The organism is Streptomyces spiralis (assembly GCF_014654675.1).
Lineage (GTDB): Bacteria > Actinomycetota > Actinomycetes > Streptomycetales > Streptomycetaceae > Streptomyces > Streptomyces spiralis.
Genome location: NZ_BNBC01000030.1, coordinates 66138 through 121776 on the forward strand (window position 1 = coordinate 66138; position 55639 = coordinate 121776).

Annotated in this window: 56 protein-coding genes and 6 pseudogenes (1 of these 62 running past the window's edge); 22 read left to right on the plus strand and 40 right to left on the minus strand. The window is 69.1% G+C overall.

Annotated elements, in window-relative coordinates; genetic code table 11:
- Positions 1–259 precede the first annotated feature (259 nt).
- Positions 260–520, plus strand: coding sequence for a hypothetical protein (locus IE318_RS27480; protein ID WP_030184323.1), 261 nt, complete (start codon positions 260–262; stop codon positions 518–520).
- Positions 521–818: 298 nt separating this feature from the next.
- On the opposite strand, the gene rpsN is transcribed toward IE318_RS27480, so the two are convergent.
- Together rpsN and rpmB are read right to left on the minus strand one after the other, a co-directional pair.
- Positions 819–1124 (minus strand): 30S ribosomal protein S14, encoded by a 306-nt coding sequence (gene rpsN, locus IE318_RS27485; protein WP_189904594.1) that lies wholly within the window; start codon positions 1122–1124, stop codon positions 819–821.
- Positions 1124–1360, minus strand: coding sequence for a 50S ribosomal protein L28 (gene rpmB / locus IE318_RS27490; RefSeq protein ID WP_030184338.1), 237 nt, complete (start codon positions 1358–1360; stop codon positions 1124–1126). Before rpmB ends, rpsN begins: the two co-directional genes overlap by 1 nt.
- 74 nt (positions 1361–1434) lie before the next feature.
- Here rpmB and rpmG (IE318_RS27495) point away from each other — a divergent pair, with 74 nt between their 5' ends.
- From rpmG (IE318_RS27495) to rpsR, 4 genes are all read left to right on the plus strand, one after another.
- Complete coding sequence (gene rpmG, locus IE318_RS27495; protein WP_017949758.1) at positions 1435–1599, plus strand: 50S ribosomal protein L33; 165 nt, start codon at positions 1435–1437, stop codon at positions 1597–1599.
- Between the two features lie 5 nt (positions 1600–1604).
- Entirely contained in the window at positions 1605–1862 is a 258-nt protein-coding gene (locus IE318_RS27500) for a type B 50S ribosomal protein L31 (protein ID WP_189904596.1), read from the plus strand.
- Complete coding sequence (locus IE318_RS27505; RefSeq protein WP_189904598.1) at positions 1859–3025, plus strand: CobW family GTP-binding protein; 1167 nt, start codon at positions 1859–1861, stop codon at positions 3023–3025. The genes IE318_RS27500 and IE318_RS27505 overlap by 4 nt, the downstream gene beginning before the upstream one ends.
- A gap of 73 nt (positions 3026–3098) precedes the next feature.
- Complete coding sequence (gene rpsR, locus IE318_RS27510; RefSeq protein ID WP_189904600.1) at positions 3099–3356, plus strand: 30S ribosomal protein S18; 258 nt, start codon at positions 3099–3101, stop codon at positions 3354–3356.
- A gap of 34 nt (positions 3357–3390) precedes the next feature.
- Here rpsR and IE318_RS27515 read toward each other — a convergent pair whose 3' ends face one another.
- The 5 genes from IE318_RS27515 to IE318_RS27535 form a co-directional block, all read right to left on the minus strand.
- The gene (locus tag IE318_RS27515; RefSeq protein ID WP_189904602.1) at positions 3391–3813 is read right to left on the minus strand and encodes an adenylyltransferase/cytidyltransferase family protein; all 423 of its coding nucleotides are present in this window, start codon (positions 3811–3813) and stop codon (positions 3391–3393) included.
- A gap of 252 nt (positions 3814–4065) precedes the next feature.
- Positions 4066–4404, minus strand: coding sequence for a hypothetical protein (locus IE318_RS27520; protein WP_189904604.1), 339 nt, complete (start codon positions 4402–4404; stop codon positions 4066–4068).
- 138 nt (positions 4405–4542) lie between these two features.
- Positions 4543–5721: a Cmx/CmrA family chloramphenicol efflux MFS transporter gene (locus tag IE318_RS27525; RefSeq protein ID WP_189904606.1), complete on the minus strand. Its 1179-nt coding sequence runs from the start codon at positions 5719–5721 to the stop codon at positions 4543–4545.
- A gap of 492 nt (positions 5722–6213) precedes the next feature.
- Positions 6214–7098 (minus strand): aldo/keto reductase, encoded by an 885-nt coding sequence (locus IE318_RS27530; protein ID WP_189904608.1) that lies wholly within the window; start codon positions 7096–7098, stop codon positions 6214–6216.
- A gap of 12 nt (positions 7099–7110) precedes the next feature.
- Positions 7111–8061, minus strand: a complete 951-nt coding sequence (locus IE318_RS27535; protein WP_189904610.1) for an NAD-dependent epimerase/dehydratase family protein — start codon at positions 8059–8061, stop codon at positions 7111–7113.
- A 70-nt stretch (positions 8062–8131) separates the two neighbouring features.
- Here IE318_RS27535 and IE318_RS27540 point away from each other — a divergent pair, with 70 nt between their 5' ends.
- The gene (locus IE318_RS27540; protein ID WP_189904612.1) at positions 8132–9040 is read left to right on the plus strand and encodes a LysR family transcriptional regulator; all 909 of its coding nucleotides are present in this window, start codon (positions 8132–8134) and stop codon (positions 9038–9040) included.
- 38 nt (positions 9041–9078) lie between these two features.
- Here the strand turns inward: IE318_RS27540 and IE318_RS27545 are convergent.
- Positions 9079–9209 (minus strand): annotated as a pseudogene (locus IE318_RS27545) (IS5/IS1182 family transposase); the annotation flags it as partial.
- A gap of 145 nt (positions 9210–9354) precedes the next feature.
- Between IE318_RS27545 and IE318_RS27550 the strand changes: the two are divergent.
- Entirely contained in the window at positions 9355–10260 is a 906-nt protein-coding gene (locus IE318_RS27550; RefSeq protein WP_189904614.1) for a tetratricopeptide repeat protein, read from the plus strand.
- 174 nt (positions 10261–10434) lie between these two features.
- On the opposite strand, the gene IE318_RS27555 is transcribed toward IE318_RS27550, so the two are convergent.
- A complete protein-coding gene (locus tag IE318_RS27555) occupies positions 10435–11274 on the minus strand; it encodes a helix-turn-helix domain-containing protein (protein WP_189904615.1) in 840 nt (279 codons plus the stop codon).
- Between the two features lie 112 nt (positions 11275–11386).
- Between IE318_RS27555 and IE318_RS27560 the strand changes: the two genes are divergently transcribed.
- Complete coding sequence (locus tag IE318_RS27560; RefSeq protein WP_189904617.1) at positions 11387–11977, plus strand: NADPH-dependent FMN reductase; 591 nt, start codon at positions 11387–11389, stop codon at positions 11975–11977.
- A 26-nt stretch (positions 11978–12003) separates the two neighbouring features.
- A pseudogene (locus tag IE318_RS45215) lies at positions 12004–12129 on the plus strand (dihydrofolate reductase family protein); the annotation flags it as partial.
- Positions 12130–12449: 320 nt separating this feature from the next.
- Here IE318_RS45215 and IE318_RS27565 read toward each other — a convergent pair.
- A complete protein-coding gene (locus tag IE318_RS27565) occupies positions 12450–13298 on the minus strand; it encodes an alpha/beta fold hydrolase (protein WP_229903775.1) in 849 nt (282 codons plus the stop codon).
- A 474-nt stretch (positions 13299–13772) separates the two neighbouring features.
- Here IE318_RS27565 and IE318_RS27570 point away from each other — a divergent pair, with 474 nt between their 5' ends.
- Entirely contained in the window at positions 13773–14537 is a 765-nt protein-coding gene (locus IE318_RS27570) for an SDR family oxidoreductase (RefSeq protein ID WP_229903776.1), read from the plus strand.
- 17 nt (positions 14538–14554) lie between these two features.
- Positions 14555–15556, plus strand: coding sequence for an NAD-dependent epimerase/dehydratase family protein (locus IE318_RS27575; RefSeq protein WP_229903777.1), 1002 nt, complete (start codon positions 14555–14557; stop codon positions 15554–15556).
- A gap of 429 nt (positions 15557–15985) precedes the next feature.
- On the opposite strand, the gene IE318_RS27580 is transcribed toward IE318_RS27575, so the two are convergent.
- The 3 genes from IE318_RS27580 to IE318_RS27590 are packed head-to-tail and all read right to left on the minus strand — an operon-like array spanning position 15986 to position 19970.
- Complete coding sequence (locus IE318_RS27580) at positions 15986–17818, minus strand: GMC family oxidoreductase (protein ID WP_189904623.1); 1833 nt, start codon at positions 17816–17818, stop codon at positions 15986–15988.
- The gene (locus tag IE318_RS27585; protein ID WP_189904625.1) at positions 17815–19254 is read right to left on the minus strand and encodes a tocopherol cyclase family protein; all 1440 of its coding nucleotides are present in this window, start codon (positions 19252–19254) and stop codon (positions 17815–17817) included. The genes IE318_RS27580 and IE318_RS27585 overlap by 4 nt, the downstream gene beginning before the upstream one ends.
- Positions 19251–19970 (minus strand): FadR/GntR family transcriptional regulator, encoded by a 720-nt coding sequence (locus IE318_RS27590; protein WP_229903778.1) that lies wholly within the window; start codon positions 19968–19970, stop codon positions 19251–19253. The genes IE318_RS27585 and IE318_RS27590 overlap by 4 nt, the downstream gene beginning before the upstream one ends.
- A gap of 197 nt (positions 19971–20167) precedes the next feature.
- On the opposite strand from IE318_RS27590, the pseudogene IE318_RS46575 reads away from it, so the two are divergent.
- Positions 20168–20386 (plus strand): annotated as a pseudogene (locus IE318_RS46575) (cytochrome P450); the annotation flags it as partial.
- Here IE318_RS46575 and IE318_RS27595 read toward each other — a convergent pair.
- The 4 genes from IE318_RS27595 to rpmG (IE318_RS27610) all read right to left on the minus strand — a co-directional run bounded on the left by IE318_RS27595 (position 20355) and on the right by rpmG (IE318_RS27610) (position 21581).
- Entirely contained in the window at positions 20355–20831 is a 477-nt protein-coding gene (locus IE318_RS27595) for an SRPBCC family protein (protein ID WP_030177892.1), read from the minus strand. The pseudogene IE318_RS46575 and the gene IE318_RS27595 sit on opposite strands and share 32 nt — an antisense overlap.
- A 198-nt stretch (positions 20832–21029) precedes the next feature.
- On the minus strand, positions 21030–21152 hold the full coding sequence (ykgO, locus tag IE318_RS27600; RefSeq protein ID WP_030177890.1) for a type B 50S ribosomal protein L36: 123 nt from the start codon (positions 21150–21152) through the stop codon (positions 21030–21032).
- A gap of 50 nt (positions 21153–21202) precedes the next feature.
- Complete coding sequence (locus tag IE318_RS46355) at positions 21203–21490, minus strand: 50S ribosomal protein L31 (protein ID WP_308438599.1); 288 nt, start codon at positions 21488–21490, stop codon at positions 21203–21205.
- Entirely contained in the window at positions 21417–21581 is a 165-nt protein-coding gene (gene rpmG / locus IE318_RS27610; RefSeq protein ID WP_189904628.1) for a 50S ribosomal protein L33, read from the minus strand. Before rpmG (IE318_RS27610) ends, IE318_RS46355 begins: the two co-directional genes overlap by 74 nt.
- A gap of 231 nt (positions 21582–21812) precedes the next feature.
- On the opposite strand from rpmG (IE318_RS27610), the gene IE318_RS46580 reads away from it, so the two are divergent.
- Positions 21813–22181, plus strand: coding sequence for a nuclear transport factor 2 family protein (locus IE318_RS46580; RefSeq protein ID WP_373311290.1), 369 nt, complete (start codon positions 21813–21815; stop codon positions 22179–22181).
- Positions 22182–22319: 138 nt separating this feature from the next.
- On the opposite strand, the gene IE318_RS27615 is transcribed toward IE318_RS46580, so the two are convergent.
- Together IE318_RS27615 and IE318_RS27620 are read right to left on the minus strand one after the other, a co-directional pair.
- Complete coding sequence (locus IE318_RS27615; protein WP_189904630.1) at positions 22320–22730, minus strand: RidA family protein; 411 nt, start codon at positions 22728–22730, stop codon at positions 22320–22322.
- Positions 22731–23279: 549 nt separating this feature from the next.
- Positions 23280–23750 carry a hypothetical protein gene (locus IE318_RS27620; RefSeq protein WP_229903779.1) on the minus strand — a complete coding sequence of 157 codons (471 nt, stop codon included), beginning with the start codon at positions 23748–23750 and terminating at the stop codon, positions 23280–23282.
- A gap of 84 nt (positions 23751–23834) precedes the next feature.
- On the opposite strand from IE318_RS27620, the pseudogene IE318_RS46870 reads away from it, so the two are divergent.
- A pseudogene (locus IE318_RS46870) lies at positions 23835–24097 on the plus strand (transposase); the annotation flags it as partial.
- Between the two features lie 163 nt (positions 24098–24260).
- On the opposite strand, the gene IE318_RS27630 reads toward IE318_RS46870, so the two are convergent.
- From IE318_RS27630 to IE318_RS27655, 6 genes are all read right to left on the minus strand, one after another.
- The gene (locus IE318_RS27630; protein WP_189904634.1) at positions 24261–24719 is read right to left on the minus strand and encodes a carboxymuconolactone decarboxylase family protein; all 459 of its coding nucleotides are present in this window, start codon (positions 24717–24719) and stop codon (positions 24261–24263) included.
- A gap of 20 nt (positions 24720–24739) precedes the next feature.
- Positions 24740–25222 (minus strand): cupin domain-containing protein, encoded by a 483-nt coding sequence (locus tag IE318_RS27635; protein WP_189904636.1) that lies wholly within the window; start codon positions 25220–25222, stop codon positions 24740–24742.
- A gap of 13 nt (positions 25223–25235) precedes the next feature.
- Positions 25236–26156 (minus strand): NADP-dependent oxidoreductase, encoded by a 921-nt coding sequence (locus tag IE318_RS27640; protein WP_189904638.1) that lies wholly within the window; start codon positions 26154–26156, stop codon positions 25236–25238.
- Positions 26157–26334: 178 nt separating this feature from the next.
- A complete protein-coding gene (gene sigJ / locus IE318_RS27645) occupies positions 26335–27225 on the minus strand; it encodes an RNA polymerase sigma factor SigJ (protein WP_189904640.1) in 891 nt (296 codons plus the stop codon).
- Between the two features lie 177 nt (positions 27226–27402).
- The gene (locus IE318_RS27650; protein ID WP_189904642.1) at positions 27403–28689 is read right to left on the minus strand and encodes an MFS transporter; all 1287 of its coding nucleotides are present in this window, start codon (positions 28687–28689) and stop codon (positions 27403–27405) included.
- 10 nt (positions 28690–28699) lie between these two features.
- Positions 28700–29338 (minus strand): HD domain-containing protein, encoded by a 639-nt coding sequence (locus IE318_RS27655; RefSeq protein WP_189904644.1) that lies wholly within the window; start codon positions 29336–29338, stop codon positions 28700–28702.
- Positions 29339–29475: 137 nt separating this feature from the next.
- Between IE318_RS27655 and IE318_RS27660 the strand changes: the two genes are divergently transcribed.
- Positions 29476–30453: a GlxA family transcriptional regulator gene (locus IE318_RS27660; protein WP_229903780.1), complete on the plus strand. Its 978-nt coding sequence runs from the start codon at positions 29476–29478 to the stop codon at positions 30451–30453.
- A gap of 458 nt (positions 30454–30911) precedes the next feature.
- Here the strand turns inward: IE318_RS27660 and IE318_RS27665 are convergent, their stop codons facing one another.
- From IE318_RS27665 to IE318_RS27680, 4 genes are all read right to left on the minus strand, one after another.
- A complete protein-coding gene (locus IE318_RS27665) occupies positions 30912–31808 on the minus strand; it encodes a MauE/DoxX family redox-associated membrane protein (RefSeq protein WP_189904646.1) in 897 nt (298 codons plus the stop codon).
- A gap of 15 nt (positions 31809–31823) precedes the next feature.
- Positions 31824–32432, minus strand: a complete 609-nt coding sequence (locus IE318_RS27670) for a cell wall protein (protein WP_189904648.1) — start codon at positions 32430–32432, stop codon at positions 31824–31826.
- 12 nt (positions 32433–32444) lie between these two features.
- The gene (locus IE318_RS27675) at positions 32445–32744 is read right to left on the minus strand and encodes an RlpA-like double-psi beta-barrel domain-containing protein (protein WP_229903781.1); all 300 of its coding nucleotides are present in this window, start codon (positions 32742–32744) and stop codon (positions 32445–32447) included.
- 301 nt (positions 32745–33045) lie between these two features.
- The gene (locus IE318_RS27680; protein WP_229903782.1) at positions 33046–33228 is read right to left on the minus strand and encodes a hypothetical protein; all 183 of its coding nucleotides are present in this window, start codon (positions 33226–33228) and stop codon (positions 33046–33048) included.
- 486 nt (positions 33229–33714) lie between these two features.
- Here IE318_RS27680 and IE318_RS27685 point away from each other — a divergent pair, with 486 nt between their 5' ends.
- Complete coding sequence (locus IE318_RS27685) at positions 33715–34830, plus strand: alpha/beta hydrolase family protein (RefSeq protein ID WP_229903783.1); 1116 nt, start codon at positions 33715–33717, stop codon at positions 34828–34830.
- A gap of 81 nt (positions 34831–34911) precedes the next feature.
- The gene (locus tag IE318_RS27690) at positions 34912–35943 is read left to right on the plus strand and encodes an alpha/beta fold hydrolase (protein ID WP_189904651.1); all 1032 of its coding nucleotides are present in this window, start codon (positions 34912–34914) and stop codon (positions 35941–35943) included.
- Between the two features lie 109 nt (positions 35944–36052).
- On the opposite strand, the pseudogene IE318_RS45235 reads toward IE318_RS27690, so the two are convergent.
- Positions 36053–36251, minus strand: a pseudogene (locus IE318_RS45235) (LysR family transcriptional regulator); the annotation flags it as partial.
- Positions 36237–36380 (minus strand): annotated as a pseudogene (locus IE318_RS45240) (SDR family NAD(P)-dependent oxidoreductase); the annotation flags it as partial. The pseudogenes IE318_RS45235 and IE318_RS45240, both read right to left, overlap by 15 nt.
- A gap of 187 nt (positions 36381–36567) precedes the next feature.
- On the opposite strand from IE318_RS45240, the gene IE318_RS27700 reads away from it, so the two are divergent.
- Positions 36568–40278, plus strand: a complete 3711-nt coding sequence (locus IE318_RS27700; protein ID WP_189904653.1) for a toll/interleukin-1 receptor domain-containing protein — start codon at positions 36568–36570, stop codon at positions 40276–40278.
- Between the two features lie 117 nt (positions 40279–40395).
- Here the strand turns inward: IE318_RS27700 and IE318_RS27705 are convergent, their stop codons facing one another.
- Positions 40396–41283, minus strand: a complete 888-nt coding sequence (locus IE318_RS27705; RefSeq protein ID WP_189904655.1) for a DUF4231 domain-containing protein — start codon at positions 41281–41283, stop codon at positions 40396–40398.
- 341 nt (positions 41284–41624) lie between these two features.
- Here IE318_RS27705 and IE318_RS27710 point away from each other — a divergent pair, with 341 nt between their 5' ends.
- Complete coding sequence (locus IE318_RS27710; RefSeq protein WP_189904657.1) at positions 41625–42815, plus strand: hypothetical protein; 1191 nt, start codon at positions 41625–41627, stop codon at positions 42813–42815.
- A 563-nt stretch (positions 42816–43378) separates the two neighbouring features.
- Here the strand turns inward: IE318_RS27710 and IE318_RS27715 are convergent.
- The 5 genes from IE318_RS27715 to IE318_RS27735 form a co-directional block, all read right to left on the minus strand.
- On the minus strand, positions 43379–48169 hold the full coding sequence (locus tag IE318_RS27715) for a tetratricopeptide repeat protein (RefSeq protein WP_189904660.1): 4791 nt from the start codon (positions 48167–48169) through the stop codon (positions 43379–43381).
- The gene (locus tag IE318_RS27720; protein ID WP_189904662.1) at positions 48166–48786 is read right to left on the minus strand and encodes a hypothetical protein; all 621 of its coding nucleotides are present in this window, start codon (positions 48784–48786) and stop codon (positions 48166–48168) included. Before IE318_RS27720 ends, IE318_RS27715 begins: the two co-directional genes overlap by 4 nt.
- Positions 48783–49109 carry a hypothetical protein gene (locus tag IE318_RS27725; RefSeq protein ID WP_189904664.1) on the minus strand — a complete coding sequence of 109 codons (327 nt, stop codon included), beginning with the start codon at positions 49107–49109 and terminating at the stop codon, positions 48783–48785. Before IE318_RS27725 ends, IE318_RS27720 begins: the two co-directional genes overlap by 4 nt.
- Before the next feature lie 40 nt (positions 49110–49149).
- Positions 49150–50448: a CHAT domain-containing protein gene (locus IE318_RS27730; protein WP_189904666.1), complete on the minus strand. Its 1299-nt coding sequence runs from the start codon at positions 50446–50448 to the stop codon at positions 49150–49152.
- 218 nt (positions 50449–50666) lie between these two features.
- Positions 50667–51413: an SDR family oxidoreductase gene (locus IE318_RS27735; protein ID WP_189904668.1), complete on the minus strand. Its 747-nt coding sequence runs from the start codon at positions 51411–51413 to the stop codon at positions 50667–50669.
- A gap of 91 nt (positions 51414–51504) precedes the next feature.
- Between IE318_RS27735 and IE318_RS27740 the strand changes: the two genes are divergently transcribed.
- A complete protein-coding gene (locus IE318_RS27740) occupies positions 51505–52113 on the plus strand; it encodes a TetR/AcrR family transcriptional regulator (RefSeq protein ID WP_189904678.1) in 609 nt (202 codons plus the stop codon).
- Between the two features lie 138 nt (positions 52114–52251).
- On the opposite strand, the gene IE318_RS27745 is transcribed toward IE318_RS27740, so the two are convergent.
- Complete coding sequence (locus IE318_RS27745) at positions 52252–52644, minus strand: transposase family protein (RefSeq protein WP_229903784.1); 393 nt, start codon at positions 52642–52644, stop codon at positions 52252–52254.
- 532 nt (positions 52645–53176) lie between these two features.
- Positions 53177–53776: a TetR/AcrR family transcriptional regulator gene (locus IE318_RS27750; protein ID WP_189904680.1), complete on the minus strand. Its 600-nt coding sequence runs from the start codon at positions 53774–53776 to the stop codon at positions 53177–53179.
- Between the two features lie 114 nt (positions 53777–53890).
- Here IE318_RS27750 and IE318_RS27755 point away from each other — a divergent pair, with 114 nt between their 5' ends.
- Together IE318_RS27755 and IE318_RS27760 are read left to right on the plus strand one after the other, a co-directional pair.
- Entirely contained in the window at positions 53891–54640 is a 750-nt protein-coding gene (locus IE318_RS27755) for an SDR family NAD(P)-dependent oxidoreductase (RefSeq protein ID WP_189904682.1), read from the plus strand.
- 14 nt (positions 54641–54654) lie between these two features.
- On the plus strand, positions 54655–55404 hold the full coding sequence (locus IE318_RS27760) for an SDR family oxidoreductase (protein ID WP_189904684.1): 750 nt from the start codon (positions 54655–54657) through the stop codon (positions 55402–55404).
- Here the strand turns inward: IE318_RS27760 and IE318_RS27765 are convergent.
- A protein-coding gene (locus tag IE318_RS27765; protein ID WP_229903785.1) for an amidohydrolase family protein crosses the window boundary here: on the minus strand, positions 55398–55639 show its 3' portion. The gene runs 745 nt beyond the window's last position; the window shows 242 of its 987 coding nt (coding positions 746–987); its start codon lies off the right edge, out of view — the gene reads right to left on this strand; the stop codon is at positions 55398–55400. The genes IE318_RS27760 and IE318_RS27765 overlap by 7 nt on opposite strands.

Consider the following 55639-nt stretch of genomic DNA (forward strand, 5'->3'; position numbering starts at 1 on the left):
GAGAGCATGTGTGTGTTTCCGCTTTCGTGCCCGATGCCGGTGAACCGCTGAGTGCGTGTGCCGGCATACAAGAGGCAACCCGCCGGCGCGGTGAAACCTCGGCCAGGGGCCTCCGCCGACGAGCCGGAAGTGTCGGTGGCGCCTGAATCGTGCGCCGTGTCAGAAGGCCAAGAGTCCCAGCGAACCAAGCACACAGCACACTCGGCCCCAAGGGACGCGAGGCGTGCGAACGAAGCACATGGCAGAACGGAGCGAGATCATGCAGACCATCACCGCATCAACCGATCGAGCGTGGGAGCATGCCCCGGCGGACGACTTCCTGCTGGCGCCGCCCGACCCCGCAGACCGCATTGCCTGCCGCATCGATCCTCGCGACCTTCGGCGCCTGAACCTGTACGCGGCGCTGACCACGGCTGGAATCGCCCCCTGGCCGGGAGACCGGGAAGCGATCGAGACGCTCAGTGCACTGCCCGACAGCGTGCACGAAGCCCTGCACCACTGGCTCAGCTCCGGCAGGTGACACGCTTTGACGCCGGGGCATGGCACGTCGGCGTCGAGGTGGTACAGCTGTGTAAGCCGTGCCCCGGCTTACACAGCTGCGAGACTGGCCGTCACGATTCCGGCCCGCAGGGAGAGATGACGGGTGCTGGAGGCCGGCGCTCCGTGCCGTGGCGGTCAAACTCACTCGCGCGACCACCGTCGGCCCGGGGCCGGCGGTCGGCCCCGGGCTGGCCTCCGGCAGTATGCCCGTTGCCGGCTGCCATGCCGTCTCCCTCGTCGCGGGGCACCCCTGTGTGGGTGAGCGGCTCAGGGGCGGCTCACCAACTGCTCTTGGTGACGCCGGGGAGTTCGCCCGCGTGGGCCATTTCGCGTACGCGGATGCGGGACAGGCCGAAGGTTCGGAGGTGGCCGCGGGGGCGGCCGTCCACGGCGTCGCGGTTGCGCAGGCGGGTGGCGCTGGCGTCGCGGGGCTGTCGGTGCAGTTCCCGCTGCGCGGCGGTGCGTTCGGCGTCGGAGGTGTCGGGGGAGGAGATGACGGCTTTCAGTTCGGCGCGGCGTGCGGCGTAGCGGGCCACGATGCGACGCCGCTGCTCGTTCTTCGCGATCTTGCTCTTCTTGGCCATCAGACCTTCCCTCCCCGGGCGCGGATGCGGGCCACTGCGGCCTCGATGCCGATCGTGTCGACGGTCTTGACGGCCTTGGCGGACAAGGTGAGCCGGACGTGGCGGCCTTCGCTGGGCAGCCAGTAGCGCTTGGTCTGGATGTTGGGATCGAAGCGGCGCTTGCTGCGCCGGTGGGAGTGGGAGATGCGGTGGCCGAAGCCGGGCTGTCGGCCGGTGAGTTGGCAGTGGGCGGACATGTTGCCTCCTGGTGTGGGTGGCAGCACCGTAGCAGCTTAATGAAAATGAAAACCAATGCTGTATGGTGCTGTGCATGGCCCGTAACGAACTCCGCCCGATCATCAAGCTGAGGTCCACCGCCGGTACCGGCTACACCTACGTGACCCGCAAGAACCGCCGTAACGACCCCGACCGGCTGACGCTGCGCAAGTACGACCCGGTCGCCGGCCGCCACGTCGACTTCCGTGAGGAGCGCTGAGAGCAGTGAAGCCCGGAATCCACCCCGAATACCGTCCGGTCGTCTTCCGTGACCGGGCCGCCGACTTCGCCTTCCTCACCCGCTCGACGGCCACCAGCGACCGCACCGTCGAGTGGGAGGACGGCAACACCTACCCGGTCATCGATGTCGAGATCTCCTCGGCGAGCCACCCCTTCTACACCGGCACCCAGCGGGTCCTGGACACCGCGGGACGGGTCGAGCGCTTCGAGCGGCGCTACGGACACGAACGGAGCAAGCAGTGACCGGGAACCAGGCCCGGCTGCCGGTCGCGATCGTCGCCGGGTTGCACGCGGACGCCCGCAGGGCCGCCGTCGAGGAGATCCTGCGCACGGTCCCCGGCTCCATCGCCCTGCACCACGACCTGACGTCCGCCGCCGACAGCGCCGTGCACCGCACGGCACGCGACGCCCACGGACTGCTGAGCAGTGGCGACGCACCCCTGGTGAACGACTGCGCCTGCTGCGCCCTGCGCGAGGACCTCGTCCCCGAACTGCTGCGGCTCGCCCACGAGGACAGGCACCGGCTGGCCGTCGTGGAACTGTGGGACTCCGTCGAACCCCAGGCCATGGCCGGCGTCATCGCCGCCGCTGGCGCGCCACTGGCGCTCACCGGGGTCGCCACCGCGGTCGACCCGGCCCTCGCGCTGCCGTACCTGTCCAACGGCGACGATTTGGCAGACGTCGGTCTCGCCGCCGCCCCGACCGACCAGCGCACCGTCGCCGACACCTTCGCCCGGCAACTGGAATACCCCACGGTCCTCGCCGTCGCGGAGGACGGCTCGGCCGCCGAATCGGCGGACGACGGCGACCACGCGCTGCTCACCCAGCTCACGCCGGGCGCACGACCGGTGCGCGTGGGCGACGGCCGCCTGGGAGTCGCGCTGCTTGAGGGCTTCGACGTCGAGGCGGCCGCCGCTCGCCTGCATCCGGCGTGCGCCCTGCTGCCCCAGGAATGCGACGAGCACGGCGTGAGCACCGTCGTATGGCGGCGCGCACGCCCCTTCCACCCGCAGCGCCTCTACGCCGCACTGGAGGACCTGACCTGTGCCGCCGCCCGCAGCCGCGGACGCTTCTGGCTGGCCGACCGCCCCGACACACTCCTGTCCTGGGACGCCGCGGGCGGCGCCCTGTGCGTCGAATCGGCCGGCCCCTGGCTGGCCGCCCTTCCGGACGCCGCCTGGGAGATGGTGCCCGCCGAACGCCGCGTGGCCGCCACCCTGGACTGGCACCCCGAACACGGCGACCGCTGCCAGTACCTCACCTTCACCTCACCCGGCCTGGACCGCGACGGTCTGCAGGCTGTACTCGACTCATGCCTGCTCACCGACGACGAGTACGCGGCAGGCAGGGACCGCTGGAAGCAACTTCCGCACGCCTTCGACGGCTTGCTCGACCCCGTGACCTGAACCGCGGCGGCGTTTCCGCCGTGGGGTTCAACCAGTCAACCGCACACCGCTGAAAGAGAGGATCCGGTTCACCATGCCCCGACGCACAAACACCGGGCGGCAGACCGCGAAGCTCCGGCGCGTCAACCCGCTGGACGCCGCCGGCATCACCTACATCGACTACAAGGACACCGACCTGCTGCGGAAGTTCATCTCCGACCGCGGGAAGATCCGCAGCCGCCGGGTGACCCACGTGACCCGTCAGCAGCAACGTCGGATAGCACAGGCCATCAGAACGCACAGGCTGCACCCTCATCTGCCGGCGACGGCTCAAGCAGGCCGGATCACATGACCGCCCTTCGAGCTCATGAGGTCACCGTGCTCCCTCACGACGGGTCCGCCGCGCGACACCGTCGGATGAGTTCGGTCGTGGAGACGCCGGCCGTGTACTGCACGAGGCGCAGCTTCCCCGCATCGGCCACTGGACCGAAGACTTCTTTGACCGCGTCCGCCGAGAGGTCGTCCCCGTGCACGACCACATCGATGCCGTGCAGGTCCAGGAACCCGTTCGTGACACGATAAGGCGCGTCAGGGAGTACCACGTCGACGTACCGACACGCCTCGATCACCGCGACCCGCTCCGCCAGCGTCATGATGGGCCTGCGCTTGTACCTGGCCACGACCTCGTCCGAGAGCACCCCGACGATCAGCCGCTCCCCGAAGTTCCGCGCGGCCCTGAGCAGCGCGACGTGCCCCGGGTGGAACAGGTCGCCGACCATGTCGACGTAGACGTTTCCGCGATCAGCCATGCCTATTGCCCTCTCGACGGTCCCAAGCCGACCAAGATTGGGCTAACCGCCCCGCTCCGTCAACCGTCCGTCGGTCGACGTCCGAAGCGGCTCAGAGCGCCCAACAGAAAGCCTGGTGGTCATCTCCCCTTCCTGGCTGAGTCCGCAGTGCTGCGGGAGGCGCTCGGGCCCGAGCTGTACGAGGCCGTACCGGCCGTCCGCCGTGCGGAGGCGGAGCTGTTCGCGGTGTTCGACTGAGTGGCGGCCATGCGGTCATGGAGTCCGCCGCAGTGGAACAACGTCGTTCCGGTGCTGGGGCATGGTGGGTCGGCCGGCTTCTGGGGTGGCCGGCAGCGCGATGATGGTGACCGGCTGCTGACACCACGTCGGGCTGCTGCGAGGCCGGACGGACCGGTGGTGGTGGGGGGAGCCCGACCCGAGTCGGCGGTGCGGGTGGCGGCGCCTGGCCGAGCCGTCGATCTGTTCCTCGTCGAGGGCCTGGTCGCGGCGGCGCTCGGCTTCGCGGCGGCAGACCATCGAGCAGTAGACGGTGCGGACGGTCTTCCCGGCCTGGAACAGGTTGTCGCAGACGGGGCAGGGGCGTGTCTCCATGTGAGCCTCGCTGCGACGGGACGCGGTCCGGCACTCGGCCGCGCAGAATTTGCGCTTTCGGCCCAGGTCGATGGTGAACTCCTCACCACACTGCGGACAGACCCGTCGGCGAACAGTACGTGCGTCGGTTCGCATGCGTCACTGGAGCACCTCGGTGCTTCGGCCGGCCGCGATCACGGTCCGAAGGGGGAGCGCGATGAGCAACGCAACAGCGACCAGGAATCCGCTCGACCACAGCGGCCCGAGGTTTCCGACTCCGGTGCTGAGGGTGGTCGCGGCGATGAGGGGGCCGACGGCGGCGCCGACGTTGAGTGCTGCGGTCGCGTATGAGCCAGCCATGGTGGGGGCTCCCGCGGCTTCGTAAAGGACGCGCGTGATCAGGGTGCTGCCCAGCGCGAACGACAGGGCACCCTGGACGAACACGAGGGCGAGCAGGGCGACCGGCCTGTCGGCCAGCACAGCCAGGGCCAGCCAGCCGATGAGCAGCAGCGGGCCGCCCACCGCGATGACCGAGCCGGGGTGCTGGTCGGACAGCCGTCCGGCGACGGTGACCCCGGCGAAGGAACCGAAACCGAAGAGCACCAGGGCGACAGAGATCCACAGCTCACTGAGCCCGGCGGTGTCGGTCACGACAGGGGCGAGGAATGTGAAACCGGCGAAGGTTGCCGCGTTGACCAGCGCGCCCAGCAGCATCACCAGGATCAACCTCCGCCGTACCAGCTGGGCGAGCTCCGCTCGCAAGGCCGGCCCGTCAGTCGCCTGTTCCTTCACACGTCCCGCTGGGATGCCCTTCAGGATGCCGAGAGCTGCAGGCAGGCAGAGAGCGGCGACAGCCCAGAACGTGGCCCGCCAGCCGAGCAACGTGCCGAGTACCGAGCCACCAGGGACACCGGCGATCGTGGCGATCGTCGTGCCTGACAGCAACACGGCCAGCGCACGTCCCTTCTTGTCGGGCGAGACCAGCGTGGCGGCAGCCGTCAAAGCGACGGCGAGGAACCCTGCGTTCGCGAGCGCGGCGACGACCCGGGTGGTGAACAGGACCGGGAAGCTGGTGGTGATGGCGCCCACGGCGTGAGCCGCCGCGAAAGCGAGGATGAACCCGAGCAGACTGGAGCGCCTGGGCCAGTTGCGGGCGAGCGCGGCCACAAGGGGGGCGCCGACGATCATGCCGATCGCGAAGGCCGAGGTGAGCACGCCTGCTGTCCCGACTGTGACGTCGAGATCTGTGGCGATGCCCGGCAGGAGGCCGGCGAGCATGAACTCCGAGGTGCCCATGGCGAAGACCGCCACGGCAAGCAGGTACAGCGGAAGAGGCATCGAGTGGCTCCGAGGCGAGGAGAGGTACGAGAAAGACATCTCGTCACCGCGGCCAGCCCCCAAGGGCACACTCGTCCGGCCGCAGAACGCGGCGCGACGACAGAGCTACGAGCTCAGTGATTCAGGGGGCTGACGGCGTGACCGAAAGCCCCCACCTTGTCTGACTCAGGACTCGACATGGTCCGCACGCTACCCGACCACTGCCCGGCGAGGCACCTAGGTTTCATCGAGGCCCTCCGGAGGGGCCTTCACTTCCGGCGGTGGGCCAGGGCTGCCGGCCTGGCCGAGGGTGTGGGTGGGCGGGATCCGTGACGCCGACCGTGGGCCGGCCCGTCACGGGGCCGTACCTCCCTGGTATGACGTCGACCACGGATGCCGAAACAGCCCTGTGGGGCATCATCACCCACGTCCCGCCTTGACGCTTCGCCGGTGCTCATCTGTCATGGTCGAGCCTTGAGTTCGTCGGAGAACGGGCGACCACATGGTGTCGCGTCAGCTGGGCAGTGGGTCTCCCAGCTGCGTCAGCTCTGCTTCGCTCAAGTCGAGTTCGGCCGCCTTGGCGGAGTCCTGGATCGATGCAGGGCGGCTGGCGCCCGGCACCGGGATCACAATCGGGGAGCGGGTCAGCAGCCAGGCCAGGGCGATCTGCTGTGGGCTGACGCCGCGCTCGGCCGCGATGCGGTGGAAGGCGGTGCTCGCAGCGGCCGGGCCGGAGGGTCCGTCGAGGGCGCTTCGGGAAAGGCCTCCCAGCGGGCTCCATGGCAGGAAGGCCAGCCCGAGTTGCGTACTCAGCCGAAGCTCGGGCTCGCTGTCGCGGACTGCGGGGGAGTACTGGTTCTGTACGGAGGCAAGGCCGTCGCCGAGGATTGCGTGTGCCTCGCGGATCTGACCGGTGGTGACGTTGGAGATTCCGGCGGCGCGAATGGTGCCGGCGTCGAGCAGTTCGCGCAGCGCGCCCACGGACTCCGCCCAGGGCACGGCCGGGTCCGGCTTGTGCAGCTGGTACAGGCCGATGGCCTCGACACCCAAGCGCTTCAGGGAGGCTTCGGCGGCGCGCTTGAGGTGGGCGGGGGTGGCGGTGACGGTCCAGCTGCCGTCGCCGGGGCGACCTCGGCCACCCTTGGTGGCGACGAGGACCTGGGAGGTGTCGCCGCCGTAGCGGGCGAGGGCGCGGGCGATGAGAAGTTCGTTGTGGCCGGCTTCGCCGGCGTGCCAGTGGTAGCTGTCGGCGGTGTCGATGAGCGTGACCCCGGCGTCCAGGGCGGCGTGAATGGTGGCGATGGCCCGCTGTTCGTCCGGGCGGTGCTCGATGGACAGCGGCATGGCGCCCAGACCGATGGCGCTGACGGTGGTGTGTGCGATGGTGCGGTACCGCATGGTGTGTGCTCCTCAGGCGGTGGGGGCGGCGGGATCGGCGAATGCGTCGAGGGCTTCGGCGACGGCGCCGGGGAGCCAGTCGGTGATGTGGGAGAAGGAGAAACCCAGTTCTTTCGCCCGGGCGTTGCTCATGGCGTAGTGACGGTCGAAGGAGAACGGCGAGGCCGGGGCGCCCGCGGCGGCGCTCCGGTACGCGGCCTTCCTGCCGGCCTGCGCGGCGACGACGGCACCCAGGCCGTAAACGTCGAGTGGACCGTCGGAGCAGGCGTTGAGCGGACCGGTGACGTCGGTGAGCGTGGCCGCCCACAGCAGTAGGTCCGCCAGCTCCTCGTAGTGGATGAAGACCGTGGGCAGCGGCTTTGCGTGTACGGTGATCTGCGTGCCCCGGGTGACGTGCTCGACGTAGTGGGCCAGCCGACCGGTGAACTCCGCCGCGCCGCCACCGAGCACGTGGGCACTGCGCAATGCCATGAAAGCGAACCCGTGGTGCTGGGCGAAGACGGCTTCCGCCTGGCGCTTGCCTTCGGCGTAGTGTGCCTCCAGGTAGGCCGCGTCGTGCCACGGCAGGTCCATGGCCACCAGCCACGTGGAGGGGTCCACGACCTCCTCCGGCACCGGTGTGCCGGAGGGGACGGTCGGCAGGGGGGCGGTCGCTGGATCGTAGACCTCGATGGTGGAGGTCATGACGTAGCGCCGGGTGCGGCCGCTGAAGGCGCGGGCGGCGATCGCGGCCTGCAGGGGGGTGTAGCAGACCTGGTCGACGACCGCGTCGAAGGTGCGGGAACCGAGCGCGGCGATCAGGGCCGCCTCGTCATTGCGGTCGACGACGAGGTGCTCGGCCCCGGCGGGCGCCGGGGTGGAGCCGCGATTGATCACCGTGACCTGGTGGCCGGTGGCCAGCAGGCGCTGGACCAGGAGCTTGCCGAAGTACCGGCTTCCGCCGATGACGCAGACCTTTTGCATGCCTCCATCGTGAACATCTAGCGTCATCAGTAGAAGTGACTGCTTACTGGAAACGTATTAAGGAATACTGTTGATCGATGTGCAGCGGTTGCGTGTCCTGCGAACGGTGGCGGAGCACGGCAGCTTCAACCAGGCAGCGGCAGCCCTCCGCCTCACCCCCTCAGCCGTGTCCCAGCACATCTCTGCACTGGAGCGCAGCCTCGGCGCCCAGGTCGTGGCGCGTAGCACACGCGGAGTCACGCTCACCCCGGCCGGTCGGATCATGGTCGGGGCCGCCGAGACGGTCGCCGCGGAGCTCGAACACGCCAAGCAGCGGGTCGACCGGCTCGGCAGTGGCCGCACCCGGCTCACCATCGCCACTTTCACCAGTGGCGGCAGGCTCCTTCTCCCACAGGCACTTGCCTGCCTCACCGCTGCGCACCCCGACACCGTGGTCCACGTGAGGGAGTGCGAGCCCGAAGACAGTCTGCCGCTGGTCCGCCAGGGCGCCGTGGACCTCGCCCTCGCCTATCACTTCGACGGTCCACTGCCCGGCCGGCCGGGCCCCAACTCCAGCCTGGCGTGGACCGCGATCATGGAAGACCCCCTGCATGTCGTCCTGCCCGACGCGCATCCTCTGGCCGGCCGCGAGACACTCGACATCGCCGAGCTGGCCGCCGAGCCCTGGGTCCTCGGCTGCCTCAAGTCCGAGGCATACCTGCGCCGTTACGCCGAACGAGCCGGCTTCGAACTGCAGGTGCGCGGCACGACGACGGACTACTTCTTCGCCCGCTCGCTCGTCGCTGCGGGCATGGGAATCTCGCTGATCCCCTCCATCGCGCAGACCCCGCAGGTGGCGGGACTGCGCACTGTTCCGATCGCGCCGCCGACTCCGACCCGGCACATCGGCGTTGCCACGATCCACCGCCGGGACCACGCCCAGGTCCGGACACTGATAGAGGCTCTCCAGGCAGAGGCAGCGGCGCTGGACGAAACCTGACCCACACGGCAGACGGTGCCGGCAGCAGCGGACGGGCTGTTCGTGCGCCAGTACGCGGCGACCATCAGAACCCGGTCCTCCAACTCCAACTGCAGCCCCGCGGCCGGCCCTTGCGGATCGGGTCCGCGCCCTCACGCCGCAGCGCGGTGACCAGCTTGCGGAACTGGATTTTGGCATCGTGTCCAGCGAGCCACGGGGACGTCCGACAGAGTTCGGGCCAGGGATACCCTCGGACGATGTCGAATCGGGCGGTAGCAGCTGGAGTAGGTCTCGCGCGGGTGATGGCGCACTGCGGGGGCAGCCCATCAGCAGCCGTGCACTATCTGGCGGGCGCCATCGCCTCCACACCTGAGAACCCCGAGCCGTATGCGGTTCTTGCCGAGTTGTGGAGGGACAAGCCGTCGGAGCTGGCGGAGGTCGTTCAGGGTGCCGATTCCTTGAGGACGGTACTGGCGCAGTCGTACATCAACTTCCTTCAGGACGACATGGACGGCGCGGCGCTGGCGATCGGATCGGTCACGGGTGTGCGACCCGACATCGCCTGGGCCAGAGCCCCCTGGTTCAGCGATGAACGATTTGTCGGTGCGGTGAGTCCCGATGCGCTGGCCGAGGCCGCAATGCGGACGATGGATTATGGCCGTGATCTGGACACCGAAAGCATGCGGGAACGATTTCGGCCCTGGTTCGAAGCCATCGACGTGGCCGCTGCCCGCCAGCCGTTGCCGGAGCCCTTGGCCAAGATGGCTATCTTGCTGCGGGCATGCGGTCTCACCGATGCATCGTTTGCCCTCTGCGACCGGGCAGACTCCGTTGAACGGATCATGCTGACGGAAGTTGTACGAGCGGGCACGTGGCGCAAGCTGGGCGATCTTCAGCAGGCCGTGGCGGCGTTCGAGCGCGCTCTTGCCCTGGACCCGGCCAACTGGTCGCTCTACCTCGACCTGGCCGATGTGCGTGCTGAGCAGGGCAACTTCACCTCTGCGGTCCAGCTGATCGATCAGGCGATGATTTACGAGCCGGCTGAGCTCTCACTTCGCGCGGCCGGGGCCGCCTACCGTGCACGACTGACCGGCTCGCGTGCCGATCTGAGTGAACTCATCGAACTGGCGCCGAATCTGCCGAACGACTCGTACCGGGACCTGCTGATTGATCACGCGTGTGCTGGTCCCGCGCTGCCAGCCGAACTCGTGGCTGCAGCCCGGCGCATCCAGAACAGCTGAGGCTCCGCTCCTCCACGAGCAGCAGCTCCAGCCAGCAAGTGCCCAGCAGCGTGATCTTGGACGCTCTGTGCCCGCAGGCACGCATCTCGGCCGCGGCTCGCTGAACCTGCACCGACAGGCTCGCGTGACTGCTGTCCACGAACTCCGCCGCACGACGCAGCGGGCCTGGCCGCGTCAACCGATCGCGCGTAGCGTGCCGCTGGTTTGGCGGCGCAGGCGCTCCGTGGCCTGTGCCGTCGCCTCGTCGGCGGGCAGAAGGACGACCAGTTCCTGGGCGTCGGTGCGCGGCAGCTCCAGCCGTTCGCGCTGCCACCGCAGCTCGTGCACAGTGGGGTGGTTGAGCCGCAGCGGGACCCGTGGTGGGGGCAGGTGGCGGTTGAGCCGCCGGGTGAACTCCTGCCCCGCGAGGGGGGCGAGTTCGGCGGCGAACCACTCCGAGCTCTCAGCGGACGGTCCGAGCCACAGGTCGAAGGTCTGTTCATCGGCTACCTGGTCCCAGTCGGCGAAGAAGGTCCGGGCCCGCGGATCGGTGAACACGTAGCGCGTCAGGTTCGGCTCCCGGGTCTCCAACAGCCCGCTGGCGCGCATCACCAACTCGAACCCGCTGGTGTGCGCGAGCACATCACCCAGACGATTGGTGACGAACGCGACCCCGGGCTCCAGGAGTTGCAGGGTCGCCAGCACGGTGGGACGGACGTGGCGGCTGGGGGGTGCCGGCCTTCGCTGCCCGACGCAGGCTCCGCTGGTGATTTTGGCTACGTAGCGCAGGTGTTCGCGTTCCGTGGCATCCAGGCTCAGGGCGTCGGCTAGAGCGTTGATCACGGCGGGAGACGGGTTGCGGTCACGTCCCTGCTCGATACGGGTGAGGTACTCGACGCTGATTCCGGCGCGCGTGGCCAGGTCTGCGCGCCGCAGTCCCGGGGAGCGACGGCGGCCGCGGTCTGGAAGCCCGAACGACTCGGGCTGGATGCTGTCGCGTTTGGCGCGGATGAAGTCGCCCAATGGCGTGCCCATGACCGGAGTCTAGTGGCGGTGGCGCGGCGCTCGAAGGCCGCAGGGTGGCCGTGCGGGGGCCAGCCTGCGCCGGGTCTGGTTGCCCCGCTCGCAGCGGTGGACCGTGGTGCACATGAGTGAGAACAAGTTGGTCATCATCGTCGGAAGTGTCCGTGAGGGTCGGTTCGGGCCCGTCGTCGCCTCCTGGGTCGCCGAGCAGGCGCGTGAACACGGTGGGTTCGACGTCGAGGTCGTCGACCTCGCCGACGTGGAGATCCCGCTGTCGCTGCCCGCGGCATCTCCCAAGTTCGCCGGCGACTCCTACCCACGACCCGAGGCAATGGCGCCCCTGACGTCCCGCCTGGAGCAGGCAGAGGCGTTCATCCTGGTCACGCCCGAGTACAACCACAGCTACCCCGCGTCCTTGAAGGCCGCCATCGACTGGCACTTCACCCAGTGGACGGCCAAGCCCGTGGCCTTCGTCAGCTACGGCGGCGCGGCCGGAGGCCGTCACGCCGTCCTCCACCTGGAGAACGTCCTCACCGAACTGCACGCGGTGACCATTCGCGACGGACTGGCCTTCCCCAACTACTTCACCGGGTGGCAGGACGGGCAGCCGCTGGACCCCGAGGCGTCCGCGTACGCCAAGACCCTGCTGGATCAACTCGCCTGGTGGGCTGCCGCCCTGAGCTCGGCACGAGAGGCGAGGCCGTACCCGGCCTGACAGGAACTCTCCGCGGCTGTCCACGCAAGCGGCCGTTCGCCGACGGAGCGATCCCCACTGCGCTGGAACCGGTCAGCGTCTCGGCGACGAAGGGCGGCACCATCGTCGGCGTCTACCGGCCGAACGGCAAGCCCAGCTACGACAGCTACTGAGCGGCTTCGTCCGGATCACCGGGCAGACCACAGGAAGATGTCCGCCCCGTGGAGTCCGGCCAGGTGGACGGTCGCGGTCTTCTCGTAGCGGGTGGCGATGCCGCGCCACTGCTAGGTGGATCTTTGCGGTCAGCCCACCGCGGGACGGGCCGATGGCTTGGTCTGCCAGTTCTCCGGCCGGGCGGGCGGATGACGAGCAAGCTGCGGAGCTGAGGGCTCTCACGGGCCGACGAGCCCAACTGAATGCCGACCGAGCGCGAAAGATCAGCCACGTCTCGGGCAGCGATGCCCTTCCGCCGCCCCACTGAACTCTTCCGTCGTCAGCGCGTGTTGCGGCTCAGCTGTCGGCCCAGGAGCACGGCTGCCGCGCCGGCGGCCAGGGTTGCGGCCGCGATGCCGCCCAGGGTGATCGCCTTCGTGCCAGGCCTCGAGGTACCAGTGGTTGCGAGTGCCGGGCGATCGGGATTGGCGGCGGTGGTTTCCGCGGTGGCGGTGGCGGTGGCGGCCTGCAGGATCAGATTCGCGACGGCGTCGGGGCGGGCGATCAGGGATACATGACAGGTGTTGATCTCCACGGTGTGGGAGTGGGCGCGCTTGGCCTCGAAGCGTTCCTGGTCCGGATTGATGGTCATGTCCTGTCGGCCTACGAGGGCCCAGGACGGAATGTCCTTCCAGGCTGCCACCTTGGCACTCTCGGAGAAGGCGGTGGTTGCTGCGGGCCGTTGGGTGATGGCCAGCAGGTTCGCCTGGCCGGTCGACAGGCAGGCTGCGAAGACCGGGTGCACTTTGTCGGGCTTGAGGTACAGGTCGGTTCCGCTGGTGCCTTCGGTCTCGTAGGGGACGGAGGTGGTGGCGGTGCCGAGAGCGCTGGGGAACCGGGCGGAGAGGGACATGCCGCTCTCGCCCACGTCCGGCATCAGTGCCGAGATGTAGACCAGCGCCTTGACCTGTGGATTTCCTGCAGCGGCCGTGCTGATCACTGCTCCGCCGTAGGAGTGGCCGGCCAGCACGACGGGTCCCTTGATGCTCTTGAGCACGGAGGCGATGTAGGCGGAGTCGCTGTACAGGCCGCGCAGCGGGTTGGCCGGGGCCATGACCCTGTAGCCGCGGCGTTCGAGCCGTTCGATCACTCCGTTCCAGCTCGAGCCGTCCGCGAAGGCACCGTGCACCAGCACGATGGTGGGTTTGGCGCCGCCCGGGCCTGTGTCCGCGGCAGCCGGCGCCGCCGTGACCGTGCACAAGGTGGCGACCGCGCATCCAGCCGCTGCGACGCGGTGACGCCGTGTGCGGCGACCTATGCCAGGGACCGTAGATGCCGTCATTGCTGAACTCGCTTTCCCTTGAGGCCTATGGCGACCAGCGTTCACGCGTCCGTCCTCCCAGGCCCCTCATGCGGTGCAATCGGGTGAAAGTGATGGGGCTTCGAGGTGAAAACCGAGCGGGTTGCGTTGGCCGATGAACGACAGCCGCATAGGCGTCGACGCCGGGCAACGGGACGGGCTCCTTTGCTGTGTCCCCTTTGGCGTGCCTTTGTGTGGTTTATGTCTGTATGTGTTGTGGGGTTGTTTGGGTCTCTTGCTAAGAACCGTCCGGCCGGTATATTTCTGGGTCGTGGGGGTGCCGGGTTTTTTGGGGGGCGGGGCGTGGGTGTGCTCGTGGGGAGGACGGCGTTGGTCACCGGTGCGAGCCGGGGGATCGGCAGGGGTATCGCGTTGAGGCTGGCGCGTGAGGGCGCAATCGTCGCCGTCCACTACCGCGGCGACGCCTTCGCGGCGGCTGAGACGCTGGCGGAGATCAGGGAGCAGGGCGGGCATGCCTTCGGTATCCAGGCCGAATTGGAGTCTGCGGAGGGCGCGCAGACGCTCTTCGCCGGTTTCGACGCGGGTCTGGCCGGGTTCGGGGCGGTGCGTGGTCTGGACATTCTGGTCAACAACGCGGGGGTGAGCGGGTCGGCGCGTATCGATGAGGTGACGCCCGAGCTGTTCGACCGGATCTTCAACGTGAACGCCAGGTCGCTGTTGTTCGTTGCGCAGTTGGGGCTCAGGCGGATGCGGGAGGGCGGGCGGATCATCAACGTCTCGTCGGCGGCGACCCGTATCGCCTATCCGGAGTCGGTGGTGTATTCGATGAGCAAGGGGGCGGTGGACACGTTCACGCTGGCGCTGGCCAAGGAGGTCGGGCCTCGCAGTATCACGGTCAACGCGGTCGCTCCGGGGTTTGTGGAGACGGACATGAATCTGGCCAAGCGCCGTACGCCGGAGGCGGCGGCGCAGTTGGCCGGGTGGTCGGTCTTCGGCCGGCTGGGCAGGACGCGGGACATCGCCGACATCGTGGCCTTCCTGGCATCCGACGACTCACGGTGGATCACGGGCCAGTGCATCGACGCGTCCGGCGGCTCGCGTCTGTAGGGGAGTGGGGGATACGCGTGTCGGGTTCGTCGGGCGTCACCTCGGGCGTGGTCCTGGTGTGTGGGGGCGGTGGTTTCATCGGCCGGGCGGTGGTGGGGGAGCTGGCCGGGCGCGGGGTGGTGGAGGTCCGGGTGCTGGCCCGGCGTGGTGGGGGTGCTGCCGTAGGGGCGGGCGGTGGTGTGGTGCGTCATGTGTGTGCCGATCTGACCCGGCCGGGGACGCTGCGGGGGCTGTGTTCGGGGGTGGAGGCGGTGGTGCACGCCGCCAGTTATGTCGGGCGTGATCCGGTGCGCTGTGAGGCGGTCAACCACCGGGGCACGCTCGCGCTGTTGGCGGAGGCGCGGCGGGCGGGGGTGGAGCGTTTCGTCTATGTCAGTACGGCGTCCGTCTACGGCACGGGGCCTCATCGCGGGGTGGGGGAGGAGGCGGTGGTGCCCAGGCCGGCGTCTGCTGCCAGTGCGTCACGGCTGCGGGCCGAGCGGGCGGTGCTCGAGGCGGGCGGCAGCGTGCTGCGTCCGCATCTGGTCTACGGCGCCGGCGATGAGTGGTTCCTCCCTGCTCTTGCCCGTCTTGTTGCCCGTGTCCCCCTCTGGCCGTCGGGGCCGGTGTCCCTCAGTTCGGTGATCGCGGTGGGGGACCTGGCGCGCGGTGTCGCGGGTCTGGTGGGTGCGCCGGGGGATGGGGACCCCTCCCGGGTGTATCACGCGGTTCATCCCCGGCCGGTGCCGATGGATGAGGTGCTGCTCGCCCTGCATCACCGTCTGGGTCTGCCGTTCCCGCGTGTCGGGGAGGTGTCCGTGCAGGAGCACCGGGCGCTGGTGGCCCGTGCCGTGCCCGGGCTGTCCGGTCACCAGTATGCGTTGCTGACCCAGGATCACTGGTACCGCGGCGATCGTCTGTGGGCCCGTGTCGGGGAGGACCCGGGGCCGGGTTTCGCGGCACGTTTCGCCGAGGCCGCCGGCTGGTACGCGGGCCGCCTCGCCGGAGAGGCGCGGCCCGGCGTGCCGGGCGCGCGGTGACTGCCGCCGTGCCGCCGGGCGGCTCCTCGGCGGCTTGAGCCGCCCGTGGGCCGCCTGGGGGGCTGGCCTTGGGACAGGTCGTACTCGGCGAAGCCGGCCAGGCAGTCGCCGTCGATGCGAGTGTGGGCCGCGGCCGGCCGTCGGCGGGTGTGCGCGGCGACGACGCCGTCGAGCGTGTGCAGGGCTCAGCAGGCTCCCGACCGTGACCGGAGGCAGGAGCAGCGGTGACCTGCTGTCGATGGACGGGAAGCACCGTGACCACGATCACGGTGACTCGGGGCGTGGACCTGACATGAGCCACCATGCGGTGGGTGTGCACCATCGTCGCCTCCTGGCCGGTCTGGAGGGGCCTGACGGGTTCTGAGTCAGATGGCCCCGCGCGTTCCGGCCCGGCTTGAGCCGCGGCGTCCTGTCGGTGCCCGGGAGGCCTCATGCATCCAAGAAGGCCTCGGTGATCGCCAGGGCTTGCGCCATGATGCTCAGCTGGGGGTTCACCTGGGGGCAGCTGGGCAGCGCGGAGGCATCGGCGACCAGTACGCCCCGTACTCCGCGCAGCCGGCCCAGGGGGTCGCAGGGACAGCGCTGGAGGTCATGGCCCGCGGCGACAGTGCCGGTGGGATGGTAGGCCGACAGATGAAGCCGCGACACACTCGTGCCCGCCAGCACGGCGTCCAGTTCCGCGAGGCTGCGCACGCGAGGTGTGTCGGGGATGCCGGTGAGCACTTCCTCGGCGCCGGCGGCGAACAGCAGCTCTCCCATGGCACGCAGGGCCCGCACCAGGCGTCCGGCATCGCGGCGGTCCACGTCGTAACGGACCAGTGTGCGGTCGCGGCCCAGGACGCGGCCGGAGGGACGGTCGGCGATCATCGCCCCGAGTGTGGCCAGTCGGTCGGCGCCGTCCAGTTCGCGGCGCAGCTCGGCTCCCAGTCCGGGCAGCACGAAGGAGCTCATACCGGGCGGGGCCGCGGTGGCCTCGATGAGGATCCCATCCGCACGGTGCTCCTCCACGCCCACGCTCTGCAGTACGCCCTCCCAGGCCGTCACCGGCTCGGCGAAGCGTCCGGCGACGCTTGTGGCCGGATGGACGCTGAGGTTGCGGCCGAGGCGGGGATGCCGGCCAAGGCCGGAACGACGCAGGAGCGGTGGGGACTGCAATGCGCCGGCGGCGACGACGACCAGGGGAGCGAGGATCTCGCATTCGGCGTCCTGCCCGCGTGCGCGTACGCCCGCCGCGCGCGGCCCCTTGGGCCGGTCCGCGTCGACGAGGATGCGCTCCACGCGGGCTCCGGTGACGATGCGTGCCCCGGCGGCGCAGGCCTCGGGCAGCACAGAGAGCTGCACGCTCTGTTTGGCGCCGGTCGGACAGCCGGCCACGCACTGGCAGGAACCCTGGCAGCCGGGTGCGTTGCGGCGCAGGGGCGCCGCCCGCCAGTCGAGCGCGTGGGCACCGGCGAGGGCGATACGGCCGTTCGCACCGAGGACGTCCATGGGCTGTGTGGCGACGCGCAGGCTGCGTTCGGCCTCGTCCAGATGGCGGTCGAAGCCGTCGGCGAGCGTGAATCCGAGATCTCTGCTCCAGTGGGTGAGAACGTGGGCCGGAGTGCGATAGCAGGTACCGGAGTTGACGACCGTGGTGCCGCCGACGGCGCGGCCCACCGGCAGCAACAGGGGTGGGCTGCCGACGGCGACGGTCGCTCCGCCGTCCCGGTACAACTCGTTGAACCGGTCGAGGGGTGGGCGTTCGCCGAACGACTCGGTGGAGTGGTGCTCGCCTTCTTCGAGCACGACGACACGGAGTCCGGCGCGGGCCAGCGTCCGTGCCGCCATCGCTCCGCCCGCGCCCGAACCGATGACCACGGCGTCGGCGGTGGATCGAGCGGGCCAGGCATACAGGGGCGTCAGATCGAGCGGCGGGTCATGGCGCACAGGACCGCGCGGTGCGGGAGCGTGCTCGAGCAGCCGCTCGGTACCGGCCGCCAGGAGCACGGGCACCTTGAGCGCGTCCAGGAGCGGCAGGAGCCCAGGTCGTGCGGCGAGATCCTCCAGCACGGACTCTCGCTCGGCCGGGGTGAGCGCGCCCAGGGTGCGTCCGGTGCGCACCGCGGCATATATGTCCACGCCGCGCGCCGCCGCTCGCAGGCCGGCCCGGGCGGCGAGCGGCATCGAGGCGAGGACCGTGTCCAGTCGGGCAGGGACGCGCCGTGGCCAGTCGGCGGTTCCGTCGTCGGCGAGAAGAGCGGCCGTGAGGCCGGAAAGGCTCATCGGCTGCCCACCTCCGCGTGCGCGGTGCCGTCCAGCTCCCACTCGGCCTCGGTCCGCCAACCGCCGAACCACCACCGCTCCAGCCGGACGTGCGCGTCGGCGCGCTCGCTGTTGCGGCACGTGGCGTGCCCGCCGTCAGGGTCGGTGTAGTCCAGGGCCAGGACGCGGTCGGCGGGCTGGGTGACTTCGACACGGATCCGACGCAGGGCTGTGCGGCCGGTCACCGTCCACGTCGGCAGGCCGATGTCCGTGCGGAAACGGCACAGCCCGGCCCAGCCGACGGCCGAGCGCTCGGGACGGCGGGGCCAGGTGCGGCCGTGCCGGCGCAGCTGGAAGAAGGTCAGCGGGGGAAGCCTGCGCAGGCCCGGCCGCGTGGACACGGCCGAGACGATCTCCAGCACGTCGCCGCCGCCCAGGTCGGCGTGCAGCCAGGCCCAACGGCGCGCGTTGCCGTGACCGTAGATCCGAGCGGAGGCACCGGTGGCCGACGTGAGCGTCAGCGTCGTGCCGTCATGGGTGAACGAACCGTCGTAGCAGGACCGCGCGGCGGGGAGCATCTGTGCGGCCGGCAGCAGGAGGCGGCGCCACGACCAGCGAGGGAAGGTGAAAAGCGGCTCGCCGGCAGGCCGTTCAGCGATGTCCCAGCGTAAGGCGCCGTCCTCGGCCGATCCCGACAGGCTACCCGGCCGGACGGCGATGCCGTCCGTGCTGAAGCCGGACTCCTGCGCACTCCATGCGGCAGGGCCGAAGCGGGCGTGGCGCACGGGGCCGTCCTTCGGGAACACCGCCGCCCAGCCGTGGGCGTACGGCGGCGAGCCGTCCGCCGGAGAGGTCAGTTCGTGGTGCAGCCACAGTCCGGTGCCGGTGTCCGGGTCGGTGACGGTGGTGTACCAGACCTCCGTACGACCCGGCTCCCCGCGCCAGCGGGGCGTGAGGAAGGCGCCGGGGTTCTCCCGCCGCGGGAATCGGAAGCTGGTGAGGAAGGGGAAGAGCTGTGTACCGAGCGGGAAGCGGAGGGTGCCGGCGCCGAGGCGTACGCCGTCCTCGTAGAGGGTGTACGGCAGCACCGTCATGGAGGTCACGGGGCGGCGCGGGCTGACGGACTTCCAGCCGTCCAGGGTGAGTCGGCGGCCGTCCGCGGTGAACGTGATGCGGTAGCGGATACGGCGGCGTGCCAGCGGTGAGATCTCCAAGTCGCCCTCGGCGTGCGGGTCGTCGCTCCAGCCGGTCACCCGTATGCGGCCGGTGGCGCGCGCCATGGTGGTGCCGAACGGCCGCAGGAGACGGTCCGCCGAGACCGTCAGGTCGAGTCGGACCCGGCGGGTGCGGTCATCGTCGTCCAGACGCAGGCTGCCGAGCATGCTCTCGCGGAACACGGTGCCGCGAGCGGGAGAGCCGCTGCTCGTGGCCGGGCCCGAGGTGGGGTCCGCGCTCATGCCAGGTCCTCCAGCATGATCCGCTCGGTGGTCGTCAGATACTGCTCGGCCGCGCGCCGAGCGCCCGCCTCGTCGCCGACCGCCACGGCCTCGACCACCGGTTCCAGGCGGTCATGGGCCACCTGAGCGTCCGTGAACGGTCTCCTGAGCGCGGCGCGTACCGGCAGATAGGCGTTGAAGAGGGTATTGGTCAGCAGGACGTAGACCCGGTTACCGGTGGCGCGAGCGAGCGCGCGGTGGACCTCCAGGTCCGCGAGCTGCACGGCGTCGGGGTCCGCCGCATCCCCCACGGCGGTCAGCAGCTTGCGCAGCTCGCCTCGCTGTCGGTCGGTCGCCCGGGCAGCGGCACGCTCGGCGATCAACGCGCCGATGCTGCACCGCACTTCGAAGATCTCACCGATCCAGTCGGAACTGTGCCGTACGAGCATGGGCAGCAGGTCCGCGCCGCCCAGCCGCAGGTAGTCCCGGACGCGGGTGCCGACACCGTGCCGGGTCTCCAGCAGTCCCGCCTGCGCCAGGCGCCCGAACGCGTGCTTCAAGGTGGTGCGGGTGACGCCGTAGCCGTCGGCGAGCGTGCGTTCCGGCGGCAGATAGGTGCCTGCGGGGTGGCGCCCGGCGAGGATGTCCTCACGCAGGCGGCTCTCCAGGACATCGACGATGGTTTCGCGGGGCAGTGCCTCCACGTCGTCCTCCCAGTGGCTCAGTGGATCAGCCACTCAACCAATACGGGCCTGGGAAGTCAACGGTTCTGCACGACTGCTCGGATCCCAGCGGGACCGCTCGACGCCCGGTGCGGGCGGCCGTCGCCCCGGGCAAATGGCTCCCTACGTGTGGCATCGAATGCGCGTGTACGTGAACGGGACTTCACGCGGCAGGTCAACGGCCACCTGGTGTGCGCGCCCTGCGCGCGCCCTTCGGACACGGCATCCACTACTGCCTGGGTACGCCACCAACCCGACTGGAGGGCCAGATCGCCGTTGGGACGGCGCTGCGCCGCCTCCCGGACCTGGCCCTCGTCGTCGGGAACGGCATTCCGGTGCCCCTGGCCACCTGGCCGGCATCGGTGCCGCGCTCCCCCGGCGGGGTCCCGCGGGCCGGTGTCAGATGGGGCCGCTCGTGTCCCCGGGCTTGATGCGTCCGCGCCATGCTCCGGATTCCGCGCCGCGTTCCTCGATGTACTTCTTGAAGCGCTTCATGTCGCCCTTGACGCGCCGGTCGATGGTGCCGAGCAAGTCCGCGGCCTTCTCGGCGGCTCCGCTGGGCTCGATGTCCATCACGAGTTCCACCCGGGTGTGGGTGTCGTCCACGCGCTGGAAGCGGACCGTTCCCTTCTGTCCCAGGTCGCCGCTGGTTGTGCGCCAGGTGACGCGCTCGTCGGGGAGCTGGTCGATGATCTCGGTGTCGAACTCCCGCCTCACGCCGCCGATCTTGGTGGTCCAGTGGTTGTGGCGGTCGTCGAGCTGGGTGATCTCCTCGACGCCCTCCATGAAGTTCGGGAACTCCTCGAACTGTGTCCACTGGTTGTAAGCGGTGTGGACCGGGACGTCCACTTCCACCGTTTCCTTGACCGTGCTCATCAGTGTGCCTCCGTTGCGTCACTCGATTGCTGCTTCCGGGTACCCGGGGAGCGTCTGGCTAAAAGACGAGCCCGTTCCGGGAAGATCGGGATCGGTGATCGCGACGCCGGTGCCGGTTGTGCGGAAAGGCTTCGCACGACGCAGGGCCCGGCACCGCGAGGGCGGTGCCGGGCCGGCGGACTGCGGTGAGGCGGATTCTCAGCCCTGGCGGGCCTTGAACCGCGGGTTCTTCTTGTTGATCACGAAGGTCACGCCCCGGCGGCGCACCACCTGGGCGCCGGGCATGGTCTTGAGCGAGTGCAGTGACTTGCGTACCTTCATTGCCGTCTCCTCTCAGGAGGTCGAAGGGGGTCCGTCCAGGGGGTTCGCCGTCAGCGGCGTGCCGGAGCCGTGGTGGCGTCGTAGCGCTGCGCGAAGCGTTCCGCCCGGCCCGTGGTGTCGAGGACGTGCGCGGTGCCGGTGCGGAACGGGTGGCTGGAAGCCTGCCACGCGGTCGCGCAGGGCGACCGGAGGGGGAGGCGCGGATGCCGCGCCTCATGGGGCTTCCCTACGGGAGCCTGCGTCGTGGAGCGAGGCAGGCGGAGGTCAGCGTGCTTCGCGGAAGAGCACGTGCTCGCCGGCGATCGGGTCGTACTTGCGCAGGACCAGCCGGTCGGGATCGTTCAGACGGTTCTTGCGGGTCACGTAGGTGACACCGGTGCCTGCGGTCGACGTCAGCTTGACGACGGGCCGCAATGTGCTGCGTGCCATGAGGTGCTCCTTTCGCCACCATGCGAGTCACGTGACTCGAACATGCCGGCCGCACAGCACAACAAGGTGACCCAGCGCCGCATTCCCGGCGACCGCGAGAGGCACCGAACGCGAAACCGTGCCTCCGCTTTCGACGGTGTGATCGACATGCTTCTGTACCCACCGGACAGCGTTGCCGAGGGCCGACCCGGGCGGACGCCCTCGAACCAGGTATACGAGCTTGCCGCGGGGATCACCGACCGCTACCGGGCCGGCCCTGGGCACCCGCCGCCGTGCGCATCGCCGCTCAGCACCTCACCGAGTCGATCCTGCCGTCCACCCCGGGCGGCGGCAGGGAGCCGCCGTCGGCCCCGCCGGCACCGCGAAGATCGCCCGCACCCCCCATTGGCACACCACCCTCCCTCGCTCGAGCGCATCCTCGTCGACGGGCGCGACGCGATCGTGTTCGGCGAGATCCGTCAGGCCGTCCGCTCCACCGGACGCGCCTGTCGTGCGCGGTTCGTGTTGCACCTCACCGTCGAAGACGGCCTTGTCACCCGGCATTCCCGCCATCACGGCGGAAGGCCTGGGCTGCTGTTCAGGGCACGGCTGGGCCAGTGAGCTAACGGCCCTTGTCGTCGTAGGGTGCCAGGCCGGCACAGGCGGCCAAGTGTCCCGGCCCGACGAGGGCGCCACGCAGCGTCGAAACGTCCGGTCCAGGCCGCGCCGCGCCCGGCCGCCGTGAGGTGTCGGCGGCGCTCACGAATCGAGTACGGCGGCGACGGCCTCGATCTCGACGAGCTGGTCCTTGTAGCCGAGCACAGTGACGCCCATCAAGGTGCTGGGCACGTCGTGGTCAGCGAACGAGTCTCGGACCACCTCCCAGGCAGTCACCAAGTCCTCCCGCCGGGTCGATGCCACGAGAACCCTTGTGCTGATGACGTCCTGGAGCGACGCGCCGGCGGCAGCGAGAGCAGCCTGCATGTTCTCAACAGATTTCGCCGCCTGGCCGGCGTAGTCTCCGATCGCTGCCGTGGAACCGTCGTCGTTCAGCGGACACGCTCCGGCGAGGAAGATCAGACGGGACTCGGCGGGCGCTGTGGCCGCGTAGGCGTACTCGGCGACGTCGGACAGGGAAGTGCAGCGGATCAGAGTGACGGCACGAGCCACGGTCGGCGGGTCCTTTCCCCATGGGTGTTGAGTGTGGACATCCTGCCAACGGCGCGTGGTCGCCGCCTTCCCTTTTCTGGCCGCCGCACGGCACCGCCGTGATTTCTCCGCCTCTGACGTCGCAGAAGCACACGGCCGTCAGTATCACCGCCGGGCAGCCCCGGTGTGGGAGACTGGTGTGCCCTTACGAGGTCTCGCCGGCACGGCATCACGGAGTCCGCGGCGGCGGGCGACGCTCGGCTGGTGCAGCCGGACGCGGCCTGGGAACCGGGCACACTGCCCTCTCCATTCCCTCGGATAGTGCTGGGACTCGGCAGCCCCAGTAGTGAGGTCTTTCGTGTTCCGGCGGCCACACATCGGGGCAGACGTGCCCGCTGCGTTGCGGATCGTCTTCATGCTCGGCGCCCCCCGTTTCGGTGACTGCGGTCGGCCTGTGGGAACTGCACCGACTATGCGTCCGCTACGGCCTCGCCGTCCGGGACGTGCTCATGCGGTAGGCCTGGCCGCCCCGCCGCACTTCGACGGATGCCGACCGAGGCTGGTGATCGGTCAGGGACGGGGGTAGACGCCGCACGATGTCACCGGCTTGCCGTTCGCGTCGTCAAGGCAGACCCCGACGTACGAGCCGCCGCCGACAACATCTGCGGGAAGTGTGGCGGGCACCGAAGTCACCGTGTCGCAGTGCGTGCTGCTGCTTCTGGCACCGAGCGAGTTGGCATAGCCGTCGAACACGCTGTACCACGCTCTGCGGCAGCCGACGGACTTCATCGTCCCTGTGAAGTCCACCGACCGGTTGTACCAGGTCAGGGTGCCCGAGATGTAACTGCCGGCGCTGTCGGACACGTAGACCCGGCTGGTGGGGTAGGCGGCGGCCGTGGCCGGAGTCACCGCGACGGCCGGCGCAGTCAGTGCCGACATTGCGAGGCCCGCTACGGTGACGAGGCTGAGAACAGATCGGCGCAACACGACGTAGGTCTCCCTTGGCGCGAGTTTGCCGGAGGACGCCACAAGGCTGCCCACAGCCGTTGCCGTCAATCTTGCCCGGATACAAGAACGGCCACCGGCTGATCTTCGAGGTGTCGAAGCTCGAAGGAGATCAGCACGATGACCGCACCCGACAGTCTGCCCCTGGACGCCCTCGCGGAGGAGAACCTCGCGTCGGCGAGTCCCGATCTGCTGCGCGCGATGGTCAAGACGTTCGCCGACGCACTCATGTCTGGGGAGGCCGATGCCCTCTGCAACGCGAACACGGCCGGGTCAGCGACGAGAGAGTCAACCAGAGCAACGGCTACCGCCCGCGCGAGCGGGACACGCGGGCAGGCACCGCCGAACTGGCCATCCCCAAGCACAGGTCCGGCAGTTGCTTCCGAACGCCCTGCTGCACTACGGCAATCACGGCGCCCTGGCCGGACCGCACAAGGTGCATGCCGACACGTCGGTGCTTTCCCTGCACCTGCATCACCTTCACGACGGCCAGGGCTTCGGCAGCCGGTGCCACCGCCGCTATCAACGCCGGTGTCGCCGTCGAGGTCAGTTGCCGACGGGGTACCGACTGGTGATCGCGACACGGTTGAAGGCGTTCATCACGGTGGCCAGCCAGGCGACTGCCGAGATCTGGTCTGCGGTGAGTACGGCCGCGGCGGCGTTGAAGTCCTCGTCGCTGACGTGTCCGTCCGGCACGCGTGTGATCGCCTCGGTCAGGCGGAGGGCGGCACGATCGGTCTCGGAGAAGTAGCCGGTCTCCGCCCATGCGGGCAGCACGGCGATGCGGTCGGGGTTTTCGCCCTTCTTGAGGGCGTCGCGGGTGTGCATGCGCAGGCAGAACGAGCAGCCGTTGATCTGTGAGGTGCGGATCCTCAGCAGCTCGACCAGGAGTGGGTCGAGGCCCGCTGCGGCGGTGGCCTGTTCCACCTCCGACGACAGGGCGATGAGGGTCTTGTAGGCGGCCGGGTGCTGCTTGCCGATGTTGACGCGCTGGATGTCGGTCATGGTTCCTTTGATTCCGTTCGCTATGACTTGGGGTCGTCGACCTTGAGCTTGTCTCCGGTGTTGGAGACGAAGACGACCAGGAGCTTGGCCGGCTTGGTGCTGCTGACGTTCTCGGTGAGGACGTGGTGGGCGCCCGGCTGCTCGACCCAGTTCTCGCCCTGGTGGTAGGTGGTCACGGGCTTGTCGTCGAGCTTGCTGCGCACGGTGCCTTCGAGGACGTAGGCGTAGACGAACGCCTTGCCGTGCCGGTGCGGCAGCGCGCTCGCGTTGGGCGGGAAGTCGACGATCGCTGAGGTGAACGTCTTGCCCTTCACGTTCGGAAGGGCCTGCTGGAGCAGCGGCTTGAGGGTTTCGGTGGGGCGTGACGATGCCATGGCCGCAGGCGATGCCGTGGCTGCGGTCGTCCCCTTGGCGTGGGTGGTCTGGTCCGAGGTCGAGCAGGCCGTGGCCGCGGTCAGTGTGGCGACGGCCAGCAAGCCACCGGCGATTCGCATTCCGATCATGATCGGCCTCCTTTCAGTCTTCCGTAATGCGGATGATCGTCTTGCCCGGGGTGCGGTTCCCGGGGCCGAACGCGGCGGGTGCGTCGGCGAGCGACCGCACAGCACCGACGACCGGCTTGAGCCGTCCGTCCCTCAGCCGTGTGGCGAGATCGGTGAGCTGCGCGCGGTCGGGTTCGACGACGAAGAACACCGCCCGCCCGTCCTTGGGCTGGACCTTGGGCGGCATGACGATGGAGACGAGCGTGCCGCCGGCACGGACCAGCGCGGCCGAGCGGTCGAGGATCTCGCCGCCGATCACGTCGAACACGACGTCGACCTCGCCGGCGTCCTCCAGCTTCTCGGTCTCCAGATCGATGAAGGTGTCGACGCCGAGTGCGAGCGCCCTGTCCCGGCCGGAGGCCCGGCCGGTGCCGATGACGCGGGCGCCGGCCTCGTGGGCGAGCTGTACCGCGATCGAGCCGACGCCGCCCGCGGCACCATGGATCAGGACGGTCTGGCCTGTGGTCAGGCGCCCGTGGTCGAACAGGCCCTGCCAGGCGGTCAGCCCGGAGATCGGCAGCGCGGCGGCGACAGTGTGGTCGACGTCCGCCGGCAGCGGCGCGAGGTTGCGGGCCTCGACCGCGGTGTATTCGGCGAGACTGCCGTCACGGGCCCAGTCGGCCAGGCCGAACACCCGCTGTCCGACGCTCAGGCCGGTGGTGCCGTACCCGAGCTCCACGACGACACCCGACAGCTCGTGTCCGGGCACGCTCGGCGTCCGGTCGCGGCCGGCGCGATCGGTCCAGGTGGCGGGCCAGTCCAGCTCGCCAGGGGTGAAGCCGGCCGCGTGCACCCGCACGATGACGTCGTTCTCGGCCGCATGGGGGTAGGGCATGTCCGTCAGGGACATCCCGGCGAGACCGGCGTTACGGTCCCGCACAGTGATGGCTTGCATACAGGTCCTTACTGGAGAGGGGCGACCCGAGTGCCCTGCACTCGCGTGCAGGGCACGCAGTGGCTGCAGGTGGATGTATGCCGCTCCGCATGATCGATCTCACCTGGTCGCGCATTCCTTCGTCGCCCGTTGTGCGTTCTCATCAGGCAGACGAGGTAGCCCCTACATGTGTGACAGCTCAGACGCCCACGAGTTTGTCGGGATTGATGACCCTGCGGTACGCGGCGATCAGACCGTCGGTGATCTGGACCGTGTCGACGGAGTAGACCCGGCCTTCCCGGTGGAACACGAGGGCGAGCTCGCCACCGACCTCGGCGAAGTCGATGCGGTCCGGGTGCCACTGGCGCCCCGTACGCACCATGACTTCGGCGACGCGCTCGCCGCCGTGGATGAGCTTGCGTGCCGCGAAGACCTTGCCGCCGCCGTCGGTGACGTAGACGGCGTCCGGATGCAAGAGCCTGACCAGGCCGGCCAGGTCCCCGGCCTCGTATGCGGCGCGGAAGACCGTGAGGACGCGTTCGCGCTCCGCTTTCGACGACTGCGGCGTGGACTGCTTCGCTTTGCCCACGCGCCGTCGTGCCCGCGAGGCGAGCTGCCGGGCACTCGGCACGGAGACGTCCAGCACTTCGGCGATCCGGCCGAACTCAAGACCGAAGACATCGTGCAGGACGAAGGCCACTCGCTCCGGCGGGGACAGCTCTTCCATGATCAGGAGCATCGCCGAACTGACGGACTCGTCGACGAGTACCGGCTGCGACGCGTCCGGCCCGGTCAGCAGCGGCTCGGGCAACCACGGCCCGACATAGTTCTCCCGGCGGACACGGGCACTCTTGAGGATGTCGTACGACCGTCGCGCGGCCACCGTCACCAGCCAGGCCCGCAGGTCACCTACGTCCTGCAGATCTGCTCCGGCCGCCCGCAGCCATACGTCCTGGGTCACATCCTCGGCGTCGGCCACGCTTCCCAAAAGCCGGTAGGCCGCACCGAAAACAGCGGGCCGGTGCCGCTCCCATTCGACTCCGAGTCGGTCCACCTGCTCACACCGTCCGTGCCCGTGCCCGTCACCCATACAGATCACAACCGACACTCGCGTCAGGTTCTCGAACGGTGGTGGCTTGCATGATGGATCCCTCTGGGCGCCGAGTATGTCCGCGCCATTGTGTGCGAAACGGTCGCCTTCCCGTGACGGTCGCCTTCCCGTGGGATGAGCAGCCCAGCACCCCGAACCCCACTCGCTGCGGCGCGCTCAGCAGCGTATCCGTTCGCTGTGTGGCCCGTTTTCCCAGCGCGTGCGCATCGGATCGCCGCCGGGACCATGCGTGCGTGATCGTCCGGCGTGGAGGGCCGCGCCCAAGGACAGCGCCCCGACGAAGCCGACGTACAGGTAGCCCGTGGTCTCGAGTCCCCATGAGGGCGCTGCGAGCCCGGCCGCGAGGGCCGGAAGGCTCAACGCCGCATAGCTGATCACGTAGACGGCCGAGAAGACCTCCGACCGTGACTTCGCGGGGGTGACCGCGCTGATGGCGCGGAGGCTGCCGTTGAAGGTCAGGCCGACGCCCAGCCCTGCGACGACCGATCCGCCCACGTATATGGCCGGCGACGCGACAGCGATGGCCACCGCCAGTCCGGACGCACCCAGAGTCAGCAGAACTGCCCCCAGCCGGGTGGCGAGCCGTGCCGTATGCCGAACGGACCACGACCCGCCCACGCTGTTGGCCAGAAACAGCGCCGCGATGCTGATCCCGCCCGCGGCGCCGGACCGCACCTGCAGGACATTGCTCACCAAGGACGGAGTGAGCGCGAGGAACAGACCTGTGACGGACCACCCCGCGACCAGGGCGGGAACGGAGGCGAAGAACTCCGGCCGGGCTTCCCGGGGAACCCGCACCGTGGGTCGCAACGACGCCGGTCCAACCGCTCGCGGGGCGCGCGTCTCAGGGATCGTGAGGATGACCGCGGCCAGAACGATGAAGGTCAGCGTAAGGACAGGAAAGACATAGGCATCCGGACGTGAAGTCGACTGAACCAGCAGCCCCACCACTCCGGCGCCCGTGGCCATGCCGAAACTCGTGCCCACCACTGTCATCGTAGGCCCCAGATGTGGACGTCGCTCGGGTGAGAGCTCGACCAGTGCGGCGGCAAGACCGCCCGTGGCCGTCCCCGTGGCGATGCCCTGTACAACCCTGGCGATCATTAGGGAGACGACACCGTCGGCCGTCCAGAAGATCGCCGTGCTGGCCGCCGCCATCAACATGGCGGCGACCAGCACCGGCCGGCGACCCAGGTGGTCGCTCAGCGAACCGACCGTCAGCAGGGCGCCGAGCAGACCCACGACATACACCGCGAAGATCACCGTCAGCATCGTGACCGACAGGCCCCAACGTTCCTGGTACAGCGGGTAGATCGGCGACGGTGCGCTCGCCGTGGCCATCATCACCACAGTGACGCAGACCAGCACGGCGAAGGCCGCACCTCGCCCGAGACGACGCCCGTCGCGAGGGCGACTCACGCGTTTCATCACGTCGTCTTCCACGCCGTCCTGATCAGCTCGGCCAGGGAGCGCCGAGCATGCGCTCGACCGTGGTTACGCGACGGAAGCCGGGAACGAAGTGCTCCAGCACATCCGAATTCACGGTTCCGTTGGTGGTCTCCGGGCGGTGCCTGAGTCCGTCGACGTAGGCCTGCAGAAACTCGTTCTTGAAGTCGCCCCGCGGATGCGCGGCGATGATCTCGTCCACCTGCTCGCGATCCAGCTCGTCCAGACCCACGCCAAGCACGTCGGTCAGAACACCGAAATTCGTGATGGCGATCTCCGGGCCCATCCGGTGGGGAATGCCCGGGGTCGTGTGCAGCGCGATCGCCGTCCACACCACATCGGCAGCCGTGGCCGGGAATCCGTGATCGAGCATGAACTTACGTGCGTGGTCGGCTCCGTCGACCTCGAAGCGCTGCTCCGCGTCGGAAAAAGGCGTCATGAGGCCGGTGTCGTGAAACATGGCGGACAGATAGAGAAGCTCGGGGTCGGGCTCCAGGCCGAGCCTGCGAGCATGAATGACGCCGAAGACGAAAACGCGACGGGAGTGATGGTAGATGAGGGGGCTGGTCATCTTCTGCATAAGGCGGGTGGCTTCGGCGACCGCCGCCGTTTCGGGAATCTCCACCCCCGCGATGATCTCGCTCATGACCCCTGCTCCTTCCGATATCGGTGTGCTACGAATGGACGGTGCGTCCGTCCCCCACACTGCCGACTACCCAGCCTCCGGCGCCGCCTCGGTCCGGTCATGAGTCACTCGAATCCGGACAGGCGGCCGGCGGAGGTGTGGCCTCCGCCACGCATCAGGTCGCGATCCTCGTCTATGACGGGGTCAAACTGCTGGACGTCGCCGGCCCCGCCGAGGCATTCGCGGAAGCGAACCGGCTCGGTGCCGACTACAAGATCCTTCTGGTGTCACCGACCGGCGCCGACGTCACCTCCTCCGTCGGGATCCGGATCGCGGTCGACACCGCCGCCACGGAGCCTGCTCCCGACACGTTCCTGGTGGCCGGCGCAGACCTCTACCCGCGCACACCTGTACCCCGTGATCTGTTCGAGGCCGCGCGAACGCTGGCGGGCGGGGCCGACCGGGTCGCGTCCATCTGCACCGGAGCATTCATCCTCGGCGCCGCCGGCCTCCTGGACGGCAAGCGTGCGACCACACACTGGAAGGTCGCGCACGAGCTCGCCGCCCGCTGCCCGGCGAGCCGCGTCGAACCCGACGCGATCTACGTCCGTGACGGCACCACCTACACCTCGGCGGGCGTGACCGCCGGCATCGACCTGGCCTTGGCACTCATCGAGGAGGATCACGGCCCTGACCTGACTCGCGACGTCGCTCGCGCCCTGGTGGTCTATTTGCAGCGCTCGGGCGGCCAGTCACAGTTCTCCGCCCCATTGCAAGGACCGCCGCCCCGATCTCCGTCCCTCCGTAGAATCACCGACTTGATCACGGCGAATCCCGGCGGAAACCACTCACTCGGCGAACTCGCCAAGCACCTCAATGTGAGCCCTCGGCATCTCACGCGACTCTTTCACAACGAGCTCTCCACCACGCCGGCCCGGTATGTGGAGATGATCCGGTTCGACATGGCAAAAGCTCTGCTCGACCAAGGGCATACCGCAACGCAGACCGCATCCCTTGCCGGATTTCCGAATTACGAGAGCATGCGGCGCGTCTTCGCGCGAGAAATGTCGATCAGTCCCGCCGCCTATCAGCGCCGGTTCAGCACAGCGCGCCGCGCGAACGAGGGGCAGCAGTAAGGCAAAGTTCAGCGTTCAACTGTGCCGCGCTGCCCTACGACCGCCGGCCGACAGAGCTTCCCCGCCGGCCGCTGCCGTGCCGGCCGCGACCGAAAGCACGAGCTCCCTTCGTACGGACCCCGTGGGGGACGCAGCTCGCGGCCGGGTTCCGAGCCGTCCGAGCGGATCGTGCCCGGGGCGTGGCACCCGTCCCAGGGCCCATCGGTGTGTGGTTCACCGAAGGAGCCAAGGTGACGGGGGACCGGGGACCAGGGCGACCGTGCCAGGCGGATCCGCCCCGGACGGCTGGACCATCGACCCCACCGCCACGGTGACCTTCCCCTGGTGGGGCAGGCCGCACCGTCGCCATGCGCCCACACCGCGGCCTGCTCGCCGTCCCCGCACACACCGGGGGCCGCCCGGTCCGCGCCCGGACGACCCCTCGGCAGTGTCGCCACGCCCCCTTGCCGGACCGCCCGTCAGGCCATGGGCAGGGAAGCGCGCCGCGGGAAACCGCTGAGCAGGTCCACCTCCAACGGTTCGTCGGTCCGGTCGTCGATCAGCGTGACCCGGACCGCCGGGTTGCCGGTGGTGTCCCTTGTCTCGCGCGGGTCCACCGCGAAGATCACAGTGACCGGGCGCGCCGCGCCGCCCGGGTCGTGGACCCCAGCGAACTGCAGGAAGCGCCAGCCGTCGGCCTCCCAGTGGTCGATCAGCCCGGAGCGGACGACGGGTGCGGCGGCCACCCACGCCAGTGAACGCTCCAGCAGTTCGACGGAGGCTGCCACGGGCACTTCGTCGTTCCGGCCACGGACGAGCGGGTGCCCGAGGACCTTCAGTCGTGTCCTGCGCAGCGGAACAAGCCACAGGTCGTCGAGGTCGCTGGAGATCACGACCAGGACGGCCGTGGAGACGGCAAGGAACGCGACCGACTCCACCGGATTGCGGACGGCCTCGGTCCACCAGACCGTCCGGGCGCCGGCGGCCGCGGCGCCGCCCACCACGACCAGGCCCGCGCGGACGAAGGCCCGCCAGGTGATCGGGCCGTTGTTCCGGGCGGTGCATCCGCAGGACGACTCCGGGGCGGTCACCCGGGCGTACCCGAGGTAGGCGAGGAAGCCGACGCCCAGGACGGTCGCCGCCACCCCGGGGACCACGGTCGTCGGCACGGCCAACAGGCCTGCGGCGACCGCCAGTTCCACGGCGCCGGTGGCCCGCAGCACGAGCGTGGCACGGCGGCCGTCGTTCAGGACGCGGACCAGCACGGTGCCGGCCGCCTGGCCCGCGACCTGTCGGCCGAACGCCTTGCTTGCCCCGGTGCCGGCGAGCAGGACACCGAGCAGCAGCGTCGCGAGGTTCATGGCGAGCGATGCCATCACATACCCCCTGCCTCAGTGCCCGACGCTGATGCGGGCGATGTCCACACTGTCGTCCGCCGGCCGCCAGGCACCGAGCACCTGGGCGTGGTGCCCGATCCGCAGTTGCGAGAGGTCGGAGGTGAGGGCGCCGCCACGGAAGGACGCGGTGGTCCTCTTCTCCACGATGTTGCCGACCAGGGCATGGCTGTCGTGGCTCAGGTGCAGCCGGGAGCGCTCGATGCCGCGGACGGTGACATAGAGATTGACGATGTTCACCCAGACGGCGTCGGCGGCTACGCTGCCGTCCGGCATTTCGACGCCCCGTGCGTACAGTCCGTCGCCGACCTCGATGGCCTCGGCGGTGACCGTTTCCAGTTTCCAGACGCTGGTGGCGTTGGTGAGCTGGATGAGCCTGTGCGTGCCGTCGGCCTCGACGACGTCGAGGACGCTGCCCTTGATCCGGCTGACGCGGCCGTCCACGAACGACGACTGGGACACCGCGGGGTCCAGGGAGGGCATCGGGGCGGCGAAGGCGGAGTCCGCGTCCAGGCCGCCGAGTGCGGAGGCGCCCACGATGGTGGCCCCGCCGAGCGCGGCGCTGGTCAGGAGACGGCGGCGGTTGACGCCGTTGCGTGCGGTCATGGCGGTTCCTCCTCACTCGTAGATGTAGACGGGAAGCAGACCGGAGCTGAGGCTGCCGATGGCCGAGTAGGCCGCAGGGGTCAGGTCGACGACCCGGTGGGTCCGGCACACGCCGTTGCAGCAGGTCTTCTCGCTGCACCAAAGCTGGGTGTTGGGCCCGCAGTCGGCGAGCGTGACGCAGACGGTGGCGCCGGAGCACTGGTGCTTGATGTTCATGACCGAGCCGCAGCCGCGTCTGGGCATGTTCTCGCCGCATGCTGCCGGGTTGGTGACGTTCCAGCAGGCCGAGGACAGATTGGGCCAGGCGGCCATGTTTCTGCTGGACTGGCAGGTGCCACAGGCGCCGGTTCCGGCGCTGCCGCAGGGGCCCCAGGAGCCGCCGCAGCAGAACCAGGAGGCTTCGCCTGCCCATAGAGAGGTTGATCCGCAAGCCATTGCTGTGTCCCTTCGTCGGACGGGGAGTTCATCGCACCGTCAGAGGGCCGGAGATCGGCCAATATGACCAGTGCATGACAATTTGACGAGGAAATCACCGTGCGGGATCGTGCGTTGGCGCATGCCATGATGCTCGCTTCTACGCGCGTTGGCCAGGGGGTGTGTTCGGGTGAATGCGTCATGTGGGGCGGACGGGAGATCGAAGGCCGGACCCGGCCTCGTCTCCGAATGTGCTGCGGTGGCCGGCGTCGGCGGCCAGGCCGCGATTGATCAGGTCGGAGTCGTGGTGGCCGTCGAGCAGGACCGTGACCGCCCCGGCGTCCGGCAAGGCGGCCAGGGCGTCCTTGGCGTCGTACGCCAATGAGGTAGGCGAAGTTGGGTGAGCAGAATGAGGTCGGCTCGGTCTGCCCGAAGCCGTTGCGGTGGAAGGCGCTGAACAGGGCCGCGGCACATCACACCTGACGCTCGCGGACGGATCTTGCGAACGGCTGCTGCGCGGGGCATCCGGTTCGAAGGCCCGGTCCGGTCCTTCGAGGGTCGGACCGCGCAGGACACAGGAGCCGCGCCTCTTATGGAGGCCGCACACATACCTTGCGTACGGCCGCGCTTCTACTCTGTCCGCTTCCGCAGGCAGGCCATCTTCACCATGGACAGGGGATTCGACATGGAGTTCAGCCACAACGGCCAAAGCCGAGCGCGACTATGGCACTTACTGCTCGTCCTCTTGCTGGCAGTTGCTCTCGAGCTCTCCACGACCGCAGGGACCGCCTCTGCGGCGTCGTTGCCCGTGTACCTCACCCAAGAGGCGAGCTACGGGACAGACGTCGTCACCAATGGTTGGGAGCGAGTGGAGCGTTACCGCGACACCACCTCGGGATTCCACGCCGAGGGCTTCCCCGCGGACGGCCGTGGCGACCAGGACGGGAAGCGCGTCACGTACTTCGGTGGCATCTCCCGGCCGTCGTCGGACCGCTTTCTGCTCTACTCGGCACCCGGCTGGGACAGCGGCTCTCGACCCACCCCGGTCCTTCTCGTCCACGGTGCGAACGACACCGCCGACCGAGCGTGGGCCAATCCTGGCGAGGCGGGCGGCTATGGCTGCGGCGCCGCAACCTGTCCGTCCATGGGACTGATGCAGTACCTGGTCACGCGCGGCTACCGTGTCTTCGCCGTCGGCTTCGCGCACAAGCAGGGTGACAACCTCATGCAGGCGCAGATCGTCGGTGACGCGATCTCCGTCATCAAGGCGAAGCTCGGCGTCAGCACCGTCGACCTGGTCGGTTGGAGCAAGGGTGAGATGTCTGCGCGGGCGTACGTGTCCTCGGTGAAACCCAGTTGGGGGCGCTCGTACGCCGGTGATGTGCGCAAGTTGGTGACCGTCGGCGGCCCCAACGGTGGCTACGACTACCCCTACGCGCACGGCTGGGCGCACGACTTCTCGATCTGGCCCGAGTGCGGCGGCAAGGTCAATGCCCCCTCCCCGCACTCGCACATGACGTGCTACGGGCAGTACACAGCGCACCCGGAGTTCTCCATGACTCCCTCCGGCGGCTACGACAACTACCCGGGACAGCGCCAAATGCTGTCCCGTTGGGACGGGGTGTACGGTGTCGACGGCAGCGCGCAGGACTGGTACACGACGTACTACGGCGGGCAGGGCTTCTACACCGCCGGCAGTGGCATCCAAGCCGCGATCGACGCGGGCTCGCTCATCAAGCCGTTGCACGACGCTGGAGTTCCGGCCTCGGTGACCACCTACCTCCTGGCCGGTGGATCACCGGATGTCCTCGGCATCTTCAACGAGAACCGGGGCCCCAGCGACGGCGTCGTCTTCGTCGCCAGCGCCCTCGACACCACCGGCATCCCCACCGTCGGAGGCCAGGCCACCATCACGGGCGCCAACCATCTCGAACTGGGCTGGAACTCCGCGGCCGATGCCCAGATCGCCGCTTGGCTGTCCTGATAACGACCCCTACCGCGTGACTGGACACTGGGCGCCCGCCCCTTTACAGAGCCACATGTGACGAGACGAGACAGAGAACACATGCCTGAGCACAGAATCCGCACCCGCCGTGTGCCTACGGAGCGGCTGGCCGTGCAGATCACAGACGTCCGAGACAAGGGGGAACCAGTCGTCTTCCTGCACGGCAACGTCTCCTCCTCCGCCTTCTGGCACACCACGCTCACCCGACTTCCGGACCGTTATCGCCCCGTCGCGCCGGATCTGAGGGGCTTCGGAGGCACCGACCCGCTGCCGATCGACGCCACACGCGGCCTGCGCGACCATGTCGACGACGTCGCGGCCCTGCTGCGCGCTCTCGGCATCGAGCGTGCCCATCTGGTGGGGTGGTCCATGGGCGGTGGCGTGGCCATGCAGTACCTGCGTGACCACCCGGCCGCAGTGCGGTCCATGACGCTGATCAACCCGGTCTCCCCGTACGGATACGGCGGCACCCACGGGGTGGAAGGAACCCTCAACTCTCCGGATGGTGCGGGTTCGGGCGGGGGCACGGCCAATCGTGAGTTCGTGGCCAGGATTGCCGAAGGCGATCGCAGCGAGGACTCTGCGGTCTCACCGCGCAGTGTCCTGGCGAACTGCTACGGCAAGGCGCCGTGGCGGCCCGAGCACGAGGTCGCGTACGTCGAGGCGATGCTCACCACGCGGACCGGCGATGACCATTACCCAGGCGACAGCGTGCTCTCGTCTGCATGGCCCGGCGTCGCGCCCGGCAAGCGAGGGGTCCTCAACTCCATGTCCCCGGTGCACTTCCGCGTCGACGATGTGCATCTGGTCGAGCCGAAACCGCCGGTGCTGTGGTTCCGGGGCGAGGACGACGTCATCGTCTCGGACACCTCGATGTTCGACCTGGCACACCTGGGTGCCATCGGCGCGGTTCCGGACTGGGACGGAACCCCGGCCCAGCCGATGGTGGCGCAGACCAGACATGTCCTGAACCGTTATGCGGAGGAGGGCGGTTCGGTACGCGAGGTCGCCGTCCCCGGGGCCGGGCACGCGGTTCACTTGGAGCGTCCCGACGAGTTCATCGCGGAGCTCCTGGACGTCATGACGGTGTGAAAACGGTGCGGCTGGTGACGACCGGAGCCTCGGCCGTCACCAGCCGCCGTCAGCGCACGGCGTAGCCTGCGGCCCAATGGGGGCTCGGTCACGGCACGCGATCGCGGGTCGGCAGCCAACTCACATAGCCGAGGCGGACCGGCTCCGTGTGCCCGCGCTCCTCGCCGCGCGGTTGCCGAGATCGTCGGCACTGTCCAGGAGGGCGCGGACGTGGGGGAGGAGCGCCGCACCGGCCGGTGTGAGGGAGAGGAGCGGCGGTCCCGGTCGAACAGGCGCACCCGGAGGTCGCGCTCCAGCGCGTTGACTTGGATGCGATCCGGCTCGTAGTGAACGGCGGCCACCTTGGACAAGCCGACAACGCCGTGCTTGCCGGCCACATACGTCGGGGCGCCGGGGATCGCCTCCAGGCCGCCATTGGAGGCGACGTTGACGTTCGCCCGCCGCCGTGCTGCTTCATCCCGCGCTGACCTGCAAGTGGCGTGTCAATGCAACTGACGACCCGGCTGGCACATCGTGACCCGGCGCTCCTCTGGCAGACATTGATCGCCAAGGCCAGAGTCAGACGAAGATCACCAAGTGGGACGCTTTTGATACCCCGTCAGGAGTCGGAGTTCGGCCGTCGTCGTGACTGCCGAGCTGTACGAGCAGGACATGAAACCGCTGCAGGTGGCACGGTGCCTGCGGGTGAGCCGGAAGTCGGCATATTCCTTGGCGGCGTGGGCCGTCTTCTACCCGTTCTTCGGGCCGTTCGTCTCCCTGACAGCGATTGTGCTACCGGTTCTCGTCTTCGGCCAGGGCCCCATCGGCTACGGCCTCATGTGGCGCGGACGCGGATTGAAGGACCTCACGTTCGACTGGTCGTGGAGACGGCTCGCCGCCCAGGGGGCCTGGCTGCCGGCTGTGCTCCTGAGCGCGCTGGCTGCGCTCGGCACCCGGCTGATCCCGAGCCTGGGGCAGGCATCGACGTGGGCGTGTGCCCTGTTCAGCGCAGCGACGGCAGTGAGCTGGCTCACCGCTTCCGGCGTCACGGCCGCACCCGGGCGGGAAGGGGCCGAACGGCGGAAGGTCGCGGCCCCGGAGCGGCTCATGCTGCTGAGTGCCGCGGGCGGAGCCGTCGGCATGGGCGCGGCGGCTTGGATCATCCGGCTCGTCGTGCTGCCGGTCACCGAAGGCGATGTGACACCTGGGCCTCGCTGGCGCTCGGTGACGTGGGTGCTTGCCTGGCTGGACGGGCAGATCGGCACCAGTTTGTTCGGTCCCTCTTTCGAGCGGTCCTACTGGCCGCTGTTGCCCGCCGGGGCCGGTTTTGTCTGCGGACTCGTCACCATGGCCGCGCGACAGGCCGCGGAACGCGTAGGTGCCGCGCGCAATCCCTTCGCCGACGCGACGGGCGGGGCCGGTGGGAGGATCTTCCTCAGTTACTCGCGCAGAGACACCGACTTCGCCCGGACCCTCACCACTGCACTCCAGGGCCGGGTGCGAGAGGTGTGGGTCGACTGGCAGGCGATCAAGCCCTCCGCGAAATGGCGCCAGTCCATAGCCGATGGCATTCGCGCATCGGACGCACTGGTGGTGCTGCTCAGCCGGAACGCCCTGAGCTCTCCGTACTGTTGGGACGAGTGCCGACAGGCCATCGAGCAGCGTAAACGCATCCTCCCGATTGTCATCGACCCGGCGCTGGCGTCAGGCACCGGCGCGGCCCTGCGCGAAGCCGGCTGGGGGGAACTGACCGCTTTCCAACGTCTGGACATGTCCCGGTCCGACCGCAGCGGGCCGGGCGTGGAGCAGATCGCCGCCTTCGCCGCCCAGGAGCACCGGTGGGTGGCCGGCCATACCCGGTTGGGGCTGCAGGCCCACGAATGGCGGGAGAGCGGCCGCAGCGACGACTTCCTCCTCCGGGAGGACGAGCTGTGGGCGGCAGAGTGGTTACGTGACAACGTACCTGCCTCGCCCGCCTTCATGGCCGGACTCACGGACGAGCAGCACGAGTTCGTGGACACCAGTCGCTTGACCCTTCGACGCCGGAGAAGCCGTTTCCTCGCCGGCGCCATCGCGGTCCTGGTCACGATCACAAGCCTGTTCTCGCTCGTGGTGTCCGCCCAGTCCGGAGCAGAAGCGGACCGGCGCCAGTCCCTGTCCCGTCAGCTCGCCACCGCTTCCCGAAGCGGGGCGGGTGGCCGCCTGGACACCTCGTCGCTGCTCGCGGCGGCAGCCTACGACGAAGCCGACACGGCCGAGGCGCGCAGCGCGATGGTGGACCGGCTGACGCTGTTCAACCACGCGGTCAGGCTCCTGTCCGGCCCCAGCACGGCGGCCTCCGGCACGGACGGCCCGGGTCAGCCGACGTTCAGCGCGGACGGCTCGACTCTTGCGGTGGCACGCGCGGACGGCACCACTCAGATATGGGATGTCAAGAGGTGGACGCTGCGCGGCACCCTCCGGGGCCGGTTGCCCGGGCGGCGAGGTCTCACCGCAGACGGCCGTATGGTCGCGTTGCTGGACGGCACACACGTCACCGTGACCGACACCGGCACCATGCACACTGTCGCATCCTTCGGCGTCGGGGAGAACGGTACGCCGTTCGGCTGGAGCGGTGGGCTGAGCCCCGACGGGCGGATACTCGTCGTGTCGACCTCACTTCAGAGGGCGCTGACGTGGAGCGTCCCGGAACGGCGGCTCATTGCCCGAAGTGACGCGTCCTGCGAGTACAGCGACCTGAGCCCCTCGGGCAGATGGCTGTGGTGCCAGTCCGGCGCGGAGGGTCTGCTCCGCGACGTCCTCACCGGCTCCTCGGCGAAGAGCCTCCACATCGATCTGAAGGACAATGGCGTCGCCAGACTCCTGGGATGGACAGTGTCCGACGAGGCTGTGATCGACACCGGCGACAACCAGGCGGAGGTGCTGCCCGCGGTCGGCAGGGGAAGACCGTGGACCCCCGAGCGGGGCATGAGTGTCCAGTACGTCTCCGACGACGGCCGCCGCGCTCTGTTGTCGGACCCCAGCGAGAAGCGGTTCGACGTGTGGGACCTGTTGCACCGCAGGAAGCTGGGGGACGTCAGCCCCGACCGGCTCAAGGAGATCACCGGGCCGGAGAGTGACGAGCAGGTCGTTGCGCTGGTGAACCTGCCCGTCACCTACGGCATGCGACTCGGCACCGGCGGGGGACGGAACACCGAGGTCTGGGACGTCTCCGACACCCGACCGCCGCACCCGCAGGTCGTCTTCAGCCCGGACGGCCACACGGCGGCCTCCGTCACCCGAACAGGCGTGATCGCCTGGGACCGGGGCCCCACCGGCCGCCTCGTCTCCGAACTCCCCATCAGGGAACGGGATGCCGCAGCCCCCCACTGGTCCGCCGTCAGCCCGGACGGCTCCGTGATCACGGGGGTCAGCGGACACGAGGTGCAGTTCTTCGACACTTCCACCGGACGGCTCCGCGAGACCATCCGGCTCAAGGGCTCCGGCAACGGGATCGCCTACAGCGGGAACGGCACTCGCCTCGCGGTGAGCGAGACGGTCCCCCTGCCCACTCCCAGGAGCGGGGAACGGGTCCTGACCACGATCGTCGAGGTGTTCGCCCTGCCCACGCGGACCAGGGTCGCCCAGATCGAGAGCTACAGTCCCAACACTCCGCCCCAGGAGACGACCGGCCTAGCGCTCTCCCCCGACGGCCAGCGACTCTACCTGGCGATCAACCAGGATGGCCTCATCACCGTATGGGATGTCGGCCGTGATCTTTTCATTCGGAGTTATCGCCTGGGCTATGTGAGAGCGATGGCGCTGAGCCCTGATGGCCGCTGGCTGGCAGCGGTGGACAGCCAGAACGTGCTGAGCGAGTGGAACACCACCACCGGCCGATCGGTCCTGTCCTACCAGGGCGCCGCCCATACTGTGGCGTTCAGCCGGGACGGTCGCACACTCGCGGCCGCCTCCACGTCCCGTCAGTCCCTGTTGCTCTTCGAGGCCGAAACCGGTCACAAGCTCGGAGCGGACATCGACACCGGGTCCACCATCCGTGCCGTACGGCTCTCGAACGCCGACGGAGCGGCGGTCATCACCCTGGATTCCGGCTCCGATGGAGGTGCTGTCGTGCTGTGGGACCTCGTCCACCGGGCCAGTACAGGGCCGGTGCCGATGCGTACAAGGACCGGAACCGTTGCCGAGGTGACCGCTGACGGGAGGCGAGCGGTGTGGTTGGCTCCCGGAGCCGTCGTGTCGGTGGTGGTCGACCCACGGACGTGGCGGGACACTCTGTGCTCCGTCGCGGGGCGTCCGCTCCTGCGCCAGGAATGGCGAAGCGCGGTCACCGACCAGCACTACACCCGCGCATGTTGATCGATGACGGCTCTCGGAGAAGTTCGGGGAGTAAGCCCGGGGAAGTACCAGGACAGGCGGGCCCGGCACGATCCGTCGTGGTCGCCGAACTCGTCGGCCGCAACTGTCACGCCGGCGTCAGTCGGCGGTCCATCTGGCCATCCATGCCTCGTTCTGGGCGGAGATCACCAATTCGCAGCGCTCGACGAAGTCGTCGTCGTCCCGCGTGTCGCCGGGCGCCGTCAGAGCTTCCCGGCGGGCCAGCATGTCTTCCAGTTCGGCTGCGGTCCGTGAGAACTCCAGTTCCTGGTAGACGTAGCGGGCCGCGGCGGCATGCGCGGTGACGGTCGCCGTGACGGTGGTGACGGTCGCCACCCACACAGCGGCGCCGTTCGTGCCGAAGACGGACGCTGCTGCGCCGAGGACGGCTGCAAGGCCGGCCAGTCCCATTTCGCAGCGCCGCACGACGGCACAACGACGACTCATCAAGACGGCACGCGGCCGGTAGTATCCGTTGACCTGTCCGACGAGGCGTACCGCCACGTAGGAGTCCACGTCCACGACGTCCGGCACCGAACGCTGCTTCGGGGTGAGTCCTCTAATCCGGTATGCAAGGTCACCCGCGTCGGCCACCACACGACCGGCCCGGTCCAGCAGTCGGGAGGCGGCGTCCTGCCCGCGATAGCCACCGACTCCTGCCAGACAAATGAAGACCTCGCTCTTGAGTGCCTCGCTCACCGAACGCAACCGAGTCCAGTCCCGCAGTGCGGGCATACCCGAGCGGCCGACAGCCAGGGGCACGAGCCCGGCGCAGACGGCGGCGATCAGGACTAGCGCCCGGCCCAGGGCCGACTGCCAGCCCATGACCTGCGCCCCGAGGGTGGAGAGTGAGGCGGCTGCGATACCCAAGACCAGCCCGACGGCACGCGCTATGCCCAGTTGCTGCTTCACGGCGTCGGCGGCCTGGGACCACGCGCTCTGCAAGTCCCAGACACGGCGAACGGCCAGATCGATTGATTCCCCCATGCGGACGATTGTGCCAGCCTGATGTCGACGTGTCAGGCGTCAGCGGTCGGGGATGGGGGAGCGGGATGCAGGAGGACCACGAGCCGTTGGACGACGGACATTTCAGTACGCCCGGTGCACCGAGCACACCGACGGAACCAACCTCAGCGAGCGATCCGAGAACAGCTTCCAACCGCACCCGACCTCTCCGCCCCCGGTCTGAGTTCCGTCAGTCACCATCCTGGGGGCTGTGCCTACAAGCCCTCGGCACCCTCATGATGAGCGTCGCGGTGGCTTGCGGGGCGGATTCCTACCGTCTCATGCACCAATGGAACACCGGCTCGCACTGGGTGAGAACAGGCGTGGAACTCATCGTAATGACAGTGATGTTGTCCAGAGGGCGATGGGCCCTGCGCGAAGGAGGCCGGCACCGGGCAGAGGTGCTCGAGTCCTTCGACCGCCTTCCTCATGACCAGCCCGTCGTCCTGCTCCTGCGGTCGTTCGCCGACGACGAGGGCATGGCGTCGATCCAGACCGGCTCGATGAAGTACGGACCCTGGGGCGCGGACACCGACACCGAGGAGGAACAACTACGCAAGGCTGTCGCACCCTTCGGCACCATGGTGGCGCTGGGACGACCGGGCGACCGGCTGCCGCAGGTCGGTGCGGGACGCCACTACTCCTCGGACCTGGAGTGGCAGCGTCAGGTCCTTGCGGCGCTGGACCGCGCGGTCCTCGTCCTCCTGGTCTGCGGTCCGGGACGCAGTCTCAGGTGGGAGGTGGAGCAGGTGGTGGCCCGCTGCGATGCGGAGCGACTGGTGCTGATCGGTGTGCGCGACGCCGCGCAGTACGAATCCTTCAGGGGCGCCCTGCAGGACGTCTTCCCCAAGGGGCTGCCCCCCACCTCTGAGGACGGCGAGAGCTGGAGGAAGCTATGGGAGGCGCCGACCACCTTCGTACGTGAGGCGGTCTGGTTCGACGCCGACTGGACACCGCACATCACCCCGCTTGGCAGTGACGACGATCCCGCGTTCGATACGGGTCGGCTCGTCGACCCGCACGCATGGGTGAAGTCAGCCTTCCCCCTGGCGATCCGGCCGGTGTACCAGCGAGCCGGGCTCAACCCCCCGGGACTGCCATCGACGCGCCTGCCCCGTCCCTGGCCGGTTAGGACAGCGGTGCCACTCCTCGCGTTCGCATGGGCTGCGGCGCTCGCCGTGCCACCGGCGCCCTCGGGCGGCGACATCCTGACGCTCCTCCTCTTCGTGGGCCTTCCGCTTGCCGGGATGCTGTGGGGCGCATGGCGTGGCGCAAGGGGTTTCCACATCCTGCTGACGTTGTTCTGCGCCGGGCTGCCCCTTGTTCTCACGCTGGTCGACTGTTTCGCAATGTTCGTGCTCCATGCGTCGGAACCCCTCGTCCGCAACCCGCTGCTCGCCCCCGTCGGGGCCGTGATGGTCGTCGGGGCCCTTCTCCTTCATCACCGTGACGCGCGCATGTGGAGGGCTTCGCTGGCCTACCAGAACACGCCGCCGAGGCGAGGTGCCCAGTAGCGCTTCGTGAGTCCTTCGCATGGTGGTGGACAGCGAGTCCAGCGCGGACGGCCGCGGCCGTCAATTTGGCGGCGAACTCATCGCTCAGGTGGACGCGTTCGAGGCGCGCGGGCTTCCGGCAGCCGAGGCGACCTGTGCCAGCCTGATAGGCGACTACGCCGTGGCGACCGTCGAGACCTCCGGTCCTGCGCTGACCCCGTCTGCTACAGGTGGCCGGCCTGCACGCCTGCTGGGGAACACGAAACTCCAACGACCTGCTGCGGTGGCCGCGAGTGGTGGCCTCCGGACGGCGGGCGTGGGCCGCCCCTCACTGAGCGTGGAAGCCAGGCCGTTGTTCTTGTGGAGACCGGCGTCCCGGGCCCCGCGAGACCGACCAAGCCGATGTTCGCGGCTCCTACGGTCTGTTGTTCCTCACCTGCTTCCTCGCGAGCGGCCCAAAAGATCCGCAGGCAGGAACAGGGCCACGAATACGCCGCTGCACAGCTCATCCGGCTCGGCTGTCGATGACCCGATCCGTTCACGAAATCGAGTCGCTATTCGAAGCGGGGTGCCTCTGTGTCTTCTCAGCCGGCGGCATCCGGGTCGAGGGAGTCCGGCGCGTCGGAGGAGTCGGCGGAGAGTCTCGCCAGGATGTCCCTGGCGTGGGCCGCCGACTCCTCCCAGGCTCCGTTGGCGGCCCACTTGAAGGCCTCGACGGCGCCGTCGATGTCATCGGCTCTGCCCAGGCTCATGCCGAGGTTCATGGCTGCCATGCCGCCCTGGACCGGGTGTCCGCTGGTCATGAGGTGGCGGTACGTGCTGCGGGACTCCTCCTCACGGCCGGCCTCGCCGAGCATGACCGCCAGGTAGAAGGTGGCGGCGAGGGAGAGCTGGGGGTGACCGGCGCGGATCGCCCGCTGGTAGGCGTCGTGGGCGTCGTCGTAGTTCTTGTGATGTTGGTGGTGTGTGGCCTGCGTCAGGGCGGCGATGGTGGCGAGTTCCGCGTCGCCCTGGGCGACGGCGGCGCTGTAGGCGTCGTCGAGGATGCTGATGGCGCCCTCCTGGTCTCCGCGGAGGTCGCGCAGGCGAGACCTGGCGATGAGGGCCAAGGGCGTACCGGTGCCGGGGGACAGGGCGAGCACACGGTGGAGACGGTCCCTGCTCCACTGCGGCTCGGGCTTTCCGCGAAGTCTGGTGACGTCGTAGAGGTAGTAGTGGGCGCGGGGATCGGCGCACCCTGCCTCGACGACTTGGTTCAGGACGGTGAGGGCCTCCTCCATGGGGCGGCGGTGGGCCAGCCAGTACCCGTAGTCGAACGTCAGAGGGGCCTCCTGGGCGCCGGAGGGCTCGTTGGGGGAGCGGACGGAGAGGCCCGCGAGGCAAGCGCGGGCCTCGTCGGTCATGCCAGGGAAGTCCAGGGCGCGGGCATAGGCGGAGCGGGCCTCGTCGAGCGTGTACTCGCAGGTCAGGAGATCACCGAGACGCAGGGCGGCGTGCGCGGCGGCCTCGGGATCCTCGGCGGTGAGAGCGAGTTCCCAGGCGCTGCGGGCCCCCGGGACGTCACCGGTCCGCTGGCGGACGAGAGCCAGGAACGAGGCCATTGCGGGATGGTCCTCGGACGGGATGCGCGGGAAGGCGCGCTCCAGGAAGAGGCGGCACTCGGAGATCTGCCCTTGCTGTAGCAGGTGACCTGCCATGGCGAGGAGCTCCGGGACGTCACCGAGAACCAGGAGGCGGGCCAATCCGGGGGCAAGCCGGGTCTCCGCGGCTTCGATCTCGTCGAGCCGCCCCAGCCTCGCGGCGGCCGAAACGGACTCCTTCTGGTCGTCCGAGTCGCGGGCCCGTTTATAGGCAACCCGGGCGCCCGCGTAGTCGTGGGTCGCCACCAGCAGGTCGCCCAGCGTGTTGGCTGCGGCGGCGGCGAAGGGGCTGTCGTGTTCGGCGGCACGGACGAGTGCCTCGCGGGCGGCTTCCGGTTCCCCGCGGTCGATGAGGGCGAGGCCTCGGCCGAACTCCGCGTAACCGGCGACGCGGGTATCGTCGGCGCTGGTCAGCGGGCCGAGGAGGTCGTACAGGCCGTCCCGGTCGCCGCTCGCCGAGATCCGTTGCGCCTGCTGGATGACCGCACTCCAGTCAGGGTCGACGGGGTCCGGGGGAACCAGCCCCGAAGGTCCGGCCACCGGCAGAAGGTCCGCCGCCTCGCCGTCCGCCGTGGGGGAGTCCAGAGCCTCGCGGACCTCGGCGAGCCGGGCGGCGAGCTCCGGGTCCGCCTCCTCGATCTCGGCGAGGTCGGTACGCAGGTCGAGGCTCTGGGACCAGAGGACACTTCTCCCCAGTTCCAGGAACTCCACCGCGTCGGCGGGCCGGCCCGCCTCCAGGGCGGCCAGGGCCGCCATGGGCACCAGGACCGACTCGTCCTCGAGCACCGCCTCCCGAACGGTGCGGGGGGCTCCCACCCAGGCGACCAGCGGCATCAGCTCCATCAACTGCCGGCAGGCGGCCAGGGTCTCGTCGTCTGGGCGGCCGGTGACCGTGACCCATCTGCGGGCGGCCTGGAAACGCGCGCGGGAGGGGGCGGAGACGCAGGTGGCCAGGGAACGGAAAGCGGCGGCGGCCTCCCGCCGCGCCTCCGGGGCGGAAGTCGACGAATCGAGGGCGCACACCGTGTCGTCGGTCCGTGAGTGGTGGAGCAGCGTCTCTCCCAACACCAGGGCCGACAGCGCGGAGCGTTCGACTCCTGCCCGGTGGAGCACCTGTCGGAGGAGGGAGATGGAGCGGTCCAGATCCTTGTGATCTCCAAAGGCACGCCACCGCCTGTAGAGCGTCACGGCGGTGTTGTTCGTCAGGGGGATCCAGCTCCTGAGGGGGAGCTCATCCTCCGACTCGGCCTGCCGGACACCGAACTCGATGGCCCGGTCGAGCGACTCGGTGTGACCGCCGAGGAGCTCGTTGCCGGGCGCCCCGGCGTCGGGCTCGGTGTCGCCGTCGTCCTCAGAGACGCCGCCACCATAGCCGTCCCAGCCGTCGGCATGGATGGAGAGCAAGGCGGCGACAGCGTTGAAGTGGGCGTGGGATCCCGGATTCGCGGTGGTCACGGCCTGTTCCGCGTAGGACAGGGCCTGGCTGAGGTCGTCGGGCGAATCGTCGCGTGAGCAGCGGCTACGGAGCATGTTCGCCGCGGCGGTCAACCGGTCTGGCCACAGCGAGTGGTTCTCGGGCGTGTGGCGGAGAACGATCGCCATGGTGTCCAGCGCCTCGTCTAGGTCCGAGGGAATCTGGTGGAGGTTGTAGCGTTGGGCGAGTGCGGTCGTCAGGTTGTAGGCGATGGAGAGACCGGAGTCGTCGTAGCGGGCGGGCGGATCGACGCCCTCCTCACCGGTCCTCGCGCGGATGGACGCCCAGGCCGCACGCCAGATCTCCAGTGCCCGATCCAAGTGCTCCACCACGCCGCTCTGCTGGTACTTCTGGCTGAGGCAGGTGGCCAACTGAAGACGAGCCGCTGACTCCGGTCCCGTCGGGACGGGAACGGCGGCCGCCTGCTGGGCGTATCTCAGCGCCTCGTCGAGATCGGAGGGCCGACTGAAGATGTTGAAGCGATCGTGATGGGTGGCGGACCGGACGGTCAGAAAGCTTTGCCGCATGCGCGGGGGGACGTCCGGACGCTCCAAAGCCTCGGTCACCAGCGAGAGGGCGCGTTCGAAGTCGGCGTGGTCGTGGCCGACCAGTGCGCGTAGACGATAGGCCTCGGTTACGGCGTAGACAACGGCGAGCCGCTGTCGTTCGTTCGCCAGGCCCGGCTGTCGGTCGCGCAGCGCATGTTCGCCGTGGTCGATGGCGCGTGCGAGGTCCCCCACATCCGTCCCGTGGTCGTAGCGACCCCAGTAGTTGATCGCCAGGAGTGCCCGGCACAGGAGGGCCGGTTCGGGAAGGGAGCAGGACGTGGCCCGGGCGAGGATGCGTTCCCATGCGGCGAGAGCCGTGTCGTGGGCCGCCGCACTGTCGTCGAGCATCGTCAGCGTGAGCACGTTGAGCGCGTAGGCGTGGAGAAAGCCGCCCAGTTGCGGTGCGTTGTCCGGAAGGAGGGAGAGAGCTTCGGCCATGGCCTGATTGGCCTGGTGGAGCTTGACGGCCGGCCGGTCGTCGTGTTCGGCCAACTGGGCCAGTGCGGAGCCGTGGGCGGCGAGCAGCGTGGCGCGAGTTCGCGACGACAGGGGGAGCGCCAGCGCTTCCCGGTACGCGTCAACGGCCTCGGCCTTCAGGCCCCGGTCGTCGGTCACCATGCCCAGCCGCAGTCGCACCATCGCCAGGTTCGGGAGGAAAGAGCGCAGCAGTTCGAAGTTCCCTGTGCGCCTCCCGTGCTCGACGACCTCGGTGGTCTGATCCAGAGCGGCGCGGAGGTTGTCCTCCTGGTCCCGAAATTCGCTCAGGTGGATGAGGGTGGCGGCCAGATCGCCACGCATCGACACATAATCGTCGGACTCCCTGGGAGTGAACTCCAAAGCTGTGAGACCGAAGCCGACGGCCTCCTCGAGGAGTTTCGGATCCCCGTCGAGTGCGCCGGCCTCCCTGAGGGCGAGTGCCAGGTTGGCCACTGAGGTGCCCTCGGTGGGGCGCAGCGCGGCAGCCTGGCGGTACGCCTCGATCGACCGCGTCAACAGGCTTCGGTCCCCGGTCCGGTCCCAGGCGTTGTTCAACAGTTGCCCCAGCCGGTGGTACCGATTCCCGCGGACGCTGTCGGACGCGGGCCGGTGGGCGAGCGTCTCCGCCTTGGTGATCAGGGCGAGATGCAGGTCCGTCGGGACCGCTTGTGAGTGGAGGCAATCGATCAGCGTGTGCCAGACGCTGATCTCCGAGACGGGATTGGTGGCGGCCTCGTCCAGAAACCGGAAGGTGAGGGCCCGGGCCTCCTCGCGCGGCTCGGGACGATCCGAGCGGTCTGCGACGGCCAGCAGCTCCGGCAGCATGTTGGATACGCAGGCGAGGCGCTCCTCGCCGGTCAGCAGCTCGAGTGCCTGCCGGTAGGCGTCGACGCCCTCGCTCAGGTTGCCGAACGACTCGGCGAGCTCCCCCTTGCTGAGCAGGTTGCCGAGGGTGAAGAGCAACTTGCCACGGAGATCGGGTGAGGTCTGCGGGTCGGCTGTCGCCGTCCTTAGCAGCTCCACGGCCTTGACCAGGTCCTCCCGGCTCTCCGTCCGTTTGCCGCGGGCGGCGCGGAGGTTGCCTGTCTCGGCCTGGTAGAGCCATCGAAGGTGTGCCTCGTTGGACTCGATCGCGGTGTCGAGGTCCGACAGCCGGGCCTTGTCCGGGTTCTCCACGAAGTAGAGCCTCTCCTCGTGTGCGTCCGCGTCGTCCTGGTCATCGGCTCGCGGTTTCACGGGCATTTCTCCACCGTCTCGACGACCAGGACGTCCGAGAGCGGGACACCGACCCGCCCCGGCTTGGTCTTCAGGGTGAGGCGACGTCCGTCGCCGGTCGCCCCGTCACCGCACAGCACGGCGCCTGTCGTGGTGCGCACCAGCAGCTTCGGCTTCGCCTTCTCCGGCCCGTACCAGGTGGTGCCCACGGCGGCCACCAGGAACACTGTGCAGAGAAACGTCGCAATGATGCCGTGACGCAGGTCCTTCAAGGCCGTCAACGCCAGTAGGTGATTCTGGGTGGACGCGGAGGTCCGGCGGTCGACCGGACGGGTTCGGGGCCTGCCGTTGTGGGCGCTCAGCAGGCGGTAGGCACCGTAAGCGCCGGTGGCCAGGGAGACGAGCAGCAGGCAGCCGATGACGACGTTCCAGGGCGGCTCAACCTTGTCGACCTCACTGGGGCCTCGGATCAGGCTGAAGCCGACAAGCGCGAGGAGGAGGCCGCCCAGACCGATCCGCCAGGAGTGGGCGGCCTCGCGCACGAGGGGGAGCTCCGCCCGCAGGGCTTGCTGGTGCTCCCGAGCACGGGCGGCGTCGGACGCGTCCATGGGGCGGCCGGGACGAATGGAGATGCTCATGACGTGGTGATCTCCAGGGACCAGAAGGCGCCGCAACCGAACTGGCCTTCCTGCCGCCCGGGATGCTCCTCCTGGCAGGTGCAGATGACGTCTTCCGTGCGGACGTTTCCAGAGGGCGGAGTCGGCCCGGCGCTGTTCCGGCGCCGCGGCCAGAAGGTCTTGTAGACCCCGTCGACCACGGGAACGCGGATGGCGTGACCGCAACGCGGGCACGGTCCGTGAAGTTCGGCAGTGCCGCTTCCGAGTCGGATGAAGGTGAACCGCTGTGCCGCTTCCTCCGCGTACTCGTTCTGGTGGATCTCTTTGTACGGTACGAGTGACATGAAAGCCCTCCTTTGATGTCGGGCGGACGGGTGGGGTGGGTCAGGGGCCGATGTGGGTGAACGCGGCCCACCTGCTGGGGCGTTCGGGAGTCTCGTTCCGCAGTCCGATCACCGCCTCTGTGACGGCGGTCGCGGATTCCTGCGGGCGGAACAGTCCGCCCCGTGTCAGCGATCCGAACACGTCACGCGTGAGCCGGGTGGCCGTGGCCGCGTCGATCGACCACAGGGTGGCCACCACACGCCGGAAGCCGGAGTAGTGCAGCGCGGCCCCCATGGTGATGGCCTCGTCGCTCAGCGAAAGTCCGCCGGAAGCCGTCATACAGGCGGAGAGGAAGGCGAAGTCCCCGTTGTAGGAACGGCCGCCGAGTTCCCTGATGCCCAAGGTGCCGTCGGTGAGGAGGAGTCCGCCGTTGGACGGGGCGAGTGGGTCCTGCCGGCCGTGGCAACTGAAGTGTGCCCAGCGGTGCTTCGTCAGTTGGCCGAGGACCGCTTCCCGAGTGGCGTCCGGGCCCTCCAGTACGGTCAGCCGGTCGGACCCGAACACGTTTTCCAGCGCCTGGAGTTCGTCCTCGACCTGCGGAAGGGGAGGCATGCCGTCCGCCTCCTGGACGGCGACCACCAGCAGCTTGTCGGTCTCCGCCGACTCCGGTTCCGGCGAACGGGTTGCCCGGGCCAGCGCCCGGAGTGTCGGAACGTAGGAGGAGACGGTGCGGTCCAGGACCGTACGTCCGCTCCCGTCGTGGTGCCCGGCGGCGTGGAGCGGGAGGAAGGACAGCAGCCCGGTCGGACACCACCAGATCCTGTGCCTGGCCTCGGCGTCGGCTGTCGTGGAAGCGTCCATCGCCCGGAGAACCGGCTCGGCGACGGTGTCCCAGAGCCAGGCGAGCTGCGGTACAAGGGTCCCGTCCAGCTCGGCCTGGGCCTTGACCATCTCGATCTTCGCGGCGTGGTGCGCCTGGTAGGTGGCGGACACCTTGCGCACCCGGACTCGCTGCTGGGTGTGGTGCACCCGTCGAGCGGCGATGTCTGTCCGGTGGAGTCCCGTCAGGTGCCTCGCGGTGCGGTCGACGACCTCCGCGGCGGACAGACCGGGCAGAGGCACGGCCGTCACTCCGGACGCCGTCACCAGGAGCGCGTGGCATTCCTTGGCGATGTTGATCAGCACTCCGGTACCGTCACTGACCGCCGACGCGAGGTCCTGTGCGCGCGGCGGTGCCAGGAACGAGGCGAACTGCGGTCCTAACCGGCGCACGCGGGCCACCAGTTCGTCCCACTCGTGGGCCAGCGCGATCCGCTGGTCCGTTGCGCTCAGCCCCTGCGGATGCGTCCCCCGTAGCATGCTCAGAATCTATGGCAAGGGATAAACCGTGCTCAACCCATTGTCCCGTTCCGCAATGAAGATCCGCCATCCTGAAGATGCTGGTCAGGGTGCTGGTGTGAGTGGTTGTTCGTGTACTCGTGCTGGTCGTGGGCGGTTGTCCGGCGTGAAGATCGTTTGCCGCGGAATGTCGCGGGCGACGACTCGCCCGCGACAGTTCGGGACTCCGCGTGGCGGGGTCAGAACTGGTTCTCACCGCCGTTGACGTGCAGGGTGGTACCGAGCATGAAGCTGCTGTCCGCGGAGGCGAGGAAGGCCACGGCGGCGGCGACCTCCTCCGGGCGTCCCCTGCGGCCGATCGGAACTCCCGCCGCGAGTTCCGCCTTGATGGCGTCCGCGTTCTCCTCACCGATGGCGATGTCGACTCCGGGGGTGTCGATCGCGCCCGGCGCGACCGTGTTGACCCGGATGCCCCTGCCCTTCAGCTCGTTGGCCCAGGTCCGCGCGAGGGACCGGACCGCGGCCTTCGACGCCGCGTACAGGCCGAAGGCCTCCCGGCCGTCGTCGGCACGGATGGAGTCGTTAAAGATCACCGAGGCGCCGTCGTTGAGCAGCGGCAGCGCTTTCTGCACGGTGCGCAGTGTGCCCCGGACATTGACGCCGAAGATTTGATCGAACTGTTCCTCGGTGACCTGTTCCAACGGTGCGAGCGTGGCCATGCCCGCGTTGGCGAAGAGCACGTCCAGGCCTCGGCCACGGTCACGGATCGCGTCGTACAGCCGGTCCAGGTCGGCTGGCTCCGCTATGTCACCCGGCACCGCGGTGACGGAGTCACCGATCGACTCGACGGCCCTGTCGAGCGCATCCTTGCGCCGACCGGTGATGAACACATGGGCACCCTCGGACGCCAGCCGCGCTGCGGTGGCCAGGCCGATTCCGGTGCTGCCGCCGGTGACGACGGCGGTCTTGCCTTCCAGCTGTCCCACTGCTTGAACTCCTCAAACTTAGATACCGATCGGTGCAGAATTAAACGGTAGCACTTCTGCACCGATCGGTATCGAGGGGTAGGATGAAGCCGTGGAGATCACTCGGAAAGCGCCTCTCGGCCGGCCAAGGGGGTTCGACGCCGACGAGGCCCTGGAGCGGGCGATGATGGTCTTCTGGGAGCAGGGCTACGAAGGCGCCAGCCTGACCGACCTGACCCACGCCATGGGCATCACCCGCAAGAGCATGTACGCGGCCTTCGGCAACAAGGAGGAGCTGTTCCGCAAGGTCCTGGAGCGCTACACCGAAGGCCCCGCCGCCTATGCGGCCCGCGCACTGGAGGAACCGAGCGCCCGCGAGGTGGCCACGGCGTTCCTCGCCGGCTCGGTCAGCGCGACCACCCGCCCCGGCTGCCCCGCCGGGTGCCTCGGCGTACAGGGCTCGCTGGCCGCCGGCGACTCCGGCCGGGCGGCCCAGGATGCCCTGATCGCCTGGCGCGACGACGGCCGTGCCCGCCTCCGTCACCGGTTCCAGCAGGCTGTCGACGAGGGTGACCTGCCGCCCGGCGCGAATCCGGAACTGCTCGCCCGATACGTCATGACGGTGTCGAACGGCATCGCCGTCCAGGCTGCCGGCGGCGCCACCCGCTCCGAACTCCAGCAGGTGGCCGACGCGGCGCTGCGGAACTGGCCACCCGTCTGACAGTAGGTGCCCGTGGGAGCGTGTCGCGCCATCCGAAGCGAGGAACCGCTCCCAAATCAGCGACATCGCCAGCCATCAAGTCTCCGCTTGGACAAGGAAGTTAGCCGCCGCGGGTCACAGAACCGCTCTCGGCTGACTTCACCATCCCAGGGCACACCGGGTGACTTCGAGGTTCGTCAGGACGTGCAGGGCCCGCAGGAGCGTGGAGGTGTGCCGGACGTGCAGGCGGAGCTTGCTGAGGATCCTCCAGTTTTTCAGGTGGGCGAAGGCGTGTTCGCAGACCGCGCGGACGGACGCGATCAGCTTGTTGACCTGCTTCTTCGCCGACGTGAGCGGTTTGGTGCGGGCGGCCTTGTAGCCGGTGATGACCACCGGGTTGTCGACACCGTCGTCCATGCCGATGAAGCCGAGGTCGCCGATGGCGCCGAGCTCGTGGGCGCGCAGGCGCTCGACGAGTTTGCTGTAGCGGGCGGTGGTGATCTCCGAGGAGCGTCCCGGGCGGGCCGCAGACAGCCAAAGCAGGCGGGCCACGCTCGTCGGTGAGCGCGAGGAGGAGCAGGCCGTGGGCCTTGTGTTTCCCGCTGTAGTTGCGGCGGTTGTCCTTCCCCGTGCGGCGCCGGCTGCCGATCAGGGTGCCGTCGACCAGGACGACGTGGCCGCCCTTTCGGGTGACCTTCTTCAACGCGCGTGCCAAGGACCGTTGTCCCGGGCGAGCGCGTCGCGCAGGGCGCGCCAGGTTTCGCCCTCGACCCAGCCCGGCTCGATGAGCCCCGCCTCTTCGAGCCCGTTCAGGGCATCGCTTACAGATCGTTTCAGAATGAGGGTGCTGGCTGTTCGTCATCGAGTCTTTGAAGCACCTGCGTGAAGTCAGCGGCGTCGAGCAGGCCGGCGAGTACCTGGATCATTTTGTCGATGCCAGGATCCCGGACTATCAGTCCGTCAGAACACCAGAAGTAGCGGCCGCTCGACTCCTCGCCTGATGGGGGTGCGGGTCCCGGTGAACGTGGACAGTGAGGGAGTCTCGCGTGCCCGGAGGGTTCCGGTCGCTCACGGAGGGGTCCCCTCACGCCCGCAATCCGTCCACTGCCGTGTCGATCGCTGCCAGGGCTGCCGTCCTGTCGAGCCCCGCCCTCGATACGAGCGAGAGGCCCTGGACGACATAGAGCAGGAGCTGCGCCTGTGCCTCGGGGGGGTGGGTGTCCGTGACCTCTCCGGCGGCCTGTGCGCGGCGGAGTGCGCCGGCGAGGATGTCGGTGAACCGGCGGTACGAGCGGGTGACGATTTTCGTGGCTTCGCTGTCCTGGGGGACGAGTTCGGCGGTCGTGTTGCCGACGAGGCAGCCCTGCGGCACGCCCCTGTCGGAGATCAGTTCGTCCAGCCGCGCGGGATGGGTCAGGATCTCACGGAGGGCGGGCAGGAGCGGGCTGGTGTCGAGTGCGGTGATCAGGTGCCGCTCGTACACCTCCCAGTAGAGCCTGACGGCTTCGAGGTAGAAGCGGCGCTTGTCGCCGAATGCGGCGTACAGGCTGCCGCGCTCGACACCCAGCGCGTCGACGAGGTCCTGGATCGACGTCGCTCCGTATCCCCGGGACCAGAACAGTTCGAGTGCGCGCTCCAGCGTCTGTTCCTTGTCGAACTCGCGGGGGCGTCCGGTTCGTGCCACGTGCTCGATACTACGACTTCTTGACTAGGCGTTCAAGAAGTCGTAGCTTCCGCTGTGGCACTTCTTGAACGGATGCACGGAAGTCGGCCCCTGGCCGGCACGAAGGGCGAAGCAATGGAATTTGCAGGCAAGACTGCACTCGTCACCGGATCCGGCGCCATCGGCGGACTCGGGCACGCGACGGCCAGGGTGCTGGCCGGAGGCGGAGCCGACCTGATCCTGACCGGTACCGATCCGCAGCGCGGTGCCCAGGTCGTGGAAGACCTTCGCGCAGCCGGTGGCGAGTGCGCCGGGACGGTGCGTTTCGTCCCTGCCGATCTGTCCGACTCGGCGGCCGTGCGACAGCTGGTCGAGGACGCCGGAGCCGTCGACATCCTGATCAACAACGCGAGCGTGATGACGTTCTCCCCGACAACCGAGCAGGACCTCGCGAGCTACGACGCCGCCTTCGCGGTCAATGTGCGTGCCCCGTTCCTGCTCACCGCCCTGCTCGCGGAGAAGATGGCCGCGGGCGGCGGCGGCAGCATCGTCAACGTCAGCTCCACCGCGGCCGGCCTCGGCATGCCGGGCATGGCCGTGTACGGGGCCACCAAGGCGGCGCTCGAATCGCTGACCCGCACCTGGGCGGCGGAATTCGCCGAGTCCAACGTGCGGGTCAACGCCGTCGCTCCGGGCCCGATGCGCACCTCGAAGGTGGTCGCGGCGATGGGCCCGGACATGGGTGGCATGGGCCTGACCACCGCACTCAAGCGCACTTCCGACCCGGCCGAGGTGGCCCACGTGATCGCCTTTCTCGCCAGTGACCGGGCCAGTTACATGACCGGGGCGATCGTGGCCGCCGACGGTGGCCGCACCGCAATCTGAAGAGAGACAGAACAATGGATCGTCTTGCAGGAAAGCACGCACTTATCACAGGGGGGACGAGCGGCATCGGCCTGGAAACGGCCCGCGAATTCCTCGCCGAGGGAGCGACTGTCGCCATCACCGGCCGTTCGCAGCAAAAGCTGGACGAGGCAGCCCGGCAATTGGACGGCCCGCTGCTGACCATCGCCAGTGACGCCGGCGACGTACCCGGCCAGGCGGCCCTCGCGGCGCGGCTCCGGGAGGAATGGCCGAAGCTCGACATCCTGATGAGCAACGCAGCCGATATCACCCACCTCCCGATCGAGGCATGGACCGAGGAGGCGTTCGACAGGCTCCTCGCGACCAACCTCAAGTCGCCGTTCTTCCTGATCAGGGACCTGCTGCCGCTCTTCTCGCAGCAGTCCTCGGTCATCCTCGTCGGCTCGGTCTCCGCGTACATCGGACACGAGAACGCGACGGTCTACGGCGCGGCCAAGGCGGGCCTGCTCTCCTACACGCGCGGGCTGACCTATGAGCTGAAGGACCGGGGCATCCGCGTCAACGGACTGAGCCCCGGCCCGACGATCACCAACGCGTTCGCGCCCCTCGGCCCCGAGCGCCAAGCCGCCCTCTACGAGGAACTCCGGCAGACCGTGCCCCTCCATCGCATCGGCACCGCTACCGAGATGGCGAAGGCGGCTGTCTACCTTGCCTCGGACGAGTCCGCCTACACCGCAGGGACCGTGCTGCGTGTCGATGGCGGCATCGGGGAGCTTGCCTACTGAAGCACCTGTTCCTGGCGCTTGTCGACGGCGAGCGCGCCGTTCAGAATCACGATGCTGAGGTCGCGGATGTTGCTGATGTCCGCGGTGGGATCGCCCTTCAGCACGAGCAGGTCGGCGCGCTTGCCGGGGGCCACCGTGCCGAGGTCGGGGCGGAGGCACTGCCGTGCCGCGCCGCTGGTGCCTGCGGTCAGCACCTGGGCGGGCGTCATCCCGGCCGCCACCATGAGCTCGGCCT

Excerpts from the sequence above, each read along its gene's own strand:
- sigJ (WP_189904640.1), bottom strand. The coding sequence starts at position 27,225 with ATGGGTGACGGGCACGGGCACGGACGGTGTGAGCAGGTGGACCGACTC.
- IE318_RS27675 (WP_229903781.1), bottom strand. The coding sequence starts at position 32,744 with ATGGCCGCCTGGCCCAATCTGTCCTCGGCCTGCTGGAACGTCACCAAC.
- IE318_RS27755 (WP_189904682.1), top strand. The coding sequence starts at position 53,891 with ATGGAATTTGCAGGCAAGACTGCACTCGTCACCGGATCCGGCGCCATC.
- IE318_RS27670 (WP_189904648.1), bottom strand. The coding sequence starts at position 32,432 with ATGACCGCACGCAACGGCGTCAACCGCCGCCGTCTCCTGACCAGCGCC.
- IE318_RS27725 (WP_189904664.1), bottom strand. The coding sequence starts at position 49,109 with ATGTCACTCGTACCGTACAAAGAGATCCACCAGAACGAGTACGCGGAG.
- IE318_RS27530 (WP_189904608.1), bottom strand. The coding sequence starts at position 7,098 with ATGCGGTACCGCACCATCGCACACACCACCGTCAGCGCCATCGGTCTG.
- IE318_RS27720 (WP_189904662.1), bottom strand. The coding sequence starts at position 48,786 with ATGAGCATCTCCATTCGTCCCGGCCGCCCCATGGACGCGTCCGACGCC.
- IE318_RS27635 (WP_189904636.1), bottom strand. The coding sequence starts at position 25,222 with ATGATCGGAATGCGAATCGCCGGTGGCTTGCTGGCCGTCGCCACACTG.
- rpmG (WP_189904628.1), bottom strand. The coding sequence starts at position 21,581 with ATGGCACGCAGCACATTGCGGCCCGTCGTCAAGCTGACGTCGACCGCA.
- IE318_RS27730 (WP_189904666.1), bottom strand. The coding sequence starts at position 50,448 with ATGCTACGGGGGACGCATCCGCAGGGGCTGAGCGCAACGGACCAGCGG.
- rpsN (WP_189904594.1), bottom strand. The coding sequence starts at position 1,124 with ATGGCCAAGAAGAGCAAGATCGCGAAGAACGAGCAGCGGCGTCGCATC.
- IE318_RS27760 (WP_189904684.1), top strand. The coding sequence starts at position 54,655 with ATGGATCGTCTTGCAGGAAAGCACGCACTTATCACAGGGGGGACGAGC.
- IE318_RS27560 (WP_189904617.1), top strand. The coding sequence starts at position 11,387 with ATGAGTGAGAACAAGTTGGTCATCATCGTCGGAAGTGTCCGTGAGGGT.
- ykgO (WP_030177890.1), bottom strand. The coding sequence starts at position 21,152 with ATGAAGGTACGCAAGTCACTGCACTCGCTCAAGACCATGCCCGGCGCC.
- rpsR (WP_189904600.1), top strand. The coding sequence starts at position 3,099 with ATGCCCCGACGCACAAACACCGGGCGGCAGACCGCGAAGCTCCGGCGC.
- IE318_RS27690 (WP_189904651.1), top strand. The coding sequence starts at position 34,912 with ATGCCTGAGCACAGAATCCGCACCCGCCGTGTGCCTACGGAGCGGCTG.
- IE318_RS27480 (WP_030184323.1), top strand. The coding sequence starts at position 260 with ATGCAGACCATCACCGCATCAACCGATCGAGCGTGGGAGCATGCCCCG.
- IE318_RS27655 (WP_189904644.1), bottom strand. The coding sequence starts at position 29,338 with ATGAGCGAGATCATCGCGGGGGTGGAGATTCCCGAAACGGCGGCGGTC.
- IE318_RS27630 (WP_189904634.1), bottom strand. The coding sequence starts at position 24,719 with ATGACCGACATCCAGCGCGTCAACATCGGCAAGCAGCACCCGGCCGCC.
- IE318_RS27640 (WP_189904638.1), bottom strand. The coding sequence starts at position 26,156 with ATGCAAGCCATCACTGTGCGGGACCGTAACGCCGGTCTCGCCGGGATG.
- IE318_RS27525 (WP_189904606.1), bottom strand. The coding sequence starts at position 5,721 with ATGCCTCTTCCGCTGTACCTGCTTGCCGTGGCGGTCTTCGCCATGGGC.
- IE318_RS27585 (WP_189904625.1), bottom strand. The coding sequence starts at position 19,254 with ATGAGCGCGGACCCCACCTCGGGCCCGGCCACGAGCAGCGGCTCTCCC.
- IE318_RS27555 (WP_189904615.1), bottom strand. The coding sequence starts at position 11,274 with ATGGGCACGCCATTGGGCGACTTCATCCGCGCCAAACGCGACAGCATC.
- IE318_RS27520 (WP_189904604.1), bottom strand. The coding sequence starts at position 4,404 with ATGGAGACACGCCCCTGCCCCGTCTGCGACAACCTGTTCCAGGCCGGG.
- IE318_RS27665 (WP_189904646.1), bottom strand. The coding sequence starts at position 31,808 with ATGGCATCGCTCGCCATGAACCTCGCGACGCTGCTGCTCGGTGTCCTG.
- IE318_RS27595 (WP_030177892.1), bottom strand. The coding sequence starts at position 20,831 with ATGAGCACGGTCAAGGAAACGGTGGAAGTGGACGTCCCGGTCCACACC.
- rpmG (WP_017949758.1), top strand. The coding sequence starts at position 1,435 with ATGGCCCGTAACGAACTCCGCCCGATCATCAAGCTGAGGTCCACCGCC.
- IE318_RS27580 (WP_189904623.1), bottom strand. The coding sequence starts at position 17,818 with ATGAGCCTTTCCGGCCTCACGGCCGCTCTTCTCGCCGACGACGGAACC.
- IE318_RS27705 (WP_189904655.1), bottom strand. The coding sequence starts at position 41,283 with ATGGGGGAATCAATCGATCTGGCCGTTCGCCGTGTCTGGGACTTGCAG.
- rpmB (WP_030184338.1), bottom strand. The coding sequence starts at position 1,360 with ATGTCCGCCCACTGCCAACTCACCGGCCGACAGCCCGGCTTCGGCCAC.
- IE318_RS27535 (WP_189904610.1), bottom strand. The coding sequence starts at position 8,061 with ATGCAAAAGGTCTGCGTCATCGGCGGAAGCCGGTACTTCGGCAAGCTC.
- IE318_RS27515 (WP_189904602.1), bottom strand. The coding sequence starts at position 3,813 with ATGGCTGATCGCGGAAACGTCTACGTCGACATGGTCGGCGACCTGTTC.